The sequence below is a fragment of the Streptomyces rhizoryzae genome, assembly GCF_023155275.1.
Lineage (GTDB): Bacteria > Actinomycetota > Actinomycetes > Streptomycetales > Streptomycetaceae > Streptomyces > Streptomyces rhizoryzae.
Genome location: NZ_JALMUV010000029.1, coordinates 56,608 through 102,741 on the forward strand (window position 1 = coordinate 56,608; position 46,134 = coordinate 102,741).

General features: G+C 74.0%; 39 protein-coding genes (1 of these 39 only partly in view). 22 read left to right on the forward strand and 17 right to left on the reverse strand.

The genetic code is table 11. The annotated features are described in order from the left end of the window. Positions 1-1,403 carry the 3' portion of a DNA/RNA helicase domain-containing protein gene (locus tag MUU72_RS22210; protein ID WP_372503237.1) on the forward strand. It extends 478 nt beyond the left edge of the window, so only the last 1,403 of its 1,881 coding nucleotides appear in the window; its start codon lies off the left edge, out of view; its stop codon occupies positions 1,401-1,403. A gap of 59 nt (positions 1,404-1,462) precedes the next feature. Here MUU72_RS22210 and MUU72_RS22215 read toward each other — a convergent pair whose 3' ends face one another. The 3 genes from MUU72_RS22215 to MUU72_RS22225 form a co-directional block, all read right to left on the reverse strand. Continuing rightward, on the reverse strand, positions 1,463-3,352 hold the full coding sequence (locus tag MUU72_RS22215) for a DNA/RNA helicase domain-containing protein (RefSeq protein WP_248015112.1): 1,890 nt from the start codon (positions 3,350-3,352) through the stop codon (positions 1,463-1,465). A gap of 136 nt (positions 3,353-3,488) precedes the next feature. Next, the gene (locus MUU72_RS22220) at positions 3,489-4,658 is read right to left on the reverse strand and encodes a hypothetical protein (protein WP_248015113.1); all 1,170 of its coding nucleotides are present in this window, start codon (positions 4,656-4,658) and stop codon (positions 3,489-3,491) included. 40 nt (positions 4,659-4,698) lie between these two features. Then, the gene (locus tag MUU72_RS22225) at positions 4,699-5,997 is read right to left on the reverse strand and encodes a cytochrome P450 (protein WP_248015114.1); all 1,299 of its coding nucleotides are present in this window, start codon (positions 5,995-5,997) and stop codon (positions 4,699-4,701) included. Positions 5,998-6,418: 421 nt separating this feature from the next. Here MUU72_RS22225 and MUU72_RS22230 point away from each other — a divergent pair, with 421 nt between their 5' ends. The 4 genes from MUU72_RS22230 (at position 6,419) to MUU72_RS22245 (ending at position 10,936) form a co-directional block, all read left to right on the forward strand. Next, the gene (locus MUU72_RS22230; RefSeq protein ID WP_372503238.1) at positions 6,419-7,819 is read left to right on the forward strand and encodes an FtsW/RodA/SpoVE family cell cycle protein; all 1,401 of its coding nucleotides are present in this window, start codon (positions 6,419-6,421) and stop codon (positions 7,817-7,819) included. After that, on the forward strand, positions 7,816-9,282 hold the full coding sequence (locus MUU72_RS22235) for a penicillin-binding transpeptidase domain-containing protein (RefSeq protein WP_248015115.1): 1,467 nt from the start codon (positions 7,816-7,818) through the stop codon (positions 9,280-9,282). The genes MUU72_RS22230 and MUU72_RS22235 overlap by 4 nt, the downstream gene beginning before the upstream one ends. 63 nt (positions 9,283-9,345) lie before the next feature. Beyond that, positions 9,346-9,828, forward strand: a complete 483-nt coding sequence (locus MUU72_RS22240; protein WP_248015116.1) for an HD domain-containing protein — start codon at positions 9,346-9,348, stop codon at positions 9,826-9,828. 322 nt (positions 9,829-10,150) lie between these two features. Then, entirely contained in the window at positions 10,151-10,936 is a 786-nt protein-coding gene (locus MUU72_RS22245) for an ABC transporter ATP-binding protein (protein ID WP_248015143.1), read from the forward strand. Here MUU72_RS22245 and MUU72_RS22250 read toward each other — a convergent pair. Further along, on the reverse strand, positions 10,933-11,403 hold the full coding sequence (locus tag MUU72_RS22250; RefSeq protein ID WP_248015117.1) for a MarR family winged helix-turn-helix transcriptional regulator: 471 nt from the start codon (positions 11,401-11,403) through the stop codon (positions 10,933-10,935). The two genes, MUU72_RS22245 and MUU72_RS22250, sit on opposite strands and share 4 nt — an antisense overlap. A gap of 201 nt (positions 11,404-11,604) precedes the next feature. On the opposite strand from MUU72_RS22250, the gene MUU72_RS22255 reads away from it, so the two are divergent. Beyond that, on the forward strand, positions 11,605-12,510 hold the full coding sequence (locus tag MUU72_RS22255) for an alpha/beta fold hydrolase (RefSeq protein WP_248015118.1): 906 nt from the start codon (positions 11,605-11,607) through the stop codon (positions 12,508-12,510). 91 nt (positions 12,511-12,601) lie between these two features. On the opposite strand, the gene MUU72_RS22260 is transcribed toward MUU72_RS22255, so the two are convergent. Next, positions 12,602-13,711 carry a ferritin-like domain-containing protein gene (locus MUU72_RS22260; RefSeq protein ID WP_248015119.1) on the reverse strand — a complete coding sequence of 370 codons (1,110 nt, stop codon included), beginning with the start codon at positions 13,709-13,711 and terminating at the stop codon, positions 12,602-12,604. Between the two features lie 220 nt (positions 13,712-13,931). Here MUU72_RS22260 and MUU72_RS22265 point away from each other — a divergent pair, with 220 nt between their 5' ends. From MUU72_RS22265 to MUU72_RS22275, 3 genes are all read left to right on the forward strand, one after another. Further along, positions 13,932-14,858, forward strand: coding sequence for an AurF N-oxygenase family protein (locus MUU72_RS22265; protein WP_248015144.1), 927 nt, complete (start codon positions 13,932-13,934; stop codon positions 14,856-14,858). Positions 14,859-14,940: 82 nt separating this feature from the next. After that, positions 14,941-15,681: a TetR/AcrR family transcriptional regulator gene (locus MUU72_RS22270; protein ID WP_248015120.1), complete on the forward strand. Its 741-nt coding sequence runs from the start codon at positions 14,941-14,943 to the stop codon at positions 15,679-15,681. A gap of 10 nt (positions 15,682-15,691) precedes the next feature. Next, entirely contained in the window at positions 15,692-15,955 is a 264-nt protein-coding gene (locus MUU72_RS22275; RefSeq protein WP_248015121.1) for a DUF8847 domain-containing protein, read from the forward strand. Positions 15,956-15,994: 39 nt separating this feature from the next. On the opposite strand, the gene MUU72_RS22280 is transcribed toward MUU72_RS22275, so the two are convergent. The 5 genes from MUU72_RS22280 to MUU72_RS35380 are packed head-to-tail and all read right to left on the reverse strand — an operon-like array spanning position 15,995 to position 21,739. After that, entirely contained in the window at positions 15,995-17,248 is a 1,254-nt protein-coding gene (locus MUU72_RS22280; RefSeq protein WP_248015122.1) for a styrene monooxygenase/indole monooxygenase family protein, read from the reverse strand. A 58-nt stretch (positions 17,249-17,306) separates the two neighbouring features. After that, the gene (locus MUU72_RS22285) at positions 17,307-17,957 is read right to left on the reverse strand and encodes a GTP-binding protein (protein ID WP_372503239.1); all 651 of its coding nucleotides are present in this window, start codon (positions 17,955-17,957) and stop codon (positions 17,307-17,309) included. Then, the gene (locus tag MUU72_RS22290; protein ID WP_248015123.1) at positions 17,938-18,339 is read right to left on the reverse strand and encodes a DUF742 domain-containing protein; all 402 of its coding nucleotides are present in this window, start codon (positions 18,337-18,339) and stop codon (positions 17,938-17,940) included. Before MUU72_RS22290 ends, MUU72_RS22285 begins: the two co-directional genes overlap by 20 nt. After that, on the reverse strand, positions 18,336-18,830 hold the full coding sequence (locus tag MUU72_RS22295; protein WP_248015146.1) for a roadblock/LC7 domain-containing protein: 495 nt from the start codon (positions 18,828-18,830) through the stop codon (positions 18,336-18,338). The genes MUU72_RS22290 and MUU72_RS22295 overlap by 4 nt, the downstream gene beginning before the upstream one ends. Next, positions 18,827-21,739 carry a sensor histidine kinase gene (locus tag MUU72_RS35380; protein WP_282504439.1) on the reverse strand — a complete coding sequence of 971 codons (2,913 nt, stop codon included), beginning with the start codon at positions 21,737-21,739 and terminating at the stop codon, positions 18,827-18,829. Before MUU72_RS35380 ends, MUU72_RS22295 begins: the two co-directional genes overlap by 4 nt. A 640-nt stretch (positions 21,740-22,379) precedes the next feature. On the opposite strand from MUU72_RS35380, the gene MUU72_RS22305 reads away from it, so the two are divergent. Continuing rightward, positions 22,380-23,225, forward strand: a complete 846-nt coding sequence (locus MUU72_RS22305) for a hypothetical protein (protein ID WP_248015124.1) — start codon at positions 22,380-22,382, stop codon at positions 23,223-23,225. Between the two features lie 28 nt (positions 23,226-23,253). Here the strand turns inward: MUU72_RS22305 and MUU72_RS22310 are convergent, their stop codons facing one another. Then, positions 23,254-23,745 (reverse strand): MarR family winged helix-turn-helix transcriptional regulator, encoded by a 492-nt coding sequence (locus MUU72_RS22310; RefSeq protein ID WP_372503240.1) that lies wholly within the window; start codon positions 23,743-23,745, stop codon positions 23,254-23,256. 293 nt (positions 23,746-24,038) lie between these two features. Here MUU72_RS22310 and MUU72_RS22315 point away from each other — a divergent pair, with 293 nt between their 5' ends. Then, the gene (locus MUU72_RS22315; RefSeq protein ID WP_248015125.1) at positions 24,039-24,899 is read left to right on the forward strand and encodes a lysozyme; all 861 of its coding nucleotides are present in this window, start codon (positions 24,039-24,041) and stop codon (positions 24,897-24,899) included. Between the two features lie 70 nt (positions 24,900-24,969). On the opposite strand, the gene lon is transcribed toward MUU72_RS22315, so the two are convergent. The 3 genes from lon to MUU72_RS22330 form a co-directional block, all read right to left on the reverse strand. Beyond that, positions 24,970-27,396: an endopeptidase La gene (gene lon, locus MUU72_RS22320; protein ID WP_248015126.1), complete on the reverse strand. Its 2,427-nt coding sequence runs from the start codon at positions 27,394-27,396 to the stop codon at positions 24,970-24,972. Between the two features lie 192 nt (positions 27,397-27,588). Further along, positions 27,589-28,449 (reverse strand): pentapeptide repeat-containing protein, encoded by an 861-nt coding sequence (locus tag MUU72_RS22325; protein WP_248015127.1) that lies wholly within the window; start codon positions 28,447-28,449, stop codon positions 27,589-27,591. Between the two features lie 161 nt (positions 28,450-28,610). Further along, the gene (locus tag MUU72_RS22330) at positions 28,611-29,486 is read right to left on the reverse strand and encodes a rhomboid-like protein (protein WP_248015128.1); all 876 of its coding nucleotides are present in this window, start codon (positions 29,484-29,486) and stop codon (positions 28,611-28,613) included. A gap of 193 nt (positions 29,487-29,679) precedes the next feature. Between MUU72_RS22330 and MUU72_RS22335 the strand changes: the two genes are divergently transcribed. The 8 genes from MUU72_RS22335 (at position 29,680) to MUU72_RS22370 (ending at position 39,661) form a co-directional block, all read left to right on the forward strand. Beyond that, positions 29,680-30,423 carry a polyamine aminopropyltransferase gene (locus MUU72_RS22335; protein WP_248015129.1) on the forward strand — a complete coding sequence of 248 codons (744 nt, stop codon included), beginning with the start codon at positions 29,680-29,682 and terminating at the stop codon, positions 30,421-30,423. A gap of 83 nt (positions 30,424-30,506) precedes the next feature. Then, positions 30,507-31,247, forward strand: a complete 741-nt coding sequence (locus tag MUU72_RS22340; protein ID WP_067346991.1) for a response regulator transcription factor — start codon at positions 30,507-30,509, stop codon at positions 31,245-31,247. Then, positions 31,244-32,371, forward strand: a complete 1,128-nt coding sequence (locus MUU72_RS22345) for a HAMP domain-containing sensor histidine kinase (protein WP_248015130.1) — start codon at positions 31,244-31,246, stop codon at positions 32,369-32,371. Before MUU72_RS22340 ends, MUU72_RS22345 begins: the two co-directional genes overlap by 4 nt. 237 nt (positions 32,372-32,608) lie before the next feature. Continuing rightward, positions 32,609-36,385: a multifunctional oxoglutarate decarboxylase/oxoglutarate dehydrogenase thiamine pyrophosphate-binding subunit/dihydrolipoyllysine-residue succinyltransferase subunit gene (locus MUU72_RS22350; RefSeq protein WP_248015131.1), complete on the forward strand. Its 3,777-nt coding sequence runs from the start codon at positions 32,609-32,611 to the stop codon at positions 36,383-36,385. 193 nt (positions 36,386-36,578) lie between these two features. Then, positions 36,579-36,758, forward strand: coding sequence for a DUF6104 family protein (locus MUU72_RS22355; RefSeq protein WP_049649445.1), 180 nt, complete (start codon positions 36,579-36,581; stop codon positions 36,756-36,758). 98 nt (positions 36,759-36,856) lie between these two features. Next, positions 36,857-37,744 carry a DUF4097 family beta strand repeat-containing protein gene (locus MUU72_RS22360; protein WP_248015132.1) on the forward strand — a complete coding sequence of 296 codons (888 nt, stop codon included), beginning with the start codon at positions 36,857-36,859 and terminating at the stop codon, positions 37,742-37,744. Positions 37,745-37,746: 2 nt separating this feature from the next. Further along, complete coding sequence (locus MUU72_RS22365; protein ID WP_248015133.1) at positions 37,747-38,823, forward strand: helix-turn-helix transcriptional regulator; 1,077 nt, start codon at positions 37,747-37,749, stop codon at positions 38,821-38,823. Positions 38,824-38,911: 88 nt separating this feature from the next. Beyond that, positions 38,912-39,661: an antibiotic biosynthesis monooxygenase gene (locus MUU72_RS22370; protein WP_248015134.1), complete on the forward strand. Its 750-nt coding sequence runs from the start codon at positions 38,912-38,914 to the stop codon at positions 39,659-39,661. Here the strand turns inward: MUU72_RS22370 and MUU72_RS22375 are convergent. The 3 genes from MUU72_RS22375 to MUU72_RS22385 all read right to left on the reverse strand — a co-directional run bounded on the left by MUU72_RS22375 (position 39,633) and on the right by MUU72_RS22385 (position 42,736). Beyond that, the gene (locus MUU72_RS22375) at positions 39,633-40,235 is read right to left on the reverse strand and encodes a HutD/Ves family protein (protein ID WP_248015135.1); all 603 of its coding nucleotides are present in this window, start codon (positions 40,233-40,235) and stop codon (positions 39,633-39,635) included. The genes MUU72_RS22370 and MUU72_RS22375 overlap by 29 nt on opposite strands. An 84-nt stretch (positions 40,236-40,319) precedes the next feature. After that, the gene (locus MUU72_RS22380) at positions 40,320-41,282 is read right to left on the reverse strand and encodes a zinc-binding dehydrogenase (protein WP_248015136.1); all 963 of its coding nucleotides are present in this window, start codon (positions 41,280-41,282) and stop codon (positions 40,320-40,322) included. 224 nt (positions 41,283-41,506) lie between these two features. After that, complete coding sequence (locus MUU72_RS22385; protein ID WP_248015137.1) at positions 41,507-42,736, reverse strand: NAD(P)-dependent malic enzyme; 1,230 nt, start codon at positions 42,734-42,736, stop codon at positions 41,507-41,509. Positions 42,737-43,297: 561 nt separating this feature from the next. Here MUU72_RS22385 and MUU72_RS22390 point away from each other — a divergent pair. The 3 genes from MUU72_RS22390 to MUU72_RS22400 all read left to right on the forward strand — a co-directional run bounded on the left by MUU72_RS22390 (position 43,298) and on the right by MUU72_RS22400 (position 46,081). Next, entirely contained in the window at positions 43,298-44,272 is a 975-nt protein-coding gene (locus MUU72_RS22390) for an ABC transporter substrate-binding protein (protein WP_248015138.1), read from the forward strand. 70 nt (positions 44,273-44,342) lie between these two features. Further along, complete coding sequence (locus MUU72_RS22395) at positions 44,343-45,281, forward strand: amino acid ABC transporter permease (protein ID WP_248015139.1); 939 nt, start codon at positions 44,343-44,345, stop codon at positions 45,279-45,281. A gap of 47 nt (positions 45,282-45,328) precedes the next feature. Beyond that, positions 45,329-46,081 carry an amino acid ABC transporter ATP-binding protein gene (locus MUU72_RS22400; protein WP_248015148.1) on the forward strand — a complete coding sequence of 251 codons (753 nt, stop codon included), beginning with the start codon at positions 45,329-45,331 and terminating at the stop codon, positions 46,079-46,081. The last annotated feature ends 53 nt before the right edge of the window (positions 46,082-46,134 follow it).

The window sequence follows — 46,134 nt, forward strand, 5'->3', positions numbered from 1 at the left end:
ACGCCACCGAATTCGGAGTGAGCGGCCTCTACGCGGCGCCGCAGGACGAGCACGGGCGGATGTTCACCCAGGAGCGGCGGGGGGAGTTCGTCGGCTATCTGCGGTCCAGGCTGGCCCCGGCGCCGGGGGCCGAGGCGGCCGACGCGCTGCTCGCGGGCCGGATCCAGCCGTCGAAGCAGCTGATGGCGGTGGCCGCGGACGAGGTGCGGCAGCGCGAGCAGTTCGTGCTGCTGGACGAGCAGCGGGTGGCCTACGAGATGGTGCTCCGGGCCGTCGAACGGGCGCACGCGTCGGACCACAAGGAAGTGGTGATCGTGACCGGCGGCCCCGGAACGGGCAAGAGCGTCATCGCGCTGTCCCTTCTGGGTGAGCTGTACCGGCGGGGGCTGCCAGCGCTGCACGCGACCGGATCGCAGTCGTTCACCAAGACGATGCGGAAGGTGGCCGGCGCCCGCAAGCGCGAGGTCCAGGACCTCTTCAAGTACTTCAACAGCTTCATGACGGCGCGGCCGAACAGCCTGGACGTGCTGCTCTGCGACGAGGCGCACCGGATCCGGGAGACCTCCGCCAACCGCTACACCCGGGCCGAGCACCGTACGGGCAAGCCACAGATCGACGAGCTGATCGAGGTGGCCCGGGTGCCGGTGTTCCTGCTGGACCAGCACCAGGTGGTGCGGCCGGGGGAGATCGGCCGGGTGGCGGAGATCCGGGCGGCCGCGGAGCGGCGCGGGTTGCGGTGCCGGGAGGTCTCGCTGGACAGCCAGTTCCGGTGCGGTGGCAGCGACGCCTACCTGCAGTGGGTGGTACGGCTGCTCGGGTTGGAGGGCGACGGGCCGGTGGTCTGGGAGCCGGACGGCCGGATGGAGCTGGCGGTGGCCGGGACGCCGGCCGAACTGGAGGCGTTCCTGGAGGAGCGCCGCGCCAAGGGGTACGGGGCGCGGATGTCGGCGGGGTACTGCTGGCGGTGGTCGGACGCCCGGCCCGGGGAGCCGCTGCCCGCGGACGTGGTGATCGGCGACTGGGCGCGGCCGTGGAACCTCAAGGGCGAGCGCTCGGTGATGGGCGCGCCGCCGTCGGCGCTGTGGGCCACCGACCCCGCGGGGTTCGGGCAGGTCGGCTGCGTCTACACCGCGCAGGGCTTCGAGTACGACTGGAGCGGGGTGATCCTGGGGCCGGACCTGGTCTGGCGCACCGATCGCTGGGTGGTCGACCGGACGGCCTCCAAGGACCCGGTCTTCAAGCGCTCCACACCCGACGCCGACGTGGACCGGCTGATCCGGAACACCTACAAGGTGCTGCTGACCCGCGGCATGGTCGGGACGGTCCTCTACTCGACCGATCCGGAGACCCGGGCGAAGCTGCGCGAGTTCGCGGGGCAGGATGGGACGGCGGGGGACGCGTAGCCGTTCGGCCACCGCACCCCGCGCGCCGCGGACGGCCCGGTGCCCGTCCGGCGCCGGTGCTACCCGGCGCCGCCGTCGGCCCCGCCGTGGACCAGTTCCCGCAGCCGGTCCTGGGTTTCGGGGTCCGTTGAAAACAGGACGGTGCCGGCCATCCCCCGGGTCAGCAGGACCTTGTAGGTGTTCCGGATCAACCGGCCGAAGTCGGTTTCGGAAGCGGCTTTGAGGGCCTTGTCCCAGCTCTCGGACCTGTCGGCGTGCCAGTTGTCGCCGCGCCAGACGAGGTCGGGCCCGAAGATCACTCCGTTCCAGTCGTACTCGAATCCCTGCGCGGTGTAGATGCAGCCGATCTGGCCGAAACCGGCGGGGTCGGTCGCCCAGAGGTCCGAGGGCGGCAGGCCGCGCAGCGGCTCGGGTGAGGCGATGTTCCACGGGCGCCGCCAGGTGCCGATGACGATGTCGTCCACCAGCGTGCCGTCCCGGTTCGGTGGGCTCCACGGCCAGCAGAATCCGGCCGTGATGCGGGCGGTGCGGTCCTCCGCCCGCTTGGCCCGCAGGACGTCCTCGAGCTCCGCGGGGCTGCCGGCCACCCGCACCGTGAACTTGCCGTCCCCCTGCCACCGGTATGGGCCGCCCGGTTCCAGCCCCAGCAGCCGCAGGACCCACGCCTCGTAGGCGCGGCTGCCGCCGCAGCGGAACTGCGCGTCCAGGTCGACGTGGCGCACGATGATGCCCCGCTCGGCCGCCGCCTTCCCGATGACCGCGGCCGTGCCCGTCTCCCCGGGGCGCACGACCTGGTGCTCGTCCAGGAGGAACACCGGGACCCGGGCGGCGTCGATCAGTTCGTCGATCTGCCGCCGGAGGGCCCATTTGCTGCCGGCGGGGGCTCCGTTGGAGGTCTCGCGCAGACGGTGGGCCTCGTCCAGGATGAGGACGTCGAGATCGTTGGCCCTGGCCTTGCCGAAGCTGTTGAAGTACGTGAAGAGCTTCCCGGTGCCGGACCGGCCCTCGGTGAGGGTGCGCTGCAGTGTCCTGGTGAAGGACTTCGAGCCGGTCGCGTGGGCCACCGGGTGGCCGCGCCGGGCGAGTTCTCCCAGCAGGGACAGGGCGATGACGCTCTTGCCGGATCCCGGCCCGCCGCTGACGAGCACGATCTCCTTCCGCCCGTTGCCCTGCCGGTGCACCTCCGCGAGGGTCCGCAGCACCAGGGAGAACGCTTTCTGCTGCTCGCCGAGCAGCGTGAAGTGGCGGCGGCCCAGTACCTCGTCGGCGGCGGCGTCCAGCAGCCTGGTGGCGGGCGCGCGCCGGCTGTCGAGCAGCGCGTCCACCAACCGGAAGTCCGGGTCGGGGGCGATCCGTTCGCGGAGGAAGGCGGCGAACGCCTCGCGGCGCGTGCGGGTGAAGAGCCGGTCGCAGGCCACGGGCGCCGCGAGCAGGCTCGCGACGTCGTCGTCGGCGGCGTTGTGCAGAAAGGCCACCCCGCTCACCCGGTCCTCGTGCCCTTCCAGTTCTCGGGTGAGGTCGACGAGGTATGCGCAGTAGCGGCGCACCTGGGCGACGGGGTGCAGCTGGGCGCGCCGGGGTTTCAGGCCGCGGACCTCGCACAGGTCGTCCGAGCCGCTGATGGTGCGGGCGGCGCTCCACTGCTTGAGTTCCACGACGACGTAGGCCGGTTCGCGGGTCTGCGGGTGGACGCCGACCAGGACGGCGTCGGCCCGCAGGCTGCACAGCGGCAGGGGGTACTCCAGCAGCATTTCCAGGTCGCCGAGTCCCGTTTCGGTGAGCAGCGCGGCCAGGGCGTACAGGCTCTCGCGCCAGGAGGCGACCTCGGCCGCCGACGGCCGCTGCTGGTTGGCGAAGAAGTACGCCTCTTTGAGTTCTTCGACGTACTGCCGGGGGTCGGAGGCGGCATCCTCGACTATGGAACGGGCCGACCGGCGCAGCGCAGTCACGGGGCTCCCCCAGGGCACACGAGTGGTCTCGTGCGGGTGGGGGCGTCTCCTGGTGCGGAAGCCCGTCGGGCCGCATCACGTCAGGAGAACTTTAACGAGGCCGCGGGGCCGCTCCCCGGGGCACGGGCCGGTCCGCTCAGCGGAAGTCCCGGTCGAGCCGGATGTGGTTGCACGGCAGGCACAGGGCGTCGGCGGCCCGCCGGACCAGGGGGCCGGCGTCCGCGCCGTCCGCCGGCTCGGCGCGGGCGGCTGCGAGGACGAAGACGGGGACCCGCGCCGCCCGGATCATCGTGGTCAGCAGATCGCCGGGGTCCGCCCCGGCGCCGGACGCCGGGGAAGAGTGCGCGTGGCGCAGCCAGGACTCCGCGCAGAACAGCACATCGCAGGCCGGGAGGGCGGCGGGCCCGGGGCCGGAGAGGAGCCGGGCCGGATAGCCGGCGCGCCGGAGGGCGTCCGCCGCCTCGGCGGCCAGTTGTTCGCCCCGGTCGGCGGGGAGACCGGTCAGGACCAGCACGGTCTTCTCCTGAGCCGTGTACGCGGCCCGTACCGCGTCCAGCACGTAGCGGCGGGCCGCCCCGGGGTCCGATGCCAGCCGGAAGTCGGCCTCGTGCCGGCGGGCGGCGGGCCCGTCCGGGCCGCCGAGGCGGGCGGGTACCGGGTCCTCGGTGAAGAAATCGGGCACGAGCCGTCCGGGAGCCGGGGCCAGGCGCTGCCGAAGGAACCTGATCAGCGCGCCACGCGAATCGCGGGTGAAGACGCGCGACAGGGCCGTGCGCGGGTATCGGAGCAGGTCGGCGACGTCGCCGTCGGCCGCGTTGTGCAGGTAGGCCAGGCTCGTCAGCCGGTCCTCGTGCTCCGCGAGGGCCGGCTGCGCGGTGATCAGCGCGCGGCAGAACGCGGCGGTCTGCTCGGCCGGGTGGCGCTTGGTCTTCCCGATCTGCTTGGCGACCCGGAAGCGTCCGGCGCAGTCCGGGTCGGCGGTGACGCGGCGCCACCGCTTGAGCTCGGCGACCACGTAGGACGGGGCCCGGGTGGCGGGGTGCAGTCCGGCGAGGACGACGTCGGCGGCGGGCACGTCCGGCAGGGCGTACTCGACCATCATGTCGACGGCGCCGAGGCCGGCGTCGCGGAGGTCCCGGGCCATCGCGGGGAGGCTGGTCCCCCAGGCTTCCTTCTCCCCCTTGCTGGACCGGTTCCTGCGGCCCTGCGCGACCTTCGCTTCCTCGGCGGCCTCGAGCGCCGGCACCAGTCCGCCGTCCAGGTGCAGGGCGTGCAGTGCGTCGGCGGACAGCCGGATCAGATACATCCCGCCCCCGCGCGCCGGCCCCGCCCCGCTCTGTCGTCTTTCAGCTGTCCACCCGTACCGGCAGGGCGTCCAGGCCGTAGACGATGGAGAGTTTGCGGAAGGCGAGGTCCTGGGGGGCGGTGGCGAGGCGCATGGTGGGGAAGCGGCGGACCAGGGCGGGGTAGGCGGCGCGGAGTTCCATGCGGGCGAGTTCGGCGCCCACGCAGCGGTGGATGCCGTAGCCGAAGGCGAGGTGGGAGGGGATCTTGGCGCGGTCGGGGTCGAACTGCTCCATGCCGGGGCCCAGTTCGGGGTCGCGGTCGGCGCCGCTGAGGGAGCACAGGACGACGTCGCCGGCGGCGATCTCGACGCCGGCGATCTCCATGTCCTCGCGGGCGAAGCGGGGGAAGGCGACCTGGACGACGGTGAGGTAGCGCAGCAGCTCTTCGACGTAGCGGTCGACGGCGTCGTCGCCGTCCTTGAGGGCGGCGAAGTGGCGCGGGTCCTGGAGGAGGACCAGGGCGCCGAGCGCCAGCATGCTGGCGGTGGTCTCGAAGCCGCCGGTGAGGACGCCGTCGGCGAGGCCGGCCAGTTCCTCGTCGCTGACCGCGTCGCCGTGTTCGCGGACGATCATGCCGAGGAGGCCGTCGCCGGGGTTGGCGCGCTCCTTCTTGACGACCTGGCGGAAGTAGGCGAGCGATTCGGATATGGCGCCGAAGGAGGCGTTGGCGCCGCTGAAGAGGTCGAAGCGGGCGGCGCTCAGGCGCTCGAAGTCGGCGCGGTCCTCGTAGGGGACGCCGAGGAGTTCGCAGATGACGAGGGAGGGGATGGGGAGGGCGAAGGAGGCGACGAGGTCCACCGGGGTGCCGTCCTGGCCGGCCTTCTCCATCGCGTCGAGGCGCTCCTCGACGATGTCGTGGATGCGGGGGGTGAGCCGGCTGAGCCGGCGCATGGTGAATTCGGGGGTGAGCAGGCGGCGCAGGCGGGTGTGGTCCGGCGGGTCGGCGAAGCCGAGGCCGCCGGGGTTCTGTTCGGCGCCGGCGCCGGCCTTGCCGACGAGGTTGGTGAAGTCGGAGCTGAAGGCGCCGGCCTTGCCGAGCACCGCCTTGGCCTCGTCGTAGCCGGTGACCAGCCAGACGTTGGCGGCTATCGGCACCGGCAGCTTGCTGATCGGCTCGCGGGCGCGGACGGCGGCCAGCTCGGGCACCGGGTCGAGGCCGTCGCGGCGCAGCGGCATCAGGACGGAGTCGGGGAGGAAGGACATCCGGGAGAGGTCGAAGCCCTTTTTCCTCGTTCTCGCCAGGTAGAGGCGGCCGGCCCAGGCGAAGATCCGGGAACGGAGGGTCGTCATGGCGCTCATACTGCCTTTCGTCGCGGGGGACGGTCACCCGCGCTCGGCCGCCCCCGTGGGCCGAAACGGCGCGGGACCTTTACTCGGCGTGCACTGTGTCGTACGCCATAGCCCCTCGCGTGCGGCGCCATGGCGCTGGGCCATGGCGTCGACCGGTGCGATCGGTCGTCCGCATCAGCGTGACGAGCTCGGCCTTCTGCTGTTCGTTCTGACCGAGTTTACAAAGTGCTGACGGGGACGTTCACGGAACGGCCGCCTGCCGCCCCGGGCGGGACCCTGATTCTTCCCCTAGGGGATCGGGGAGCCGTTCGGCCCTGGTCCGGGGGGCCGGGGGCGGCGGTCGGCGGAGGTGGGGGCGACGGCGGGCGACTGCGGGGGCGTTCCGGGTGACTTGAGTGGAATGTGCCGATTTGCTTGCTACGTTGCCGCTGTGGACGTGGTGGACGGGTTGGTTGTGGTGGACGGGGCCTCGCCCGCGGCGCCGCGCGGAGCCGGGCGGCGCGGGGTCGAGCTGGCGCTGCTGCTGGGCGCCGTGCTCATCAGCGTCTGCGGCTATCTGGTGGTGGGGGTGGCGCGGGGGCACGCGGTGCCGGACGGGGCGCTGCGGTACGCGGCCGGGCTGGGCGGCCTGGCGCTGCTGGCGCATCTCGCGGTGCGGTTCGGTGCCCGGCACGCCGATCCGCTGCTGCTGCCGACCGCGGTGCTGCTCAACGGGCTCGGGCTGGTGCTGATCTTCCGGCTCGACCTGGAGACCGCGGACGACCGGGCGGCGCCGGCCCAGCTGGTGTGGTCCGCGGTGGGCGTGACGCTGTTCATCGGGGTGGTGGCGGTGCTGCGCGACCACCGGGCGCTCCAGCGGTACGCCTACGGGTGCGCGGGGCTGGCGCTGGCCCTGATGGTGGTGCCGATCCTCTTCCCGGCCGTCAACGGGGCGCGGATCTGGATCCGGGCGGCGGGGTTCTCGCTCCAGCCGGGCGAGTTCGCCAAGGTGCTGATCACGGTGTTCTTCGCGGCGTACCTGGCGGCCAACCGGGAGGCGCTGGCGCACACCGGGACCGCGGTGGGGCGGCTGCGGCTGCCGGCGGCGCGGGTGCTCGGGCCGGTCGTCGGCATCTGGCTGGTGAGCGTCGGGGTGCTGGTGCTGGAACGGGACCTGGGGACGTCGCTGCTGTTCTTCGGGGTCTTCGTGGTGCTGCTGTACGTGGCGACGGGGCGGGCGGGGTGGATCGCGGTGGGGGTGCTGCTGGCGGCGGCCGGGGCGGCGGCGGTGGGGACCCTGGAGCCGCATGTGCACGGCCGGGTGCAGGACTGGCTGCACCCGTTCGCCGGGATCGCGGCGGGCCGGGGGCCGGGGCAGCTGGCGCAGTCGCTGTTCGCGTTCGCCGCGGGCGGCACGTTCGGGACCGGGCTGGGCCAGGGGCACTCCTCGCTCATCGGCTTCGCCATGAAGTCGGACTTCATCCTGGCGACGGTCGGCGAGGAGCTGGGGTTGGCCGGGCTGAGCGCGCTGTTCCTGCTGTACGCGCTGCCGGCGGTGTGCGGCTACCGGACGGCGCTGGGGCTGCCGGACGCGTTCGGCAGCCTGCTGGCGGTGGGGCTGGCGGCGCTGCCCGCGCTCCAGGTCTTCGTGATCGCGGGCGGGGTGATGGGGCTGATCCCGCTGACCGGGATGGCGATGCCGTTCCTGGCGCAGGGCGGGTCGTCGGTGGTCACCAACTGGATCATCGTGGCGCTGCTGGTGCGGCTCAGCGACCGGGCGCGCGGGCCCCGGCCGGCCACCGCCGCGGGGCCCGCCCGCGCCGCGCCGGACGCGGTCGGGGCGGCCCGGTGAGCCGCGCCGTCCGGCGCACCGCCGCGTTCTCCTTCCTGCTGCTGGCCGCGCTGCTGGTCAACGCGGTGCGGGTGCAGGTCTTCGAGGCGGACGCCTACACCGGCAACCCGGCCAACCGGCGGGCCGCCATCGCGCGGTACGCCCAGCCGCGCGGCGCCGTGCTGGTCGGCGGGCGCCCGGTCACCGGGTCGCGGGACAGCGGCGGCCGGCTGCGCTACGAGCGGACGTACACCGACGGCCCGCTGTACGCGCCGGTCACCGGCTTCGCCTCGCAGACGTACGGGACCTCGCTGCTGGAGAGCGCCGAGGACGGGGTGCTGGCCGGGACCGACCGGCGGCTGGCCGCCTTCCCGTGGTGGGACCGGCTGATCCGCCGCCGGCCGCCGGGGGGCCGGGTCGAGACCACCGTCGATCCGGCGATGCAGCGCGCGGCGTTCCGCGGACTGGCCGGCCGGAAGGGCGCGGTGGTGGCGCTGGACCCGCGCTCGGGGCGGGTGCTGGCGCTGGTCAGCTCCCCGTCGTACGACCCCGGGGAGCTGTCCGGCAACGGCCGTTCGGTGACCGGGGCGTGGCGGCGGCTGAACGGGGCGCCGGACCGGCCGATGCTCAACCGGGCGCTGCGGCAGACCTATCCGCCCGGTTCGGCCTTCAAGGTCGTCACCGCGGCGGCCGCGCTGGACGGCGGTCTGGTGCGGGACCCCGACGCGCCGCTGGACGTACCGGACCCGTACGTCCTGCCGGGCACCCGCACCGCGCTGGGCAATCCGGCGGACGGCTGCGAACACGCCGGGCTGCGGGACGCCTTCCGGCTCTCCTGCAACACCGTCTTCGCGCGGCTGGGGGCCGCCGTCGGGCTGCGCGCGATGGCGGAGACGGCCGGGCGGTTCGGTTTCAACGACCCCGGGCTGCGGATCCCGTCCGCCGTCGCGCCCAGCACCTTCGACACGCACATGGACCCGGCGCAGCTGGCGCTCTCCTCGATCGGCCAGTTCGACACCGCCGCCACCCCGCTCCAGATGGCGATGGTGGCGGCGGCGGTGGCCGGCGACGGGCAGCTGGCGCCGCCGTACCTCGTGGAGCGGGTGACCGACGCGCACGGTGTGCAGCTCGCCCCCGGGCCGCGGGAACCGGTCCGGCAGGTGATGAGTTCGGCCACCGCGCAGCAGCTCCAGGAGATGATGACCGACGTCGTGGAGCACGGGAGCGGGCGGACCGCGGCGATCGACGGGTTCACCGTGGGCGGCAAGACGGGGACGGCGCAGCACGGGGTGCGCAACGAGGGCACGCCGTACGCCTGGTTCATCGCGTGGGTGCGGGACCGCCGGAGCCATGAGCCGGTGGCGGCGGTGGCGGTGGTCGTGGAGGACGCCGAGGCCGAGCGCGCGGACATCAGCGGCGGCGGCAGCGCCGGGCCGATCGCCCGCGCGGTGCTGGCGGCGGGGGTGGGGGCGAAAGCGGGGTGAGGGGCGCGGGTTCGGCGCCCCGGGGCGGCACCCGGCGCCCAAGGCGGGCGGCACAATGGCCGGATGGCTTCCGACGCGACCTCCTCCCCCGCCGCCGCGGTACGTCCCGTGCTCCCGCTCGCCGAGGTCGAGGCGCTGGCCCGGCGGGCGCACGAGGGGCAGACGGACAAAGCGGGCCGCCCGTACGCCGAGCACCTGGCGGCGGTCGCGGCCGGGGTGCGGGCGCGCGGCGGCAGCCCGGCGCAGATCGCCGCGGCCTGGCTGCACGACGCGGTGGAGGACGGCGCGGTGAGCCCGGAGTGGCTGGCGGACGCGGCGCTGGACCCGGCGGCCAAGGCGATCGTCCGGGCGGTCACCAAGCGGCCCGGCGAGCCGGTCGAGGCGTACACCGCCCGCATTCTGGCCACCCCGGGGGCGCTGCTGGTCAAGGAGGCGGACCTGGCGCACAACGCCGATCCGGCCCGGCTGGCCGCCCTCGACGCGCCGACCCGGGAGCGGCTGACCGCGAAGTACGCCCGGGTGCGGGGGCTGCTGGGGCTGGGGTGAGCCGGTAGGGGTCGCGGGCACCCGTGGTGCCGGGGGGTGCGGCGGTGTGCGGGCACGCCGCGCGGTGGGCCCGCACCGGCGGTGCGCCGGGCCGTACGCCGGTGGCCCCCGCCCCGCCCCGGCCCGTGCGCCGGGAGCGGCGCGGCCGCACCGCGCGGCCGGAAAGGACCCCCGTTCTTCCACGACTCGGACGTCCGGGCGGAAAGATGCCGTACACAGCTAATCTGCCGCGATGACTCCCACGCAGCCTTCGGCACCGCAGTCATCGGCACCGCAGTCATCGGAACCGCAGCCCGCCGCGCCGGGCTCCCCGCACCGCCCGGTGATCGCCGCGCTGGCCGGCGTCGGCGTCCGCCGCTACACCACCGGCCAGGTCATCCTCGACGGCATCGACTGGACCGTGCGCGCGGGTGAGCACTGGGCGCTGCTCGGGGCCAACGGGGCGGGGAAGACCACCGTGCTGCGGCTGATCGGCGCGCTGATGTTCCCCACCACCGGCACCGTCGAGGTGCTCGGCCACCGGCTGGGCCGGGTGGACGTGCGGGAGCTGCGCGCCGCCATCGGCCTGGTGTCCGGCGCGCAGAAGGTGCCGCAGGACGCGACCGCGCACACCGTGGTGCTGACCGGCGCGACCGGCACCGTGCAGCCGCTGTGGCGGAGGTACGACGACGCCACCCGGGAGCGGGCCGGTCAGCTGCTGGCCGAACTGGACTGCAAGGAGCTGGCGGACCGGCCGTTCGGCGTCTGCTCGGGCGGGCAGCGGGCCCGGATCCTGATCGCCCGCGCGCTGATGGCCGACCCGTCGCTGCTGCTGCTCGACGAGCCGTTCAACGCGCTGGACCTGCCCTCCCGCGAGGACCTGATCGACGCGCTGCACCGGCTGGCCGCGGGGCGGCCGGAGCTGGCGACGGTGACGGTCACCCACCACCTGGAGGAGCTGTCCCCGGCCATCGGGCACGCGGTGCTGCTGCGCGAGGGGCGGGTGCAGGCGCGCGGCCCGGTGGCGGAGGTGCTGACCGGCGCGCGGATGACGGCCTGCTTCGGGCGGCCGATCGAGGTCTCCCGCCACGAGGGGCGGTGGCTGGCCCGGTCGGGGCGGCGCGCCTAGGAGGGGGTGTCCGCCTCCGCCGGGGTCCCCGTGGCGGCCTCCGCCGGGGCCTGGGCCGCGTCCCGCACGCCCGTCAGGAAGCGGCGGACCGCGTCCCGTTCGCCGGGGCCGAAGGTGTCGAGCAGGGTGAGGGTGCGCGCGATCAGCGGCCCGAAGAATGCCTGGCCCAGGGCGACCGCGCGCTCGTCCACGGCCAGCAGGACCCGGCGGCGGTCGCGGGTGTCGCGGACCCGGCGGAGGTGGCCGAGCCGCTCCAGCCGGTCGACCAGCGCCGTGGTGCCCGCGGAGTTCAGGCCGAGCCGGCCGCCGAGCCGCCCGGCGGTCAGCTCCTCACCGGCCCGGGCCGCGTCCAGCAGCGCGATCAGCGCCCGCAGGTCGGTGGGGTGCAGGCCGTTGCGGGCGGCGAACTCCGCGCCCGCGAGGTCGAGCCGCAGCGTCACCTCGCGCAGCAGGTGGACCAGGTCCATGCCCGCGGGCTCCGGTGCCCGTTCCGGTGATCGGTCCCGTGCCGCCGCCACGGTGCGCCGCCCTTCGCCGTACGTCGGTGCCGCGTGTGCGGCCCACAGGCAACCTATCCGGCGCGGAACGCGTAGGATCCCGATTACCTCGCTCAGCGAGATAATCGATGGGCGAGACACCTGCCGTCCCCGCGCCCCTGGAGGTGCACCGTGCCGACGACACCGGCGTCCCCCGCCCCGCTCCCCTCCCCTGGCTCGCCCCCGGCCCGCGCGTTCCGCTCCGCGTACGAGCGGGCCCTGGCGCTGTGGCCCGTGGCCGCCGAACGGCTCGATCTGGAAGGGGAGTTCGGCACCACCCGGGTCACCGCGTGCGGGCCCACCGGGGCACCGCCGCTGGTGCTGCTGGGCAGCGGCGGGACCGCCTCGCCCGGCTGGTACGCGCGGGTCGCGGCGCTGGCGCGCACGCACCGGGTCTGCGCCGTGGACGTGCTGGGCGCGCCGGGGCTGAGCGTGCCCGGCGGGCGGCCGCTGCGGCGCCCGCCCGAGCTGATGGCCTGGCTGGACGGGGTGCTCGACGGGCTGGGCGCGGACCGGGCCGCGCTGCTGGGCCACTCGTACGGGGGCTGGATCGCGCTGTCCTACGCGGTGCACGCGCCGGACCGGGTGGCCCGGCTGGCGCTGCTCGACCCGACGCAGTGCTTCGCCGGCTACCGGGCGTCGTACCTGGTGCGCGCGGCGCCGCTGTTCGTCCGGCCCGGTGCGGCGAGCGCGCGGCGGTTCCTGGCGTGGGAGAGCCGCGGGGGGCCGGCGGTGGCGCCCGAGCTGGTGGGGCTGATGGGGGCCGGCGGGCGGGCGTTCCGGGGCCGGCCGGTCACCGGGCCGCGGCCGGCCGCCGCCCGGCTGGGCTCCGCGGCGCCGCCCGCGCTGGTGGTGCTCGCCGGCCGCAGCCGGGCGCACGACGTGGCGCGGGTCGCCGAGTCGGCGCGGCGGGCCCTGCCGGGGGTACGGCTCGCGGCGCCGGCGGACTGCGGCCACCACGTCCTGCCGGAGCTGCGCTCGGCCGAACTGGACCGCCGGCTGGGGAACTTCCTGGCGGACGGCGCGGACGGGGCGTGATCCGGGGGCCCCGCCCCCGACCGCCTCGCCGAAGACGCCCCGCGCGCCGGGCCCGCGCTGCCGCCGCGCGGCGGGCCCGTCCCCCGGCGGCTCAGTCCGGGCGGGCGCCCTCGGCGATGGTGGCGGCCACCTCGGCGGCGCGGGCCGCCTCCTCGGCGGCGAACCGCTCGGCGTCGAGCCGTTCGGCCAGCTCCTCGTCCCGGCTCAGCAGCGCATCCAGGCCGGCGTCGCCGAGGTCGAGGACGCCGAGGTCCACGTAGGCGCGCTGGAGGCGTGCGCCCCACAGGCCGATGTCCTTCACGCACGGGACGATCCGGCTGAACAGCAGCTTGCGGAAGAGCCGGAGGAACTCCGAGCGTTCGGCGAGCTCGGCGGCCTCCCGGTGCGGGATGCCGAAGTTCTCCAGCACCTCGGTGCCGCGCAGCCGGTCGCGCATCAGGTAGCAGCCCTCGATGACGAACTCCTCGCGCTCGCGGAGTTCGGCGTCGGTGAGCTGCCGGTAGTGGTCGCGCAGCGCCATCCGGCCGAACGCGACGTGGCGGGCCTCGTCCTGCATGACGTAGGTGAGGATCTGCCGCGGCAGCGGCTTGGTGGTGGTGTCGCGGAGCAGGCCGAACGCGGCCAGCGCCAGGCCCTCGATGAGCACCTGCATGCCGAGGTAGGGCAGGTCCCAGCGGGCGTCGGAGAGGGTGTCGCCGAGCAGCGCCCTGAGGTCGTCGTTGACCGGGTACAGCAGCCCGATCTTCTCCTTCAGGAAGCGGCCGTAGACCTCCGCGTGCCGGGCCTCGTCCATGGTCTGGGTGGCCGAGTAGAACTTCGCGTCGAGGTCCGGGGCGGACTCCACGATCCGCGCGGCGCACACCATCGCGCCCTGCTCGCCGTGCAGGAACTGGCTGAACTGCCAGGCGGCGAAGTGCTGCCGGAGCTCACCGCGGTCCTTCTCGGACATCCGGTCCCAGTACGCCGTCCCGTGGAGCGCGAGGGCCTCGTCGGGGGCGCCGAGCGGATCCGCCGGGTCCACCTCCAGGTCCCAGTCGATCCGCTCGGCGGCGTCCCACTGCTTGTCCTTGCCCTTCTGGTAGAGGGCCAGCAGCCGGTCGCGGCCGTCGTCGTACGCCCAGCTGAAGCGGGCCGCGCCGGTGGCGGGGACGGTCCACAGGGGGTCGCCGGGGTCCTGGGCGTAGCACTCTGGGAACGGCACGGGGCTCGCCTCCTCTGCCCGCCCAACAGCTGTGGTGGGGCGGTTGGTTGGCAGGTTCACACGCTCCGCGCCGAGGGGTCAAGAAGTCGTGCGGGAGGGATTGACGCCATTGCTGACAGGCAGTCTCATAAGAGGCGTCCCCCTGTGACCGCGGGTAACTCCTCCGTACCCGCCCCGACCGTGAGGTGTGGCCAGAGCCATGACGAGCACGCCGACCGCAATGACCGTGGCGGACACCGACGTCCTGCGGGACGCCCTCGGGCTGCTCAAGGACCGGGAGCAGGTCGCCGAGCGGCTGCTCGACTCCTCCGCCAAGCACTCCTTCGACCCCGACACCGAACTGGACTGGGACGCGCCCCTGGAAGAGGGCAAGTGGTTCTGGCCGCCGGAGCTGGTCTCGCTCTACGACACCCCGCTGTGGAAGCGGATGTCGCTGGAGCAGCAGCAGGACCTCTCCCGGCACGAGGCCGCCTCGCTGGCCTCCCTGGGCATCTGGTTCGAGATCATCCTGATGCAGCTGCTGGTCCGGCACATCTACGACAAGCCGGTCACCAGCGCCCACGTCCGCTACGCCCTCACCGAGATCGCCGACGAGTGCCGGCACTCCAAGATGTTCGCCCGCATGATCCAGAAGGGCGGCGCCCCCACCTACCCGGTCTCCCGGCTGAACCACAACCTCGCCCGGATCCTCAAGACCGTCTCCACCACGCCCGGTTCGTTCGCCTGCACCCTGCTCGGCGAGGAGATCCTGGACTGGATGCAGCGGCTGACGTTCCCCGACGAGCGGGTACAGACGCTGGTGCGCGGGGTGACCCGGATCCACGTGGTCGAGGAGGCCCGGCACGTCCGGTACGCCCGCGAGGAGCTGCGCCGCCAGATGGTCACCGCACCGCGCTGGGAGCGGGAGCTGACCCGGCTCAGCTCCGGCGAGGCGGCCCGGATCTTCTCCGTCGCCTTCGTCAACCCGGAGGTCTACACCAATGTCGGCCTGGACCGGCGGGAGGCGGTCGCCCAGGTCAGGGCCAGCGGCCACCGCCGTGAGGTGATGCAGAACGGCGCCCGTCGCCTCACCGACTTCCTGGACGAGATCGGCATGCTGCGCGGCGCCGGCCGCCGCCTGTGGCGCAGCTCGGGGCTGCTGGCCTGAGATGTCCGGAACGGGACGTTCGCACGCCGTACGCCCCGAGCGCCTGTGCGACTCCGAAATCCCGGCGGTTACGCTGCTGTTCATGAACGGCAGCGGCACCGCCCCAGCAGTACCCAGACCCGCCTACCGACGGCTGACCGTGGAGCAGCGCCGCAGCCAGCTGCTGGCTGCGGCGCTGGGCCTGTTCGCCCAGCGCGCGCCCGAGGACGTCTCCCTGGACGACGTGGCGAGTGCCGCCGAGGTCTCCCGGCCGCTGGTCTACCGCTACTTCCCCGGCGGCAAGCAGCAGTTGTACGAGGCGGCGCTGCGCAGCGCCGCCGACGAGCTGGAGCGGTGCTTCGCGGAACCGGAGACCGGCCCGCTCACCCAGCGACTGGGCCACGCCCTGGACCGCTACCTGGCCTTCGTCGACCAGCACGACGCCGGGTTCAGCGCACTGCTCCAGGGCGGCAGCGTGGTGGAGACGTCCCGGACCGGCGCGATCGTGGACGAGGTCCGGCGCGCCGCGGCCGAGCAGATCCTGCGCCACCTGGGCGAGCCGGAGCCGGCGCCGCGGCTGCGGACCACGGTCCGGATGTGGATCACTGCGGTCGAGGCGGCCTCGCTGATCTGGCTGGACGAGGGGAAGCAGCCGCCGCTGGACGAGCTGCGGGACTGGCTGGTGGACCACTTCGTCGCCCTGCTGACCGCGACCGCGGCCCGGGACCCGCAGACCGCCCACGTGGTGCGCGCGGCGCTGCGCGCGGAGCCCGCGGACGGCCCGGCCGGCGAGCTGGCGCGCCGGATCCTGCCCGTCGTGGGCGACGCCGCCCACCTGCTGTGACACTGGGCCGGTGCGCAGCGAGAACACCCTCTTCACCGGCGGGCCGCTGGACGGCCGCGTCCTGCCCGTCCTGCTCGGCCCCACCGGCCTGCCCCCGAAGACCTACGAGATCCCGGTGCCCCGCGACGACGGGCGGCCCCCGGAGGTGCACGTCTACCTCCGGGTGCCCGGCCCGCCGGGCCGCCTGGGCCTGCCCCGCGGCTGGCGGTACGCCTACGCCCCGGAGGGCCGGCCCGCCCGGCGGCTCAACTGGCCCTGGCGCGGGCGCCGTTGAGGCACCCGCGCGGCACCGGCCGGGCGGCCCGGACCGGCGTCAGCCGGTCAGCGACGCCAGGTACGCCGCCGTCTTCTCCGGCTCGAAGAAGAAGTTCTCGAAGTCGGCGGGGTTGTCGAAGCCGTTGGCGAAGCGGTCGGCGATCGGCTGGAGCTGGCCGGCCGCGCCGAGGAGGTTCAGCACGTGCTCCGGCGGCGGGGCCAGCATCGCGTTGGTCCACTTGGTGACGTGCTGGGCGGTCCGCCAGTAGCGGTCGAAGGTGGCCTGCATCCACTCCGCGTCGAACGGCGCGTCGCCGCGCTCCACGATGGACGCGAGGTAGGCCGCGGCGCACTTGGCGGCCGAGTTGGAGCCCTGGCCGGTGATCGGGTCGTTGGCGACGACCACGTCCGCGACGCCCAGGACCAGGCCGCCGGAGGGCAGCGTGCCGATCGGGTTGCGGACGGTGGGGGCGTAGCGGCCGGCCAGCGTGCCGTTGGCGTCGGTCAGTTCGACCTTGGCACTGCGCGCGTACTCCCACGGCAGGAAGGTCTTCATCAGGTCCAGCGTCAGGTCCAGGTGCTCCTGGGGGTCCCGGACGCCCTGGAAGGCGTCCACCGGGCCGCCGGGGATGCCCTCCCAGAAGAGGATGTCGGCGCGGCCGGAGACGGTCAGCGTCGGCATCACGAACAGCTCGCCGACCCCGGGGACGATGTTGCAGCGCACCGCGTCGAACTCCGGGTGCTCCGGGCGCGGGCCCATCCCGTGGACGTAGGCGACGGCCAGCGCGCGCTGCGGGGCGTCGTACGGCGAGCGGGCGGCGTCCCGGCCGAACATCGACACCAGTTCGCCCTTGCCGGCCGAGACCAGCGTCAGGTCGTAGCGCTGCGCGAAGAAGTCCAGGTCGGAGACTGCCGCACCGTGGATGACCAGCTGGCCGCCGCGCTGCGCGAAGGTCTCCATCCAGCCGGCCATCTTGACCCGCTGGTCGACGGACTGGGCGTAGCCGTCGAGCCGGCCGACCCAGTCGATGGCGCGCTGGGTGCCGCCGGGCGCCTCGTGGCTGCCGGGGGCCGCCACCGAGACGCCCAGCCCCTCGATGTTCGGGGCCTGGTTCTCCCAGAAGTTGAGTGCCAGGTCGCGCTCGTGCTGGAGGGCGGTGTGGAACATGCACTGCGTCGACATGACCCGGCCGGAGCGGATCTCGTCGGCGGTGCGGTTGGACATCAGGGTGACCTCGTAGCCCTGGGCCTGGAGGCCGAGCGCGAGCTGGAGACCGGACTGGCCGGCTCCGACGATGAGTATCTTCCGCATGGCGGGGCTCTTCTCTGTTCCTGCTGTTCGGGGGGTGTGAGGGGTGGCGGGAAAGAGGCTATTCGGGCGTGACGGACAGGGCGTGGCCGACCAGTCCGAGCAGGGCCTGGATGACGGTGGGCCGGCGCCGGGCGTCCATCACCACGATGGGGACCTCCGGCGGCACGGTCAGCGCGTCGCGGACGTCCTCGACCTCGTAGCGCTCGGTGCCCTCGAAGTGGTTGACCGCGACGACGTAGGGCAGCCCACAGCTCTCGAAGTAGTCCAGCGCCGGGAAGCAGTCCTCCAGCCGCCGGGTGTCGGCCATCACGATCGCGCCGATCGCGCCGCGCACCAGGTCGTCCCACATGAACCAGAAGCGCTGCTGCCCGGGCGTGCCGAAGAGGTACAGCACCAGGTCCTGGTCGAGGGTGATCCGGCCGAAGTCCATGGCGACCGTGGTCGTGGTCTTGTCCGGCGTCGCGGACAGGTCGTCGGTCGCCTCGCTGGCCTCGGTCATCACCGCCTCGGTCTGGAGCGGGGTGATCTCCGAGACCGATCCGACGAAGGTGGTCTTGCCGACGCCGAAGCCGCCCGCCACCACGATCTTGGTGGCGATCGGCGCCTGCGACCGGTCCGTCTGCCAGCTCTGCAGCCCCGCGTCGTCGGTCGCGGGACCGGCGGCGGGACCGGCCCCGCCCGCTATCGTGTCAGAGCCTGTGAAGTCCACTCAGCACCCTTTCGAGCAGCGCCCGGTCCGGCCGGCCGGTGCCGTGCCCGGTGCCGTAGACGCGAATCTTTCCCTGGTCGGCGAGGTCGCTGAGCAGGACGCGGACCACACCCAGCGGCATCTTCAGCAGCGCGGAGATCTCCGCGACCGAGCGCATCCGGCGGCACAGCTCGACGATCGCGCGCATCTCCGGCATCACGCGGTCCCCCCAGTTGCCCGCGGTGAGCTCGCGGCGCTCCTCCGGGGCGTCCAGCGCGGCCACGAACGTCTCGACGAGCAGCACGTGGCCGAATCGCGTCCGGCCGCCGGTGAGCGAATACGGCCGGACCCGCGCGGGTTTGCGATCCCCGCCGCGCACGGGGAGTTTGGGGGTACTACTCACTGGGGGCTCTCCATCGACTTGCGGAGTTCGGTGCGGAGTTCGGGAGTCAGGACGTGGCCGGCCCGGCCGACGAAGAGCGCCATGTGGTAGGCGATGACGCTCATGTCGCAGTCCGGGGTGGCGTGCACGCCGAGCAGCGAGCCGTCGCTGATCGACATCACGAACAGGCTGCCCTCGTCCATCGCGACCATCGTCTGCTTGACGGCACCCCCGTCCATCAGCTTCGCCGCGCCGTTGGTGAGGCTGCCGAGACCGGAGACGATGGTGGCGAGGTCGGCGCTGGAGCCGCCCGGCCCGTCGTGCTCATCGGGCCGGCCCGCGGCCTCCATCCGTCCGGGGTCGGAGGAGAGCAGCATCAGGCCGTCGGAGGAGACCACCGCGACCGAGTGGATGCCGGGCACCTCGTCGACCAGATTGCTCAGCAGCCAGTGCAGGTTGCGTGCCTGGGTGCTCAGTCCCTGTCCATGGGCAGTGGGCGCTTGCGCCTTCAATCGCGTGCCTCCTCGCCGGTATGGCTGTGTCCCGGGGCCCCCGCTCCGTCGGTGTCCGTCTGTGGGATGGTCTGCTCCGCGGTACGTTCCGCGATCTCTGCGGCGACGTCCCGCCGGCCGGCGGTCGCGCCCTGCTGGAAGCCGCCGAGCCGGCGCCGCAGCGCCTCGGCGTTGGCCGAGCCGGTCTTGCGGGGCGCGGTGGGCGCCTTCTGCTGGGCCACCACCTTCGGCGTGCGCTTGGGCAGCCCGGTGCCGGTGCGGCGGCGCAGCGCGGGCCCGCCGGCGGTCTCCGCCCCGGGGGCGTCCCCCTGCGCGTCCCCGGCCCGCGGTGCCGGGACGGCCGCCGGTGCGGCGGGCTCCCCGGCGGGCGCCGGGCGGGTGTGCTCGTCCGGCCCGATGGCGTACGGGTCGGCGGCGGGTGCCGGGGCGGCGTGCCGGCCCGCCGCGGGCGCCGGGGCGTCCCCGGCGGGGGCGGCGTCCCCGGGGCGGGTGTGCTCGCCCGAGGCGCCGGCGCCGGCGGCGTACGGGCCCGGCGACTGCGGGCCGTACGGGCTCGGGGAGGCGTCGGGCGCGGCGGACGGCGCGGTCCGGTCCCGGTCCGCCGCGGCCGGGCCGTCCGGCCGGGCCGGGGCCCGGGCCGGCTCCGGGGCCGGGGCGCCGAGGCCCGCCGCGTCGATGGCGCGTTCGGCGGCGGCCACGAACGGGTCGCCGGTGAAGGCGGCGGTGCCGGCCGGCTCCGGCCGGGCGGGCTCCGGGGCGGCCGGGGCGGACGCTTCCGGTGCGGCGGGGACCGCGGGTGCCGCCGGGGCCGCCGGTGCGGCGGCGGGGCCGGGGTCGAGCCGCGGCATCCGGGTCTGGAGGGTGTTGGAGTTGGCCTCCGCGGCCGAGCCGGGCAGGACCTGGCCGGCCCCCGCGCCCCTGGCCGGGGCCGGGCCGCTCGCCGCCGCCGGCGCCGGGCGGTTCGGCAGGATCGAGCCGGGCAGCACCACGACGGCGGTGACGCCGCCCTGCTTGCGGTCCCGCAGCTGGACCCGTACGCCGTGCCGGGCGGCCAGCCGCACCACCACGTACAGGCCCAGGCCCAGGGCCTCGTCGACGGTCTCGGAGGTGGCGGCCACCTCGGCGTCCGAGAGCCGCTCGTTGACCTCCGCGAGCCGGTCCGCGGTCATCCCGATGCCCTCGTCCTCGACCGAGAGCATCAGCTCGCCGCTCTCCAGCAGCCAGCCGGAGAGCTCCACGTGGGCGTCCGGCGGGGAGAACGCGGTGGCGTTCTCCAGGAGTTCGGCGACCAGGTGGCTGAGGTCGTCCGCGGCGAACCCGGCGACCTGGGCGTGCGGCGGCAGCGAGACGATCCGCACCCGCTCGTAGCGCTCGATCTCGCTGACCGCGGCGCGCAGCATGTCCAGCAGCGGCACCGGCCCGGAATGGGTGCTGCCGTGCTGTTCGGCGCCGGCCAGGACCAGGAGGTTCTCGCTGTTGCGGCGCATCCGCGCGGCGTAGTGGTCGAGCTTGAAGAGGGTGTCCAGCCGCTCCGGGTCCTGCTCGGACTCCTCCAGCGACTCGATGACCGCGAGCTGGCGCTCCACCAGGCCCAGGGTGCGCAGCGAGAGGTTGACGAACCGGCCGTGCACGCCGGTGCGCAGCACCGCCAGCCGCTCGTGCAGCGCGGCGACCTCCGCGGTGAGCGCCTCCGCCTGCTCCTGGAGGGCCTCCCGCTCGGCGACCAGCCGCTGCCGGCCGCCGGCCAGCCGCTTGCGCTCGCCCTCCATCTCGGCGGAGCGCCGGGCCGCGTCGGCGACCTGGGCGTGCAGGGCGTTGACCGACCGGATGGCGGCGGCGTACTCGTCGTTGCGGCCCTTGTAGTGGATCGGCTCCTCGTGGCCGGGGTCGGCCGCCAGCCGCTTGGCGCCCAGCCGCAGCGCGGCCAGCGGCTGGGTCATGGTGCGGGCGGCCCAGACGGCGGTCCCGACGGCCAGCAGGAGGCACAGGCCCTCCAGGCCGATGGTGATCTCCAGGTCCGTCACGTCGTCGTCGCGCAGCCGGGCCAGCCGGTGGAACTCGGCGGTGGCGATGGCGGACTCGACACCGCGCATCAGGCCGATCCGGGCGGTCAGGGCGGCCTGCACCCGGCTGCGGCTGAGCGCGATGTCGGCGGCGTCGAGGTAGGGCCGGTCGGTCAGCCGGGTCAGGTAGCGCTCGGCGGTGTCGACGTCGGTGCCGTTGACGGTGCGCTGGTAGCGGTCCCGGGCGCCCTGGCTGGCCTGCTGGTTGAAGTCGCCCAGCGCGGCCTGCTCGCGGACGTTGGCGACCTGGGCGGCGGCGGTCAGCCGGGGCTGGGTGCCGCCCGCCTTGAGGCCGGCCATCAGCAGCGCGCGGGCGCCGGCGGCCTGGTCGGCGGCGCGGCCCAGGGAGGGCAGCGCGCGGGTGTCGGCGGCGCCGCCGTCGGCCCGGGCGGGCAGACCGCGGGCGATGTCGTCGCTGATCGCGCCGAGCGCCTGGACGGCCTCGCTGTAGGCGTCGTAGACCTGCTCGGCGGTGGCGGGCCCGGACAGCGCCTTCTGGCGGGTCTCCGGCAGCTGCTTGAGGAGCTTGTCGGCCGCGGCGAACGCGCCGCTGTCCGCGGTCACGCCCTGGGCCCGGTCGCGCAGCTCCCCGATCTGCCGGTCCACCTGGGCGCGCTGGTCCTCGGTGGGGGCCGCGGAGAGGTTGCGGCCGGTGCGCCCGGCGGCGACGTACGCGGTCATCGCGTCGCGCTCGTCGGCGAGGGCGTGCGCGAGGGTGATGGCCTGGGCGTTCACCCCGGCGAGGTCGACCAGGTGCTGGCTGGCGTGGGTGTTGTCGGTGGCGGTCGCCAGGGCGGGGGCGCCGGCCCCCAGGACGGCGACGGCGACCACGGCGACGGCTCCCATGAGCCGGTTGCGGACCCGCGCGGGACGCCGTCCCGCGCCGTCCGCGCCGCCCGCCGCGCCCGGTCCCGTCCCGGATCCCGTGGCCGGTCCGGAGACCGATCCGGCCGGCGAACCCGGCTTCCCCGCGCCGCCCCGAAGCCGCTTCTTCCGCACCGCTGCTCGCATTCCTGTCTCGCCTGCCCACGCCGTACCGGCGTCGCGGACCCGGCTCGCTCACCGCTCGCGGGACGGATCTGCGCGAAAACCGCGGCAGCGCACAATTCCGCGAGGGGGAACAGTCCGGCTCTGCGCGTCGCGACGGACGTTCTGGCCACCCCGGTTGATCCGGGAGACGACCATTCCACCGGCGCCGCGCAGTGGCTCGGCAACACAGGGCCGGCCACCTGAACGAGTGAACAACAATCGGAGTTTGACCATCAACTTCCGTGCCGCGCCACCGCCGTCCGCAACCCCGCGCAACCCCCGGACGGGTTTGGAGATGCGTGCCGGTCCTGGAAGGATGCCCCGCCCCCGCACCGCCGCTCCGGCAAACCGGACTATTTGCCTCCGCTCCGCCGGACCGCCCCTTCCGGCCGCCCGAACCGGCCCGCCGCCGCCCCGTCACCAGCCCGTTCCGGCCGCCTCCGGCAGACTTCCCGGCATGCGCATCGCACTCGCCACCGAGCCGGGCGACCCCCAACGCCCCAACGAGGACTACGCGTCGGCCGCCCTCCCGGCCTCCGGGGAGGGCGGCGCCCTGGTGCTGCTGGACGGGGTCACCCCGCCCGAGGGGGACGTCGGCTGCGTCCATTCCGTCCCCTGGTTCACCGCGCGGCTCGGGGGCGCAATGCTCGAACTGTCGGTTTCACACCGGGACATGACGCTGACCGAGGCGCTCGCGGCGGCCGTGCGCACGACGGCCGACGCCCACCGCGACACCTGTGACCTTTCTCACCCCCGTACGCCGCAGGCAACGGTGGTCGCCGCGCGCTGGTCCGGGCAGGCCGTGGAGCACCTGGTGCTGTCCGATTCCGTCCTGCTCCTGGAGAAGACGGACGGGTCGGTGCATCCCGTACGGGACAGCCGGCTCGACGACCTCCCGGCCCCGGTCCGGGCCCGGCGCGCGGCGGTCCGGGCGCTGCCCCGCGGCTCCGCCGAACGCGCGGCGGCGGCCCGGGAGTACGTGCGGGCGGTGGAGGCGCTGCGGAATGCCGAGGGCGGGTTCTTCACCGCCGCGGCCGATCCGTCGGTGGCCGGCCGCGCGCTGACCGGCACCACCCCGTCCGCCGCGCTGCGCGCGCTGACCGCGCTGAGCGACGGCGCGGGACGCTGGGTGGAGGTCTTCGGCGCGGGCTCGTGGGCGGACTGCGCGGCGCTGGTCGCGGCCGCCGGGCCGCAGGCGCTGATCGACCGGGTCCGGGCGCTGGAGGCGGACGACCCGCAGTGCGCGGCCTTCCCGCGCGGCAAGGCCCGGGACGACGCGGCGGTGGCCCACGTGGCGCTGTGACCGGGCGCGCCGCCGCCGGTGCGCCGGCTTACGCCTCCTCGCTCTCCTGTTCGGCATTCAGCCGGTGCAGCAGGCGGGCGAGTTCGGCGACCTCGGCACGGTCCCAGGAGGCCAGCCGGCGGGCGTAGCGGGCGCGGCGGGCGGTGCGGACGCGGTTGAAGCGGTGCCGGCCCTCGTCGGTGACGCGGACCAGCACCGCGCGGCCGTCGGCCGGGTCGGGGGCGCGGGCGACCAGGCCGAGCTGTTCCAGGGCGTGCAGCTGGCGGCTTATGGTCGCCTTGCCGACGCCGAAGAAGGCGGCGAGGTCGGTGGCGCGCTGGGAGCCGGCGTCGGCGAGCCGCACCAGCAGCCCGTAGGCGGCCGGTTCGAGGTCGGGGTGGACCTCGCGGGCGAGTTCTCCGGAGGAGGCCCGGGCGCGGCGCAGGAATACCGCCAATTCGCGCTCCAGGGAAAGGAAAGCGGGGTCCACGCCCATCGGCTCGCCGTCCCCCGTGGTACCGCCGGTTCCGGTCTCGTGCACGTCAGCGCCCCTTCCCGCGTCGTCCCGCATGTCCCGCAATTCCCCCGTGTTCCCCGCGCGCCGCGTTTCCGTCGGCTGAAAATTTCCGTTCCGGGCGTACGGAGAGCGCAGTTGGGACAGTATTTCGCAGGAGTAGACCAACGGCAGCCCGCGGCCCCCCTTGGCACGGGGGTCTACGCGCGTATCGTCGTTTCTGGCATGACCACACCAAGAGGCATGCCGGTTCCCCCCTCACCGTTCCTTCCGCTCCACGCCATCGCACCGAGAACGACCGAGATCTACGGAGGCACGCCATGCCCGTGCTCAGATCCGGCTCCCCCCACCGTTCCGCGCGCTCCCGCGCGACCGTGGCCGGGATCCTCCTCGCGACCGTCTCCCTCCTCGCCGGCCTGCCCGGCACCGCCGGCGCCGCGGCCCCCTCCCGCGCGCCCGAGCCCCGCCACCCGGACCAGGACTGGGCCGGCTCCCAGATCGCCCGGCACGAGGGCGCGACCACCGGCCTCCTGCCGGCGCTGCCCTCGCTGACCGCGTCCGTCGAGGGCGTCGACGTCAGCAGCCACAACGGCAACGTCGCCTGGTCCACGCTGTGGAGCAGCGGCGTCAAGTACGCCTACGTCAAGGCGACCGAGTCCACCAGCTACACCAACCCGTACTTCGCACAGCAGTACAACGGCTCCTACAACAGCGGGATGATCCGCGGCGCCTACCACTTCGCCACCCCCGACACCTCCAGCGGTGCCGCCCAGGCGAACTACTTCGTGGACCACGGCGGGGGCTGGTCCAAGGACGGCAAGACCCTGCCGGGCGCGCTGGACATGGAGTACAACCCGTACGGCGCGACCTGCTACGGGCTGAGCGCGACCGGGATGGTGAACTGGATGAAGGACTTCTTCGCCACCTACCGGTCCCGCACCGGCCGGGACGCGGTGGTCTACACCTCCACCAGCTGGTGGCAGCAGTGCACCGGCAACTCCACCGCGTTCGGCAGCGTCAACCCGCTGTGGGTCCCGCGCTACGGCTCCTCGGTCGGTGAACTCCCGGCCGGCTGGGGCTTCCACACCATCTGGCAGTACACCTCCTCCGGTCCGACGGTCGGCGACCACGACCGCTTCAACGGCGCGTACGACCGCCTTCAGGCGCTGGCCAACGGCTGACGCGCACGGCGGCCGGCCCGCCCCGCCGGGGGGAGCGGGACGGGCCGGACCGCCGGGCGGGCCGGGCCCCCTAGGCGGCCACCGGCACCTCGGGCCGGATGCCGTCCGCGGCCGGGGCCAGGGCCAGTTCCAGCACCTGCCGGACGTCCGCCACCGGGTGCACCGTCAGGGTGTCGAGGACCTCGGCGGGGACGTCGTCCAGGTCCGGTTCGTTCCGCTTGGGGATGATCACGGTGGTGACGCCGGCCCGGTGCGCCGCCAGCAGCTTCTGCTTGACGCCGCCGATCGGCAGCACCCGCCCGGTGAGCGAGACCTCACCGGTCATCGCCACGTCCGGGCGCACCTGGCGGCCCGACAGCAGCGAGGCCAGCGCGGTGGTCATCGTGATACCGGCGCTCGGGCCGTCCTTGGGGACGGCGCCGGCCGGCACGTGCAGGTGGACGCCGCGCTCCTTGAGGTCGCCCACCGGCAGCTCCAGTTCGGCGCCGTGCGAGCGCAGGAAGGAGAGCGCGATGTGCGCCGACTCCTTCATCACGTCGCCCAGCTGGCCGGTCAGCGTCAGCCCGGAGCCGCCGGTCTCCGGATCGGCCAGCGACGCCTCGACGTAGAGCACGTCGCCGCCGGCGCCGGTGACCGCCAGGCCGGTGGCCACGCCGGGCACCGCGGTGCGCCGCTCGGCCGGGTCCTGCGCCGACTCCGGGGTGTGGTGCGGCCGTCCGAGCAGCGGGCGCAGCTGCTCCGCGCCGAGCGTGAAGGGCAGCTCCCGCTCGCCCAGTTCGTGCTGGGCGGCGACCTTGCGCAGCAGCCGGGCGAGGGAGCGCTCCAGATTCCGCACCCCGGCCTCGCGGGTGTACTCGCCGGCCAGCTTGCGCAGCGCGGCGTCCTCCACCGTCACCTCGCCGGGGGCCAGGCCCGCCCGCTCCAGCTGCCGGGGCACCAGGTGGTCGCGGGCGATGACGACCTTCTCGTCCTCGGTGTAGCCGTCCAGCCGGACCAGCTCCATGCGGTCCAGGAGCGGTTCGGGGATGGCCTCCAGGACATTGGCGGTGGCCAGGAACACCACGTCGGACAGGTCCAGTTCGACCTCCAGGTAGTGGTCCCGGAAGGTGTGGTTCTGCGCCGGGTCCAGGACCTCCAGCAGGGCGGCGGCCGGGTCGCCGCGGTAGTCGGAGCCGACCTTGTCGATCTCGTCGAGGAGGACGACCGGGTTCATCGAACCGGCCTCCTTGACGGCGCGCACGATCCGGCCGGGCAGCGCGCCGACGTAGGTGCGCCGGTGGCCGCGGATCTCGGCCTCGTCCCGGACGCCGCCGAGCGCGACCCGGACGAACTTCCGCCCCATGGCCCGGGCCACCGATTCGCCGAGCGACGTCTTGCCGACGCCCGGCGGCCCGACCAGCGCCAGCACCGCGCCGCCGCGGCGGCCGCCGACGAGGCCCAGCCCGCGCTCGGCGCGCCGCTTGCGGACGGCGAGGTACTCGGTGATGCGCTCCTTGACGTCCTCCAGGCCGGCGTGGTCGGCGTCCAGCACCCGCTTGGCGCCGGCGATGTCGTAGGCGTCCTCGGTGCGCTCGTGCCAGGGCAGCTCCAGGACGGTGTCCAGCCAGGTGCGGATCCAGCTGCCCTCGGGGCTCTGGTCGCTGGCCCGCTCCAGCTTGTCGACCTCCTTCAGGGCGGCCGTGCGGACCGCCTCGGGGAGGTCGGCGGCCTCGACCCGGGCGCGGTAGTCGCCGCTCTCGTCCTCCGGGTCGCCGTTGAGCTGGGCGAGCTCCTTGCGGACCGCCTCCAGCTGACGGCGCAGCAGGAACTCCCGCTGCTGTTTGTCGACGCCCTCCTGGACGTCCTTGGCGATGGACTCGGCGACGTCCTGCTCGGCCAGGTGGGAGCGCAGCGCCTCGGTGGCGTCCTTCAGGCGGGCGACCGGGTCGGTGGTCTCCAGCAGCCGGCGCTTCTGCTCGGCCGTCAGGAACGGGAGGTAGCCGGCGTTGTCGGCGAGGGTGGGGACGTCGTCGATACCGGCGACCCGGTCGACGACCTGCCAGGCGCCGCGCTTGCGCAGCCAGCTGGTGGCCAGCGCCTTGTATTCGGTGACGAGTTCGGCGATCGCTCCGGGGAGCGGGTCGGGGACCTTCTCGTCCACGGTGGTGCCCTCCACCCAGAGGGCGGCGCCCGGGCCGGTGGTGCCGGCGCCGATGCGCACCCGGCTCAGGCCCCGGATCAGTGCGCCGGGGTCGCCGTCGGACAGCCGGCCGACCTGCTCGACCCGTCCGAGCGTGCCGATGCCCGCGTACGTCCCGTCGATCCGCGGCACCAGCAGGACCGTGGGCTTGCCGCCCGACGGATCGGCGGAGGCGGCGGACTGGGCGGCCTCGACCGCCGCCCGCACCTCGGTGTCGGACAGGTCCAGGGGCACCACCATGCCCGGCAGGACGACTTCGTCGTCGAGGGGCAGCACGGGCAGGGTGAGCGGTGTGGACGCCGTCGGCTCAGCAGTCATGATCTCCCCTTCGGCAAGCAAGTTGAGCTGTACCCACTCAATGCTGGGGAGGCCGCCGTTGTTCCCCGACCGCTGTTCGCTGTGAGCGATCAGGCGGCGGCAACTCGGTTGTGGGGTACGGCCCGTGAGCCCGGTGGGGCCCACGGGCCCGTGAGGCCCCGGGGAGAGAGGGAGGAGCGGCGGCGCGGGCGGCTACCAGTGGGCGGGGCGGCGCAGCCCCTCGGGGACGCGGGTGGCCGCATCGCCGCGGGCGGCGTTCACCTGGGCCTGGGTCAGGAAGACGGCGCCGGTGAGGTCGGCGCCGCGCAGATCGGCGTCCCGCAGGTCGGCCCCGATCAGGTCCGCGGACCGCAGGTCGGCACCGCGCAGATCGGCGGCGATGAGACAGGCCCCGCGCAGGTTGGCGCCCCGGAGGTCGGCGCCCTTGAGCCGCGCCCCCATCAGGTCCGCGCCGCGCCGCTCCTTCTTCCGGCCCGGGACCTTCGCCCGGACCAGTTCGCTGACCCGCAGCAGCAGGGCGTTGACGGTGGCGCGGTGGGCCGGGACGTCGAGCGCGGCCAGCTCCGCGGCGGAGCCGAGGGTCAGCCGCTCGGTCGCCGCCAGCGCCGCCCGCAGTTCCCCCCGCACCGGGCGGGCGGCCGGCAGCGCCACCGCCTCGGTGAGGTACCACAGCAGCTCGTGCAGCTGCCGCATCACCCCGAACGCCTCGAACATCGGCCCGGCGGTCTCCGGCGCGCTCCGCCAGTCCGTCCCGCCGAAGGTGACCTGGGAGACCTTCTGGCCGGCGCCGAAGCACTCGAAGACGGTGCAGCCGGAGAAGCCGCGCTGCCGCAGGTCCCGGTGGATGCCGCAGCGGAAGTCCGCGCCGAGGTTGGGGCAGGGCCGGCCGGCCTCCTTGTCCAGCGCGAAGTCCGCGGAGCGGGCGAACGGCAGCGCCACGCAGCACAGGCCGAAGCAGCTGCCGCAGTCCGACAGCAGCGGGAGCCGGGCGCCGTCCGGGGCCTGGGGGGCGGCGGCGGGGCGGTCCGGGGCGGGGCGGCGCGGGTGCGGCACGGTCTTCTCGGCTCCTGCGGTCGGCGGGCCCCTCGGACGGCACCCGCGTGGGGCCCCATTGTCCGCGACCGCCCCGGCGGACGGGACGGCAGGCGGACGGGCTCACGGGCGGGCGGGCCGGCGGACCGGCAGCCGGGCGGCCGGTCGGGGGGCCGCGCCGGTCAGAGCGTCCGGGCCGGCCGCAGCGCCGGGTGGCCCAGGTCGCCCGGCAGCGGCGCGGGCCCGCCGCGCTGCGCCCGCCAGTGGCGCAGCAGCGGCCAGGCGGCCACCCCCAGGGACAGCGCGAGCAGGTGCCCCCAGTCGGTCATCGGGTCGGCGTAGGTGAGCAGCCCGGCCAGCGCCTGGTAGCCGGCCCCGGCCAGTACGGGCAGCCGCACCCAGCCCGGCAGCAGTCCGGCCAGCGCCCCGGCGCAGGTCATCACGCCGAAGCTGATGCCGTAGTCCAGGCGGTGCAGCGAACTGTCCGGCAGGCCGCCCGCGGCGACCGAGAAGCCCACCGGCACCTCGGTGGCGAGGGTGGCCAGCGCATGGCCGCCGAAGAACACCGCGGCGGTCCGCACCCCGCCGATCCGCCGCTCCAGGGCGGTGACCGCGAAGAGGAAGGCGACCGCGTAACCGGACGCGAGCCCGCCGGCGCTCCACAGGGCGCTGGCGACCAGCACCAGCAGCGGCGCCTGCGCCAGGTGGGCCACGTCCGTACTGGACCCCTGGAGCAGCCGGGAGACCAGGGCCGGGTCGCCGTGCTCGGCGAAGAGCGAGGTGGCGACCAGCAGCAGGGCGTAGCAGAAGGTGAAGGGGGTGCCGGCGGGCGTGGGCAGCAGGCGCCAGGGGCGCAGGGGCACCCGGGTGGGGCCGTCAGGCCCCGGGGCCGCCGGCGGGGCCGCGGCGCCGCCGCGCTGCCGGGGCATCCCGGCGAGCCGCACCGGCGCGGTGCCGTCCGGTGCGGCCGGCCCCGGTCCGGCCGGGTCCGCCCCGTCCCCGGCCGGGGCGGTGCCGGCCGCCGCCCCGCTCGCGCTCACCAGGCTCCGCCACCCCATCGCCCGTCCCCTTCCGCCACCCCGCGCACCGTCCGGGACCACTGTGGCCGACCAACCCATGAGTCAGCTGTGTGAGTGACATCCCTCACGGTTCTCCCCCTCCGTGCGGTGCACCGCACCGGCCCGGGCGCCCCCGGGGAGCGCCCCCGTAAGCCGGTGGACCGGCGCCCCCGCCGTTGGCCAAGATGGCCGCATGGCTCCCGTACCTCCCTGGCACCCGACCGCCGGCGCCGAGCCGGCCGTACGCACCCTCGACCGCCGCGAGGGCCCTTACGGAGAGGTGGTGCTGCGCCGGCGGGACCCGGGCGCCGCGGGCCCCGGGGGGCCCGGGCCGGTCTACGAGATCATCGCCAACGGCTGCTTCCTGATGGACACCTCCGACGGCCGCTCCGAGCGCCTGCTGGTCGACGCCGCGCTGGCCGCGCTCCCGGCGGACCGCCCGGACCCGGCGGTGCTGATCGGCGGCCTGGGCGTGGGCTTCTCGCTGGCCCGGGCGGCGGCCGAGCCGCGCTGGGGCCGGATCGCGGTCGCCGAGCGGGAGCCGGCGGTGATCGACTGGCACCGCACCGGCCCGCTGGCGGCGGTCTCCGGTCCGGCGCTGGCCGACCCGCGCACCGAGATCCTGCCCACCGACCTGGTGGCGTACCTGCGGACGCAGGCGGCTCCGGGCGGCTACGACGCGCTGTGCCTGGACATCGACAACGGCCCCGGCTGGACCGTCACCGAGGACAACGGCGGCCTCTACTCCCCCGCCGGCCTGGCCGCCTGCCGGGCGGCGCTGGCGCCCGGCGGCGTGCTCGCGGTGTGGTCCGCGCAGCCGTCCGCGGCCTTCGAACAGGCGCTGAGAAATGCCGGTTTCGCGGGCGTACGGACCGAAGAGATCCCGGTTGCCCGAGGCGTCCCGGACGTGGTCCACCTGGCGCTCCGGTCCGCGTAGGGCGCGTAGCCGACGGTCACACCATGCCCTTACGCTGCTGCCCAGCAAGACGCGACCACGCAGGGCACATGCAGGGGCGGGCGATGGACCAGACTCAGACAACCCAGGGCGGCACCACCGCGGCCACGCCGGGCGCCCAGCGCCGGGTGCTGGTCGTGGAGGACGATCCGACGATCGTCGAGGCCATCGCCGCCCGGCTGCGCGCGGAGGGCTTCCAGGTGCAGACCGCCACCGACGGCCCGGCCGCGGTGGACACGGCCGAGGCGTGGCAGCCGGACCTGCTCGTCCTCGACGTGATGCTGCCGGGCTTCGACGGCCTGGAGGTGTGCCGCCGGGTGCAGGCGCAGCGGCCGGTACCGGTGATGATGCTCACCGCCCGGGACGACGAGACCGACATGCTGGTCGGCCTCGGCGTCGGCGCCGACGACTACATGACCAAGCCGTTCTCCATGCGGGAGCTGGCCGCCCGGGTGCACGTGCTGCTGCGCCGGGTCGAGCGGGCCGCGCTGGCCGCGCACACCCCGCGCAGCGGCATCCTGCGCCTGGGCGAGCTGGAGATCGACCACGCCCAGCGCCGGGTCCGGGTGCGCGGCAACGACGTCCACCTCACCCCCACCGAGTTCGACCTGCTGGTCTGCCTGGCGAACACCCCGCGCGCGGTGCTCTCCCGCGAGCAGCTGCTCGCCGAGGTCTGGGACTGGGCGGACGCGTCCGGGACGCGGACGGTCGACAGCCACATCAAGGCGCTGCGCCGGAAGATCGGCGCCGAGCGGATCCGCACGGTGCACGGCGTCGGCTACGCCCTGGAGACCCCGCCCGCATGAGCCGGCGGTGGCGGGCGCGGGCCCTGTGGGACCGGGTCTGGGAGGCGCTGCGGCCGCTGGACCCGTACCGCTCGGTCAAGGCGGCGCTGGGCGCGCTGGTGATCGTCTCGGTGATCATCACCACCCTCCTGGTGTTCGTGGCGATGCACTCGGCCACCGAGCTGCGGGTGATCACGATCTTCTCGATCATCGCCTCGCTGCTGGTCACCCAGTTCGTGGCGACCGGCCTGACCGCCCCGCTCGGTGAGATGACCGACGTGACCCGGGCGATGGCGCACGGGGACTACACCCGGCGGGTGCGCGCGGAGCGCCGGGACGAGTTCGGCGACCTGGCCGCCGCCTTCAACCGCATGGCCGCCGACCTGGAGGCGGTGGACACCCACCGCAAGGAATTGGTCGCCAACGTCTCGCACGAGCTGCGCACCCCGATCGCGGCGCTGCGCGCGGTGCTGGAGAACGTCGTCGACGGCGTCTGCGAGCCGGACTCCGACACCATGCGGACGGCGCTGAAGCAGACCGAGCGGCTGGGCCGGCTGGTCGAGCACCTGCTGGACCTGTCCCGGCTGGACAACGGCGTGGTGCCGCTGCACGCCCGGCGCTTCGAGGTCTGGCCGTACCTCTCCGGGGTGCTCAAGGAGGCCAACATGAGCCGCGGCGCCTCGACCCTGTCCGGTCTCTCCGGACTCGCCGGCTCCGGCACCCACACCCGTACGGACGTCCACCTCCACCTCGACGTCTCGCCGCCGGAGCTGACCGCGCACGCCGACGCCGAGCGGCTGCACCAGGTCGTCGCCAACCTCATCGACAACGCGATCAAGCACAGTCCGCGGCACGGCCGGGTCACCGTGCGGGCCCGGCGCGGCGACGGGCCGGAGAGCCTGGTGCTGGAGGTGCAGGACGAGGGGCCGGGGATCCCGGAGTCGGAGCGCTACCGGGTCTTCGAGCGGTTCAACCGCGGCGGGCCGGGGCCCTCGGGGCCGGGCACCGACGGCGGGACGGGCTTGGGCCTGGCCATCGCACGCTGGGCGGTGGACCTGCACGGCGGCCGGATCGGGGTGGCGGAATCACCCCGGGGTTGCCGGATCCGCGTCACTCTTCCGGGGCTGGAGTCAGCCCGGGGTTGACGCTGCCTGACGTAGGGTCGGTGGTGGAAGCACTCATTCCCGTGTGCCCCGGCGCTTCGCGCTACCCGCACACGGGCAAACCCCGTGTGTTTCCCGCCAAGTCATACCCCGAAACCCTCTCGGGAATGTGACGTGCGCGACGAGTGACCCTCCCGGACTGCACCAAAGGTCACAGGAGGCGTAGCCTTTATTCCCGCTGTCCACCACCTTAGGAAGCGGAAGAGGGCGGTTGCCGCCGTGTCGCTACAGTCCCCCAACAGTGCGAGTGTCTCGACCGACCAGGACGAGCAGGGGAAGAATCCCGCTGCCGCGTTCGGTCCCAACGAGTGGCTCGTCGACGAGATCTACCAGCAGTACCTCCAGGACCCGAACTCGGTAGACCGAGCCTGGTGGGACTTCTTCGCCGACTACAAGCCGGGCGGCGGCGCCGCGCCGGCCAAGCCCGCGGAGGGCTCGGCCCCGGCCCCGTCGGCGCCGGCTCCCGCGGCCCCCGCCGCGGACGCGCCGAAGCCCCCGGCCGCCCCGGCCCCGGCCGCGAGCGCTCCGGCCGCCGCGCCGGCGCCGGCGAAGCCCGCCGCGAAGCCCGCGGCCAAGGCCCCCGCGAAGGCCCCGGCGGCCACCGCGGAGGCCGACGGTGCGGCGCCCGCAGGCCCCGAGCTCGTCACCCTGCGCGGCCCGTCGGCGGCCGTCGCGAAGAACATGAGCGCCTCCCTGGAGCTGCCGACGGCCACGTCCGTCCGCGCGGTCCCGGTGAAGCTGCTGTTCGACAACCGCATCGTCATCAACAACCACCTCAAGCGCGCCCGCGGCGGGAAGGTCTCCTTCACGCACATCATCGGGTACGCCATGGTGCAGGCCCTCAAGGCCATGCCGTCGATGAACTACTCGTTCGCGGTCAAGGACGGCAAGCCGACGCTGGTCAAGCCCCCGCACATCAACCTCGGCCTGGCGATCGACCTGGTCAAGGCCAAGGGTGAGCGCCAGCTGGTCGTCGCGGCCATCAAGAAGGCCGAGACCATGAGCTTCTTCGAGTTCTGGCAGGCGTACGAGGACATCGTCCGCCGGGCCCGGGACAACAAGCTCACCATGGACGACTTCACCGGGGTCACCGCGTCGCTGACCAACCCCGGCGGTATCGGCACCGTCCACTCGGTGCCGCGGCTGATGCCCGGCCAGTCCATGATCATGGGCGTCGGCTCGATGGACTACCCGGCCGAGTTCCAGGGCACCTCGCAGGACGCCCTGAACAAGCTGGGTGTCTCCAAGGTCATGACGCTGACCAGCACCTACGACCACCGGGTGATCCAGGGCGCCGCCTCCGGCGAGTTCCTGCGGGTGATGAGCCAGCTGCTGCTCGGCGAGAACGATTTCTTCGACGACATCTTCAAGTCGCTGCGGATCCCCTACGAGCCGGTCCGCTGGCTGCGCGACATCGACGCCAGCCACGACGACGACGTCACCAAGGCCGCCCGGGTCTTCGAGCTGATCCACTCCTACCGGGTCCGCGGCCACGTCATGGCCGACACCGACCCGCTGGAGTACCACCAGCGCAAGCACCCCGACCTGGACATCACCGAGCACGGCCTCACCCTGTGGGACCTGGAGCGGGAGTTCGCGGTCGGCGGCTTCGCCGGCAAGTCGATGATGAAGCTGCGCGACATCCTGGGCGTGCTGCGCGACTCGTACTGCCGCACCACCGGCATCGAGTTCATGCACATCCAGGACCCCAAGCAGCGCAAGTGGATCCAGGACCGGGTCGAGCGCCCGCACAAGTCCCCCGAGCGCGACGAGCAGCTGCGGATCCTGCGCCGGCTGAACTCCGCCGAGGCGTTCGAGACCTTCCTGCAAACCAAGTACGTCGGCCAGAAGCGGTTCTCGCTGGAGGGCGGCGAATCGGTCATCCCGCTGCTGGACGCGGTCATCGACTCCGCGGCCGAGGCGCGGCTGGACGAGGTCGTCATCGGCATGGCCCACCGCGGCCGCCTGAACGTCCTGGCCAACATCGTCGGCAAGTCCTACGCCCAGATCTTCCGCGAGTTCGAGGGCAACCTCGACCCGAAGTCGATGCACGGCTCCGGCGACGTGAAGTACCACCTGGGCGCCGAGGGCACCTTCACCGGCCTGGACGGCGAGCAGATCACCGTCTCGCTGACCGCCAACCCCTCCCACCTGGAGGCCGTGGACCCGGTCGTCGAGGGTGTCGCCCGCGCCAAGCAGGACATCATCAACAAGGGCGGTACGGACTTCACCGTCCTGCCGATCCAGCTGCACGGTGACGCGGCGTTCGCCGGCCAGGGCGTGGTCGCCGAGACGCTCAACATGTCGCAGCTGCGCGGCTACCGCACCGGCGGCACCGTCCACGTCGTCATCAACAACCAGGTCGGCTTCACCGCCGCCCCGGAGTCCTCGCGCTCCTCCATGTACGCCACCGACGTGGCCCGCATGATCGAGGCGCCGATCTTCCACGTCAACGGCGACGACCCCGAGGCCGTCGTCCGCGTCGCGCGGCTGGCCTTCGAGTTCCGCCAGGCGTTCAACAAGGACGTGGTCATCGACCTGATCTGCTACCGCCGCCGCGGCCACAACGAGTCGGACAACCCGGCCTTCACCCAGCCGCTGATGTACGACCTGATCGACAAGAAGCGCTCGGTGCGCAAGCTCTACACCGAGTCGCTGATCGGCCGGGGCGACATCACCCTCGAAGAGGCGGAGCAGGCGCTCCAGGACTTCCAGGGCCAGCTGGAGAAGGTCTTCACCGAGGTCCGCGACGCCACCTCGGCGCCGGCCGCGCCCGAAGTGCCGCAGCCGCAGGCGGAGTTCCCGGTCCACGTGGAGACCGCGGTCTCCCAGGAGGTCGTCAAGCGGATCGCCGAGTCGCAGGTCAGCATCCCCGACCACATCACCGTCCACCCGCGGCTGCTGCCGCAGCTCCAGCGCCGGGCGGCGATGATCGAGGACGACGCGATCGACTGGGGCATGGGCGAGACCCTGGCCATCGGTTCGCTGCTGATGGAGGGCACCCCGGTCCGGCTCGCCGGCCAGGACTCCCGCCGCGGCACCTTCGGCCAGCGCCACGCGGTGCTGATCGACCGGCAGACCGGCGAGGACTACACCCCGCTGCTGTACCTGTCCGAGGACCAGGCCCGCTTCAACGTCTACGACTCGCTGCTCAGCGAGTACGCGGCGATGGGCTTCGAGTACGGCTACTCGCTGGCCCGCCCGGACGCGCTGGTGATGTGGGAGGCGCAGTTCGGTGACTTCACCAACGGCGCGCAGACCGTCATCGACGAGTTCATCTCGTCCGCGGAGCAGAAGTGGGGCCAGACGTCCGGCGTCACCCTGCTGCTGCCGCACGGCTACGAGGGCCAGGGCCCGGACCACTCCTCGGCCCGGATCGAGCGCTTCCTCCAGCTGTGCGCGCAGAACAACATGACCGTGGCGATGCCGACGCTGCCGTCGAACTACTTCCACCTGCTGCGCTGGCAGGTGCACAACCCGCACCACAAGCCGCTGATCGTCTTCACCCCGAAGTCCATGCTGCGGCTGAAGGCGGCGGCGTCGAAGACGTCGGAGTTCACCACCGGCGGCTTCCGCCCGGTCATCGGCGACACCGCGGTCAAGCCCGAGGACGTCCGCAAGGTCGTCTTCTGCTCCGGCAAGGTCTACTACGACCTGGAGGCCGAGCGGGTCAAGCGCGGCGCGTTCGACACCGCGCTGGTCCGGATCGAGCGGCTGTACCCGCTGCCCGGCAAGGAGCTCCAGGCGGAGATCGCCAAGTTCCCGAACGCCGAGAAGTACCTGTGGGCGCAGGAGGAGCCGGCGAACCAGGGTGCCTGGCCGTTCCTCGGTCTGAACCTCATCGACCACCTGGACCTGGCGGTGGGTGCCGACGTCCCGCACGGTGAGCGCCTGCGCCGCATCTCGCGGCCGCACAGCTCCTCGCCGGCGGTCGGCTCGGCCAAGCGGCACCAGGCCGAGCAGGCGCAGCTGGTGGCGGAGGTCTTCGAGGCGTAACGCCGCGGCGGCCGGCCGCGCCGAACGGCGGTCCGCGAAGGGCCCGTTCCCCCTCCGGTGGGGCGGGCCCTTCGGGCTGTCCGGGGTACGGCCGGGGGCCCGGAGCCGGTGGCGCGGGCCGGGCCCGCGGCTGCCTATCCTGACCGCACGGTCCCATGACCTGGACCGTTCCTGAGCATCTGTGGGAGAGCACGTGTACTTCACCGACCGTGGCATCGAGGAGCTGGAGAACCGGCGCGGCGAGGAGGAGGTCACCCTGGGGTGGCTGGCCGAGCAGCTGCGGACGTTCGTGGACCTGAACCCGGACTTCGAGGTTCCGGTGGAGCGGCTGGCCACCTGGCTGGCGCGGCTGGACGACGAGGACGACGAGTAGGGCCCCTCCGGGCCGCTTGACTCCCGCACGCTGCGATATATCGTGTTCTCAGAAGACGCGATATGTTGCGTCGTCCGCCCACCCAGGGGAGGCCAGGGATGTCAGCCCGGACCGCGTGGACGGTCTCCGCGCCCCGCACGCTGGAGATCGAGGAACCCGTCGACGCGCTCACCGTGCGCCTGGTGGGCGGCACCGTCAACGTCGTCGGCACCCCCGAGGGCGGGCCGGCCCGGCTGGAGGTCTCCGAGCTGAACGGCCCGCCGCTGGCGGTCTCCTGGGCCGACGGCACGCTCCGGATCGGCTATGACGACCTGCCCGGGAAGGGCTTCCTGTCGTTCCTGGACGGCACCGGGTGGCAGCGCGGCGCGGTGGTCTCGGTGACGGTGCCGGCCGCCACCCGCGTCGAGGTGGGCACGGTCGGCGCCGGGGCGGTGGTCTCCGGCATAGCGGGCGGCACCGAGGTGTGCGGGGTCAGCGGCGAGTGCACCCTCGTCGGCCTGGCCGGCCCGGTCCGCGCCGAGACGGTCTCCGGCAACGTCCAGGCCCAGGCCCTCACCGGCGATCTGGTGTTCCACTCGGTCTCCGGCGAGCTGACGGTCGTCGAGGGCACCGGCGGCGGGGTGCGGGCCGAGACGGTCAGCGGCGGTCTGGTCCTGGACCTCGAACCGGCGGCGGGCACCCGGATCGACCTGACCACGGTGTCCGGGGAGATCGCCATCCGGCTGCCCGACCCGGCCGACGCCCGGGTGGACGCCAACACCACCACCGGCGCGGTCACCAACGCCTTCGACGACCTGCGGGTCACCGGCCGGTGGGGCGCCAGGCGGATCACCGGCGCGCTCGGCGCCGGCACCGGCCACCTGAAGGCCACCACCGTCTCCGGTGCCCTGGCGCTGCTGCGCCGCCCGCCCGCCGAGGAGCCGGGGCCCGGCCCGCAGGACGGCCCCGCCCCCACGACCCCGCCCGCCGGGAAGAAGGTGCTCTGAGCATGCCCCCCGTCTTCGCCCACGGCCGCCTGCGGCTCTACCTCCTCAAGCTGCTCGACGAGGCCCCGCGGCACGGCTACGAGATCATCCGCCTCCTGGAGGAGCGCTTCCAGGGGCTGTACGCGCCGTCCGCCGGCACGGTCTACCCGCGCCTGGCCAAGCTGGAGGCCGAGGGCCTGGTGACCCACACGACCGAGGGCGGCCGCAAGGTCTACTCGATCACCGGCACCGGCCGCGCCGAACTGGCCGACCGCGGCGGCGAACTCGCCGAACTGGAGCTGGAGATCCGGGAGTCGGTGGCGGCGCTCGCCTCGGACATCCGGGAGGACGTCAGCGGTTCCGCGCGCCATCTGCGCCAGGAGGTCAAGGAGGCCGCCCGGCAGGCCCGGGCCGGCGCCGGGAAGGCCGGGCGCACGGGCGCGGCCGGCGGCCGGCCCGCCCCGGAGGCGGCCGGCCCCTTCGAGGGCGCGTTCGGCGACAAGGACGCCTGGCGGCAGGCGAAGGAGGAGTTCCGCCGCGCCAAGGAGGAGTGGAAGGAGCAGGCCCGGCGCGCCAAGGAGGAGAGCCGCCGCGCCCGGCAGGAGGCCCAGCGCGCCCGCAAGCAGGCCCGGGACGCCCAGGCGCACGCCCGCGAGGAGGTCCAGCGGGTGATCCGGCACGTCCAGGAGCAGGCGCAGGACGCGGTCCGCACCGGCGACTGGTCCTCGGCCCTGCGCGAGGCGCTCGGCGAGGTCTCCCGCGAGGTCGGCCGCTACACCTCCGCCGCGTCCGGCGGCGCCCCGGAGGAGCCCGTGGACCTGGCCAAGGAGCCCGCCGAGGAGGCCGCCGCGCGCCCCGCCGAGCGGCCCTCCGAGCAGCCCGCCGGGCAGCCGCCGCTGCCCGCCTGGGCCACCGAGCCCGGCAGCGGCGACCCGGCCCGCGACTTCGACCGCCTGCTGGACCGCTTCCGCGACGACCTGCGGGACGCGGCCCGCGACCACGGCGTCAGCCCCGAGCAGCTCACCGCCGCCCGCCACCTCCTCGCGGACACCGCCGCCCACCTCGGCGCCCTGCTGCACCGCCCGGACGGGGGCGCCTAGCGGGCGCCGGTGGCCAAGCCGCTTGACCTCGAGCGCACTTGAGGCTCCAGGCTGCTCCGTACCATCCACGGTTCCCCACGGAGACGCCATGCCCCTCACCGACGCCCACCCCGACGTCCTGCGCCCCGACGCCGGCACCGTGCTCGTCAGCCCCTGGATCGTGCCGGAGCCCCGCTTCCAGGAGGCGGCGGCGAACGCGCTGCTCGACGCCTGGGAGAAGCAGCGGCGGCTCCCGGACGCGATGCTGGCGCTCGCGGTGTTCCTGAGCACCGACGGCACCCATGTGCTGCACTACGCGCAGTGGACGGACGACGAGGCCCACCGGGAGTGGGCGCGCGCCGCGCGGCCCGCGGCCCTCGTTCCGATCGACGAGGCGATCCCGGGCATCCGCCGCCCCGGCGTGGTCCGCTACCGCCGCTACCGCAGCCACGTCCCGGAGCGGCCCGGGGCACCGCGGCCCGGCTTCGTGGCCACCCCGGCCTTCGCCACCACCGGGCCGGACACCCAGCGCGCGCTCGCCGGCACCGTCGTCGAGCGGCTGGCGCGGGAGCGGGTCCCGGGCCTCCTCGGCGCCCACTTCCACCTCTCCGAGGACGGCACGCGAGTGCTCAACCACGCGGAGTGGACGGACCGTTCGGCCTGGGAGGAGTTCGCGGCCGGGGGCGTCTCGGCGCGGCTGCGGGAGGCGATCGGGGCCCTGCCCGGCGTCTCCCCCGCCCCGGCGGTCCCCCTCGACGCGCCGGCCGCGTCGGCGGCGCCCGCCGCCCCGCGGCCGCCGGTCGCCGGCTACCGGCTCCACCGGACGCTGGTCAACGTCCCGTCGCCGCGGGCCCGTTGACGTCGGACAGGCAGATCAGCGCGGCGGTCCCGGACGTCCGCACGACCACGGGCGCCGCCGCGTCCGGTGCCCCTTCCAGCACGGCCGCGTCGTACCGCGCCAGCCGGACGGCCTCCTCCCCGGCCGCCGCGGGGCCCAGCCAGGTCGCGCCGTCCAGCGCGACCACCACCGCGGTCCCCGGTCCGGCCACCTCCCGGCTGCCGCGCACCAGCGCGACGTCCGCCGCGGTCCGCCCCGCCCGGACCATCACGTTGAGGTTGACGACCGGGCCGCCGAGCAGCCGGGAGCCGGTGGCGGCGGCGCCGGGGAAGCCGAACGGGCGGTAGCGGCCGGGGAGGTGGTGCACGGTGCCGTCCACGGTCAGCTCCAGACCGGCGCCCTCGACGACGGTGAGGATCCGATGGACGCCGGGCAGTGGGGAGTACGGCCCGTCCCGGGTCACCTCGGCCAGGCTCACCCGCCAGGCGAAGGCGTCCCAGCCCGCGCCCGGCGGGTGCGCGGCCACCTCGCGGGTGAGCCCGCCGCCGTTGCGCCACGGCACGGCCGTCCGCGCCGCGGCCCGCAGGATCCGCACGTCTCCCTCCCTCCCGAACACCGGCCGCGGCCGCACCGGACCCCGCCGGACCACCGCCACCGCACCGCCTCCGTACCGCCGCTGTCAGACCGTCAGGACGATCTTCCCGAACAGATCGCCCTCGGCCATCTTCGCGAAGCCCTCGCGCGCCCGGTCCAGCGGCAGGGTGGAGTCGATCACCGGCCGGATGCCCTTGGCGGCGCAGAAGCTCAGCAGTCCGGCCAGCTCCTCCTTGCTGCCCATCGTGGAGCCGACGATCCTCAGCTCCAGGAAGAAGATGCGGTTCAGCTCACCGCTCTTGGGCGTGAAGCCGCTGGTGGCGCCCGAGATGACCAGAGTGCCGCCGGGGCGCAGGGACTTGACCGAGTGCGACCAGGTGGCCGCGCCGACCGTCTCGATCACCGCGTCCACCTTCCGGGGCAGCCGCTCGCCGGTCCCGAACGCCGCCTCGGCGCCCAGCTCCACCGCGCGCTTGCGCTTGGTCTCGTCCCGGCTGGTGGCGAAGACCCGCAGGCCCGCCGCGGCGCCCAGGACGATGGCGGCGGTGGCCACCCCGCCGCCGGCGCCCTGCACCAGCACGGTGTCCCCGGGCCGCACCGCGGCGTTGGTGAACAGCATCCGGTACGCGGTCAGCCAGGCGGTGGGCAGGCAGGCGGCCTCCGCGAAGGACAGCTCCGCGGGCTTGGGGAGGACGTTCCACGCCGGTACGGTGACCCGCTCGGCGAACGTGCCCTGGTACCGCTCGGTGAGGATCGAGGGCTTCTCGTCCGGGCCGACGCCGTGGCCGGTCTGCCCGATGACGGAGTGCAGGACGACCTCGTTGCCGTGCTCGTCGATCCCGGCGGCGTCGCAGCCGAGGATCATCGGGAACGACTCCTCGGTGATCCCGACGCCGCGCAGCGTCCACAGGTCGTGGTGGTTGAGGGAGGCGGCCTTGACGTCGACGGTGGTCCAGCCGGGGCGGGCCGCGGGGGCCGGGCGCTCCCCCAGTTCGAGGCCGTTCAGCGGCTGGTCGCGGTCGATGCGGGCGGCGTAGGCAGCAAACATGATCCCAAACTAGGGCGCGGGCGCGCGGTGCGACAGCGGGCGCGGGTGTGACACGCGCCGCGCCGGCGCCGCCGGGCGGCCCGATCCCGGCGCCGGCATCCGGCCGACGGCCCTTGCGCCGGACGTCCCGTGGGGCGAAGTCCGCGCAAAGCCGGACGGGCCGGGCCGGACCCGCGAGGGGTGCCGGCCCGGCCCGTCGGCCGCGGTCCGTCCTGGGACGCCGGTCAGGCTCGCGCCACGCCCTCCGCGCGGGCGGCGGCCGCGACGGCCGCGGTGACCGCCGGGGCGACCCGCTCGTCGAACGGCGAGGGGATGACCTTCTCCGCGCTGAGCTCGTCGGCGACGACGGCGGCCAGCGCCTCGGCGGCGGCCAGCTTCATGCCCTCGGTGATCTGCGAGGCGCGCACCTGCATCGCGCCGGCGAAGATGCCGGGGAAGGCCAGCACGTTGTTGATCTGGTTCGGGAAGTCGCTGCGCCCGGTGGCGACCACCGCGGCGTACTTGTGGGCGACGTCCGGGTGGATCTCCGGGTTGGGGTTGGCCATGGCGAAGATCATCGAGTCCTTCGCCATCGTGGCCACCGCCTCCTCCGGCACGGTGCCGCCGGAGACGCCGATGAAGACGTCGGCACCCTTCAGCGCGGTCTCCAGCGAGCCGGTCAGCCCCTGCTTGTTGGTGAAGCCGGCCAGTTCGCGCTTGACGTCGGTGAGGTCGCCGCGGTCCGCCGAGACGATGCCCTTGCGGTCGCAGACCGCCACGTCGCCGATGCCCGCCTCGACGAGGATCTTGGCGATGGCGACCCCGGCCGCACCGGCGCCCGAGATGACCGCCCGCAGCTGCCCCAGCGCGCGGTCGGTGAGCTTGGCCGCGTTGCGCAGCGCCGCCAGGGTGACCACGGCGGTGCCGTGCTGGTCGTCGTGGAACACCGGGATGTCCAGGCGCTCCTTGAGCTTCTGCTCGATCTCGAAGCACCGGGGCGCCGAGATGTCTTCGAGGTTGACGCCGCCGAAGGAGGGCGCGAGGCGGACGACGGTGTCCACGATCTCGTCGGTGTCGGTGGTGGCGAGCGCGATCGGGACCGCGTCCACGCCGCCGAACTGCTTGAAGAGGATGGCCTTGCCCTCCATCACCGGGAGGGAGGCTTCCGGGCCGATGTCACCGAGGCCCAGCACCGCGGTGCCGTCGGTGACCACGGCGACGACCTGGGACTTCCAGGTGTAGTCGTGCACGAGCTCGGGACGCTCGGCGATGGCGCTGCACACCTTGGCGACGCCCGGCGTGTACGCGAGGGACAGGTCGTCCTTGTCGCGCACCGGCACGGTGGCCTGGATGGCCATCTTGCCGCCGCGGTGCAGCGCGAAGGCCGGGTCGAGGAGTTCGCCGGACGTGCCGTCCGCGCCTTCTCCCGCGCCGGTCTCGCTGTCGCTGCGAGGATTGACGATCTCCGCTGCCACTGTTCTCTGACCCCTTTGTCGTAAATCTGTTGAGGGTGGCCACTCCCTGGTTGGGGGGTGGGCGGGCACCGCGCCCGCGCCCTGCCCGGCGGATGGCCGCCGCGCGGGGGGAGGTACGGACGCCGGGCGCGCCGCACACGCGCCCTGAGCCCCGGATGAGGGGTGTAACGACCCTTTCTACCGGACGCGCATGCGAGGCGACGAGTCAGATTCGTTACCTGCTGGTACAGGGCTCCGACAATAGCGACGTAACGCCCGAAAATGCCGAAGATCCCTCGGGGTTGTCCGGATTCCGAGACGCCGCGACCACCCCCGCCCCGCACCCGCGCCCCGCCCGCCCCCGCTTTCCCTTGCGCCGCACGGCCTGCGGCGTTCCTTGCCCGTCCGTTATCCGATTTTGACCTGTACGACAGTCCGAATACCGGAGTCCGGATGGCAAGATTCCGTCACCGACCGCGGGCCCCCGCCCAAAGGTGCCCAAAGGTGTGCGCCGGCCCCTTCTCACCAGCACACCGGCTGCCCACACTGGCACGTCGGTTCCCCATCCGCAGGAGGATCAGCATGACCGCAGACACCACCCGTCGCGCGGCGGCCGGCAGGTCCGGCAGGGCCGCGGCGGCGATAGCCACGGTCACCGCATCGCTGCTGCTGCTCAGCGCCTGCGGTGACCAGACCGACGCGGCGATCGCCCGGCGGGAGGCGGCCAAGAACCGCAATCCGCACGCCCCGCTCTTCAGCAAGCTCCCCAAGGACATCCAGGACAAGGGGATGCTCCAGGTCGGTTCGGACATCACCTACAAGCCGGTGGAGTTCCGCTCCAACGGCGCGGTGGAGGGCATCGATCCGGATCTCGCCGCGGCGCTCGGCGAAGAACTCGGCATCAAGCTCAATTTCAACAACGCGACCTTCGACACCCTCATGGGCGGTCTGAAGTCCAAGCGCTACGACATCGCGATGTCGGCGATGACCGACACCAAGGACCGCCAGCAGGGCGTCGACTCGACCACCGGCAAGAAGATCGGCGACGGTGTCGACTTCGTCGACTACCTCAACGTCGGGGTCTCCCTCTACACCCAGAAGGGCAAGACCAAGGGCATCGACGGCTGGGAGACCATGTGCGGCAAGAAGCTGGCCGTGCAGCGCGGCACCGTCTCCCACGACCTGGCCAAGGACAAGTCCAAGGCGTGTGAGGACGCCGGCCAGCAGCCGATCTCCATCGAGGCGTTCGACAACGACTCCGAGGCCCAGACCCGGCTGCGGACCGCCGGTGTGGACGCGGTCTCCAGCGACTACCCGGTGGCGGCCTACGCGGTGCAGGTCTCCGGCGGCGGCAACGACTTCCAGATGGTCGGCGGCGCCCCCCTCAAAGCGGCCCCCTACGGCATCGCCGTTCCCAAGGGCCAGGACCAGCTGCGCGACGCCCTCAAGGCGGCCGTGGAGCTGGCGATCAAGAACCACGCGTACGAGCGCGTCCTGGCCAAGTGGAACGTCAAGGACGCCGCGGTCAAGGACGTGCAGATCAACGGCGGCACCTGAGCCGGCCGGCCCGTCCCCGCCACGCCCCGCGCGCACCGCCGCTCCCGCCCACGCTGAAAGGCATTCCTCCGTGTCAGTTGACGTCGACAAGCCGGCCGAGCCGCCGGCGGCCGCACCGCCGGCCCAGCCCGAGCCCATCAAAGCCATTCCGGTCCGCCACTACGGGCGCTGGATCGCCGCGCTCGTCGTCATCGGGCTGCTGGCGCTGCTCGTGCGGGCCTTCGCCTCCGGGAAGGTCAACTGGGGCGCGATACCGGAGTACATGTTCAACGCGGACATCCTCAAGGGCCTCCGCAACACCCTGTGGATCACCCTGCTGGCGATGGTGATCGGCGTCGGCCTGGGCGTCGTCCTCGCGGTGATGCGGCAGTCCAAGAACCCGGTGACCTCGTCCGTGGCGTGGTTCTACATCTGGTTCTTCCGCGGTACGCCGGTCTACGTCCAGCTCTTCCTGTGGTTCAACCTCGGCCTGGTCTTCCAGTACATCGACATCATGCCGATCTACAAGGACGAGTGGTCGGACTTCATGACCCCGTTCCTGTGCGCGCTGCTCGGCCTCGGCCTCAACGAGGCCGCGTACATGGCCGAGATCTGCCGGGCCGGTCTGAACGCGGTGGACGAGGGCCAGACCGAGGCGGCGCACGCGCTGGGCATGAGCCACGGCAAGACGCTGCGCCGGATCATCGTGCCGCAGGCGATGCGGGTGATCGTGCCGCCGACCGGCAACGAGGTCATCAACATGCTCAAGACCTCGTCCCTGGTCATCGCCGTCCAGTACTACGACCTGCTCCAGGCCGCGCAGAACGTCGGCCGGGACTCCGGTGTGGTCGTCGAGATGCTGATCCTGGCCGCGGCCTGGTACCTCATCGCCACCACGGTGCTCAGCATCGGCCAGTACTACCTGGAGCGCTACTACGCCCGCGGCTCCAGCCGCCAGCTTCCGCCCACCCCGTTCCAGCGTCTGAAGACCAAGCTGGCCGGCCCGAACCGCGCCGGAGGTGCGGCATGAGCAAGTCCACCAAGCCCTCGGCGAGCACCGGCAGGTCCGGGGTGCCGATGGTCAAGGCCGAGGGCGTGCACAAGTCCTTCGGCGCGGCCCACATCCTCAAGGGCATCGACCTGGAGGTGGCGCCCGGGGAGGTCTTCTGCCTGATCGGCCCGTCCGGCTCCGGCAAGTCCACCTTCCTGCGGTGCATCAACCACCTGGAGAAGATCAACGCCGGGCGGCTGTCGGTCGACGGCGAACTGGTCGGCTACCGCGAGCACCACGGCAAGCTCTACGAGCTGCGGGACCGCGAGGTCGCCGCCCGCCGCCGCGACATCGGCATGGTCTTCCAGCGCTTCAACCTCTTCCCGCACATGACCGCGCTGGAGAACATCATGGAGGCGCCGGTCCAGGTCAAGGGCGAGTCCAAGGCGGCCGCCCGGGAGCGTGCGGCCAAGCTGCTGGACCGCGTCGGGCTCGGCGGCAAGGCCGGCAACTACCCCTCGCAGCTCTCCGGCGGGCAGCAGCAGCGGGTGGCCATCGCCCGGGCGCTGGCCATGGAGCCCAAGCTGATGCTCTTCGACGAGCCGACCTCGGCCCTCGACCCGGAGCTGGTCGGCGACGTCCTGGACGTCATGAAGGACCTGGCCGCGGACGGCATGACGATGGTCGTGGTGACCCACGAGATGGGCTTCGCCCGGGAGGTCGGCGACTCGCTGGTCTTCATGGACGACGGGGTGGTGGTCGAATCCGGCCACCCGCGGGAGGTCCTCACCAACCCCCGGCACGAGCGGACCCAGTCGTTCCTCTCCAAGGTCCTCTGAGCGGCCGCGGGGGGGGGGGGGGGGGGGGCCGCCCCCCCCCCCGCCCCCCCGCC

What these genes read in the sequence shown, in the direction of transcription:
- MUU72_RS22220 (WP_248015113.1), bottom strand. Translation starts at nt 4,658, where the DNA reads ATGTATCTGATCCGGCTGTCCGCCGACGCACTGCACGCCCTGCACCTG.
- MUU72_RS22225 (WP_248015114.1), bottom strand. Translation starts at nt 5,997, where the DNA reads ATGAGCGCCATGACGACCCTCCGTTCCCGGATCTTCGCCTGGGCCGGC.
- MUU72_RS22240 (WP_248015116.1), top strand. Translation starts at nt 9,346, where the DNA reads ATGGCTTCCGACGCGACCTCCTCCCCCGCCGCCGCGGTACGTCCCGTG.
- MUU72_RS22250 (WP_248015117.1), bottom strand. Translation starts at nt 11,403, where the DNA reads ATGGACCTGGTCCACCTGCTGCGCGAGGTGACGCTGCGGCTCGACCTC.
- MUU72_RS22265 (WP_248015144.1), top strand. Translation starts at nt 13,932, where the DNA reads ATGACCGTGGCGGACACCGACGTCCTGCGGGACGCCCTCGGGCTGCTC.
- MUU72_RS22270 (WP_248015120.1), top strand. Translation starts at nt 14,941, where the DNA reads ATGAACGGCAGCGGCACCGCCCCAGCAGTACCCAGACCCGCCTACCGA.
- MUU72_RS22280 (WP_248015122.1), bottom strand. Translation starts at nt 17,248, where the DNA reads ATGCGGAAGATACTCATCGTCGGAGCCGGCCAGTCCGGTCTCCAGCTC.
- MUU72_RS35380 (WP_282504439.1), bottom strand. Translation starts at nt 21,739, where the DNA reads ATGGGAGCCGTCGCCGTGGTCGCCGTCGCCGTCCTGGGGGCCGGCGCC.
- MUU72_RS22305 (WP_248015124.1), top strand. Translation starts at nt 22,380, where the DNA reads ATGCGCATCGCACTCGCCACCGAGCCGGGCGACCCCCAACGCCCCAAC.
- MUU72_RS22315 (WP_248015125.1), top strand. Translation starts at nt 24,039, where the DNA reads ATGCCCGTGCTCAGATCCGGCTCCCCCCACCGTTCCGCGCGCTCCCGC.
- lon (WP_248015126.1), bottom strand. Translation starts at nt 27,396, where the DNA reads ATGACTGCTGAGCCGACGGCGTCCACACCGCTCACCCTGCCCGTGCTG.
- MUU72_RS22330 (WP_248015128.1), bottom strand. Translation starts at nt 29,486, where the DNA reads ATGGGGTGGCGGAGCCTGGTGAGCGCGAGCGGGGCGGCGGCCGGCACC.
- MUU72_RS22335 (WP_248015129.1), top strand. Translation starts at nt 29,680, where the DNA reads ATGGCTCCCGTACCTCCCTGGCACCCGACCGCCGGCGCCGAGCCGGCC.
- MUU72_RS22340 (WP_067346991.1), top strand. Translation starts at nt 30,507, where the DNA reads ATGGACCAGACTCAGACAACCCAGGGCGGCACCACCGCGGCCACGCCG.
- MUU72_RS22345 (WP_248015130.1), top strand. Translation starts at nt 31,244, where the DNA reads ATGAGCCGGCGGTGGCGGGCGCGGGCCCTGTGGGACCGGGTCTGGGAG.
- MUU72_RS22360 (WP_248015132.1), top strand. Translation starts at nt 36,857, where the DNA reads ATGTCAGCCCGGACCGCGTGGACGGTCTCCGCGCCCCGCACGCTGGAG.
- MUU72_RS22365 (WP_248015133.1), top strand. Translation starts at nt 37,747, where the DNA reads ATGCCCCCCGTCTTCGCCCACGGCCGCCTGCGGCTCTACCTCCTCAAG.
- MUU72_RS22370 (WP_248015134.1), top strand. Translation starts at nt 38,912, where the DNA reads ATGCCCCTCACCGACGCCCACCCCGACGTCCTGCGCCCCGACGCCGGC.
- MUU72_RS22380 (WP_248015136.1), bottom strand. Translation starts at nt 41,282, where the DNA reads ATGTTTGCTGCCTACGCCGCCCGCATCGACCGCGACCAGCCGCTGAAC.
- MUU72_RS22390 (WP_248015138.1), top strand. Translation starts at nt 43,298, where the DNA reads ATGACCGCAGACACCACCCGTCGCGCGGCGGCCGGCAGGTCCGGCAGG.
- MUU72_RS22400 (WP_248015148.1), top strand. Translation starts at nt 45,329, where the DNA reads ATGGTCAAGGCCGAGGGCGTGCACAAGTCCTTCGGCGCGGCCCACATC.